We start from the raw sequence: 57,671 nt of genomic DNA on the forward strand, positions 1-57,671 counted from the left end.
CGCCAGCAAGCCGGCTCCTACAATGGCAGCGTTCGCCAGAAGGATTGATCGCGTTTGTCAGAAGGTCATCGTTGAGCGCTAGATAACCCCCGCGCCGCCAGATTGCGAAACAACGCCCCCACCCCAAACGTCCACGGCTTCGCTTGGCTGCTGTGGGTCACCTCATTGTGCAAACCGCCGAGCAGGCGACTGCTGATGCTGACCTCATCCCCCAGCTTGTGCGTAAAGCCGCCGCCAACGTGATCGCGGTCTTCGGTGGGGGCGAAGAGGGTGCCCAGGTACAGCAAAAAACCGTCCGGGTATTGATGGTTCTCGTTGAGCGTCTGCGCGGCGATGTCTTCCGGGTCGCGACTGATCTGCGACATCGAGCTCGAGCCCTTCATCACGTAACCGTCGCTGCCTTTGACCTGCAAATCGACGACACAATTGCGCACGTCGTCCATCGAAAACGTCTTGTCGAACAGCCGAATGAACGGCCCTATCGCGCACGAGGCGTTGTTGTCCTTGGCCTTGCTCAATAGCAGCGCGCTGCGCCCTTCGAAGTCACGCAGGTTGACGTCGTTGCCCAAGGTGGCGCCATGAATGTGACCGCGACTGTTGACCGCCAGCACCACTTCCGGCTCGGGGTTATTCCATTCCGACTTCGGATGAATGCCGATCTGGCTGCCGCTGCCGACCGCCGCAAGTACCGGCGCCTTGGTGAAGATTTCGGCATCAGGGCCGATGCCGACTTCCAGATATTGCGACCACATCTTCTGCTCGATCAGCAGCGCCTTGAGTTTGCTCGCCTGTTCGGAGCCTGGCTTGATGCTGCGCAGGTTATCGCCGATGGCGTTGTGCACGATGGCGCGCACGCTTTCGGCCTTGGCGGGATCGCCTGCGGCTTGTTCCTCAATCACCCGCTCGATCATGCTCGCCGCGAAAGTCACACCTGCTGCCTTGATCACTTGCAGATCGGCAGGCGCCAGCAAGAAAGCTTTGCTGGTGTCGGGGCTGGCGTTCGAGTTGGCCAATAGCGCTTCGACGCTAGTAATCAATGTGCCCTGAGTTTCTCGCACCGCCTGTAGAGGCGACTCGGATTCCAACAGTTCGCTCAGGGTCGCAAAGCGCTCGGAAAGGTCGAACACTCCGTCGCTGCGCAGCACCACCGGCGATGGCCCACCCACTTTGCCGGGGACCCAGGCGCGGCCAATCAAGGTGCCGCTCAGGCCATCGGCGGGCAGGGTGTTTTCGGGGGTAAGTTGAATAGGCATGGGGCAGTCCTCGAAGGTTCTTGTGCTTTTGCTACCGACCCTAATCAGCGAGGGCGATAAACTCCAATGACATCTGCTCAATTATCGATAACACTGAGTTATCGAAAATTGAGGCTGCCCCATGTCCGATATTTCCTTCTCGACGGTCTGTAACTGGCTCAAATTCAAACATCTGGTGCTCATCGATACCCTGTCGCGAACCCGCAACATGCACGCTGCCGCGCTGCACATGAACCTTAGTCAGCCGGCCGTGAGCAAGATGCTGCGAGAGATCGAACGCTTGCTAGGCTTCGATCTGTTCGAGCGTTTACCGCGCAACATGCCGCCGACCGCCTTGGGTGAGCACGTGGTGCGCTATGCGCAAATTGCCTTGAACGACGCCAACAAGTTCGTCGATCAGATCAGCAGCCTGCGTGAAGGCGGCCATGGTTTCCTCAAAGTCGGTGCGATCTTTGCGGCCACGGCAGTGGTGTTGCCGGACGCAATCGTGCAGCTGAAAAAGCGCTGGCCGTTGTTGTCCATCGAGATTGTCGAGCAGACCAGCGACCACCTGATGAAAATGCTCGACGACAAGAAACTCGACCTGGCCGTGGCCCGCTATACCGACGAAGACCAGCAGAAGGTCTATGACTTTCAAGCGCTGGCGCCGGAGCCGTTCTGCATGGTGGTCAATAGCCGCCACCCGCTGACCGAACTTGACGAAACGCCACTACGGGAACTGGGCAACTGGCCGTGGATTCTCTATCCGGTGGGCACCCCGATTCGCGCCCGCATGGAGCAGGCTTTCGCCATGGCGGGCATCTCCACGCCGACGAACACCATCGACACCATCTCGATGCAGACCTTCCTGCAAGTGCTGCAATCCGGCCCGATGATCGCCATGCTGCCCGCCTCGATGGCCCAGCCTCATCTGGAAAGCGGCCTGCTCAGTGTGCTCAACACCCCGTTAAAACTGGCGCCGCAGGATTACGGAATCCTTACCCGAAAAGGCGAGCCATTGCTGGGGGCGGCGTCGGAGTTTGCCGAGATACTGCTGGCGAATGCGCAGCAAACCCGTAACGCATAGCCCCGTCTGGTCTCGAACTGGGAATGAGCGTGCTCCCGAATGCTGAGTTTCTACCGCTGGAGATGTGGCGGATGCACTTACCTTTTCGCGAACAATCTCATCCCCACCGGGGCCCGCCGTAAAGCGCAGATCCAATTTGAATCAGCCTTGGTCTGCTGCCATCGCCATCCGCGATGGCGGGCTCGCCAATGCCTGATATACGCGCCCGATTACCGCTCCTAACATCGCCCGCACATGCCCTGTCGCTTCCGCGAAATGAAAGGAGAGCCCATGAAAAACTTTCGAATCGGCCAGATCGTCCCGAGCTCCAACACCACCATGGAGACCGAAATCCCGGCGATGCTGACCTCACGTTACTCGCTGTTCCCCGAAGAGCATTTCACTTTCCACTCTTCGCGCATGCGCATGATGCACGTCAGCCCCGAGGAGCTGAAAAAGATGGACATCGACAGCGACCGCTGCGCTCTGGAGCTGAGCGATGCGCGGGTGGATGTCATGGCTTACGCCTGCCTGGTGGCGATCATGTGCCAAGGCGCGGGGTACCACAAAATCTCCCAAGAGCGCCTAGGCAACACCGTCGCCGGCAACAAGTCAAACGCCCCGGTGCTGAGCTCGGCCGGCGCGCTGATCGACAGCCTGCAGATGCTCGACTACAAGAAAGTCTCGATCATCACCCCATACATGAAGCCGCTGACCCAACAGGTCATCGACTATATCGAAGCGGCCGGTATCGAAGTCGTCGACTCGATCAGCCTGCAAGTGTCCGACAACCTCGAAGTCGGTCGTCTGGACCCGATGAATCTGGTGGCCCACGCCGACAAGCTCAATATCGGGCAGGCCGATGGCGTGGTGCTGTCGTGCTGCGTACAAATGCCTTCGCTTCCTGCGATCCAGGTCGTACAGGATCGCCTCGACAAACCGGTGCTGTCGGCGTCCGTCGCCACGGTCTACCAGATGCTGAAAACCCTCGGCCTCAAGGCCCAGGTGCCAAACGCCGGTCATCTGTTGTCCGGCGCATTCTGAGCCCATCCGTGACGAGGTACTATGGCCGCCACTCAGGCCAAAGCCCGGTACCTCACATGAAGCTCGACCCCGTCTCGCTGCGCCTGTTCGTCAGTGTTGTCGAAGAAGGCACCATCGCCGCCGCCGCCAAACGTGAACACATCGCAGCGGCGGCGGTGAGCAAGCGCCTCAGCGAGCTGGAAGAACTGCTCGACTCCAAGTTGCTCAACCGCACCAACAAAGGCATCACGCCCACCGATGCCGGGCTGTCGTTGCTGTTCATGGCCCGCAGCGCACTGAACAACCTCAACGAAATCGTCGTGCAGATGCGCGACTACTCCCACGGCCGTCGGGGTTCGGTAAACATTCTGGCCAACATCTCGGCCATTACCCAATTCATGCCCGGCCTGATCGCCTCATTCATCGCGCAATATCCGCTGATCAACATCAGTCTCGAAGAACAACAAAGCCTGGCAATCACCAAAGCCGTCGCCGAAAACCGCGCCGACATTGGCATCTTCACCCGCCTGCCACACGGCGCCGACATCGAAGTCTTTCCGTTCCGCAGCGATCGACTGGTGTTGCTTGTGCCTAACGATCACCCGTTGGCCGAGCGCGAAAGCATCACCTTCAACGAAACCCTCGACCACCCCTACGTGACGCTGCGCAGCGGCACCCACCTCAACTTCCAGCTGATCAAAGCCGCCAATGACCTCGGCCGCTCCCTGAAAATCCGCATGCAAGTCTCCAGCTACGATGCCCTGTGCCTGATGGTTCAGGCCGGCGTCGGCATCGGCATCATGCCCGAGGGAAGCGTTGAGATTTACACGCTCAAGGGCGCCAAAGCGGTGCAGTTGAATGAAGCGTGGGCCAGCCGCGAGCTCAGCGTTTGCGTGAGATCGCGGGAAGGGTTGTCCATGGCGGCAGGGCTGTTTCTTGAGCATTTGCTGGCGGGATGACTGCTTGCTTTGTGATGCTTTCAGGCTGCAAAAAACGACATGCAGGAAGTTTCTGATGCCGGTGGTCTGCAATCTCTTCCGTGCACGCGAATAATTTGCCGGCTATTGGGTAGTTATATTTTTTGCTCTCGATGAGCAAGGGTCGCCGCCCTATGGTGTTGAGGGCGTTGGGGCTTAAAAACGCTGCGAAAGGCCACAAGACGGTCTATTTAGGGCTTTGGCTTCGAAAGTCGGAGCCGTAAAAAGCGACTCAGTCAATACAATGCCACTCAAGCGTAGTGGGACGCATTGCTTACTTCTTCCAAGCGTGGGCACTGTTCGAAGGGCCAGTTGAATGCCCAGTGACTTCCATTGTTGAAACTTTGGATCCTAACTGGCTGTCTGGTGCCGTTAGCTCACCGCGCTAATCTGACGGCAATTGTGCTCAGGAATACCGATCAGTTTACCTACCCCGACACCTCAGCATCGGCACCGCAGCGCTTTCGGCAAGCCCATCGTAGCGCAGTTGAAACGGCGTCTACCAACAGTCACGGGACAGGCCTTTTGTCCGCTGATTTATGTGTGCCTATATGGCGTCGTGCTATCATCGGTCTAATTATTGACGCCTTTTTTTTGTCGTTCCTGCCAAGTTTTTAAAATTATCCACTGAGCTGCGATATTGGAGTGCCATGGACAGTTACCCCGCAAAGCTTTTCAGCGCCCTCGTCGATCAAATCGAGATGGGAATAGTGGTATTGGATGCCGATCTTTGCATTCAAGGCTGGAATGACTACATCAGCCAGCGCAGCGGGAGCGATTTGGAAGGAGCGATCGGTCGTCCGTTCATTGAGGTTTTTCCAAGCACTGATTCCGAATCCTTTGCGGGTATGGTTGATATGGCGCGTAAGCGGGGCAAGCATATTTATAACCACTGGCTGCAACGCGCTCCGCTCGTTCGCCTGAACCCCAAGGAAGAAGGCGATAAACAGCCACTACAAAGTACCTTGTTTTTTCCCTTCGAAGAGTCTTCAGGGCAGCGCTCTTATGGCTTGGTAATGTATGACACGAGCACTGTTGCACAATCGAACAAGTACCTGGATGCCGCCCTGACAGCGCTAGCCAATGAACAGCATGAACAGACTCAATTGCTACACCAGTTGGAAACCGCGAGTTCGCAACTGCTGCAGTCGGAAAAGCTGGCGGCGATTGGTCAACTGGCGGCCGGGGTCGCGCATGAAATCAATAACCCTATCGGTTATGTATTTTCTAACCTCAACTCGCTCAGCGGGTATGTCAATGATTTACTGAAAATTATCGATGCCGTCGATGAGGTGGGTAGCTTGGATGAGTTGCGCCAGATCAAACGCAGCCTTGAGTACGACTATATTCGGAGCGACGTGGGGGAGCTGATCAGCGAATCAGAAGATGGTCTGGATAGGGTCAAGCGAATTATCGGCGCGCTCAAGGACTTTTCTTATATCGATGAGGAAGAATTTCGCCCTGCTGACCTGCATCGAGGTCTGGAGACCACCCTCAACGTGGTCAACAACGAGTTGAAATACAAGGCTGAGGTCGTCAAGGAGTACGGTGAGCTTCCAGAGCTCGAATGCATTCTTTCCCAGGTCAACCAGGTCGTCATGAACCTTTTGGTCAATGCCGCACATGCCATCGAACAGTTCGGCCGTATCACGCTGCGCACCGGCTGCGATCAGACTTATGTGTGGTTTGAAGTCGAGGACTCGGGTGCGGGTATTGATCCCAAAGTACTCAATCGCATTTTCGAACCGTTTTTCACGACCAAGCCCGTGGGAAAAGGCACAGGCTTGGGATTAGCGCTGTCATACAACATCGTTCAAAAACACAATGGTCGAATCGAGGTGCGCAGTGAAGCCGGGGCGGGCGCTACCTTTCGAGTCTATTTGCCTATCTTCCAACCTTCTAAAAAGCCACTTCCAGGTACCCCGAAATAATGAACAACGTTGAGCTTGATGCCGCCATTACGTTGCTTTTGGTCGACGACGAAGAAAACATTCTCCATAGCCTGCGCCGGGTTCTGCGTAGCGAGCCTTATACGGTGCTGACGGCCAGTAGCGGCGAAGCGGCGTTGGATATCTTGAGGCGGCAGGAAGTCAACATGGTTATATCCGACGCTCGGATGCCAGGCATGAACGGCGCCACGTTGCTGTCCAAAGTCCAACAGGGCTGGCCCGAATGCCTGCGAATTTTACTGACGGGTTATGCCGACCTGACGATAACGATCAAAGCGATTAACGAAGGGCAGATTTACCGTTACATCAGCAAGCCTTGGGATGCCGAAGAGCTGCGCGTGATTATTAGGCAGGCGTTGGCGTTTCAGCATTCCGAGAGTGAGCGCAAGCGCCTGGAGCAGGTTACGCACCAACAGAACCAGCAACTTCAGGAGCTGAATGCCACGTTGGAGCGGCGAGTCAAAGACCGCACCGCGGAGTTACAACAGACTGCCGACATGCTTGACCTAGCCTATTCCGAGCTGCGCAAGAGCTACGTCACGGCCACCGAGGTGTTCGCCAGCGCGGTGGCTCAACGTTTAAGCAAGGAGCGACATACCAATACGCAAGTCATAGCGCTGGTAAAAGCGTATGCCGAATCTCATCAACTGGATGAACTAACCTGCAGCAACCTGGCCATGGCAGGCGCTCTTTACAATATCGGCAAGCTGGCTTGGAGCGATCAGTTGCTTGGTCGATCGACCGACCGCCTTTACAAGGAAGAACGCGACAGTTACCAGAATTATCCCGTTGTCGGCGAAAGCCTGCTCATGGCCTTGGAGCCTGTGCAGGACGCCGCCCGCTTGATACGCCATCATCAGGAACGGTGGGACGGCAAGGGCTTCCCGGACCGCTTGGCCGCTGAAAAAATTCCATTCGGCTCGCGACTGCTCAAGCTGGCAGTGGACTTCGTTGAGCTCCAGCGCGGCCTAATCTTGGAGCGCAGCCTCAGCCGAGATGAAGCCTTGCTGCTCATCAAGCAATACAGCGGCAAATTTTATGATCCCCAGCTTTGCGAGCGTTTCATTCACCTGTGCACCACCCTGGCGCCCGACCTCGCCATTGCCGATGACACCATCCTGGCAATGGAGACACGCCGTTTGGAGCCCGATATGGTGCTGGCGCGTAGCCTCCATGCCAAGAGTGGCATGTTGTTGCTTAACGAAGGCAAACAGCTGAGCCGCGCATTGATCGATAAATTGATAGCGTTCGAGGCCTCTGAAGAGGCGCGATATACTCTGTTCGTACGAAAGCCGTGAGCATTCGGGCGGTGCAGGGCCATTTTGAGGTTCAGTCAATGAAGCAAGCGATTACAGGTGCGGGCAGCTGTGCGCCGCACGAACGGGGCGACGCTGGGAATGGCTGAATATGCCCCCCTTGAGCGAAAGCTTACCCTCAAAGTGGTGTACTACGGCCCGGCATTAAGTGGCAAGACCACTAACTTGATGCAGTTGCATACTTTATTGCGTCCACAGCGAAAGGGCCAACTCATGGTTCTTGAAACCCGCGACGACCGTACATTGTTCTTCGATGTACTGCCTGTTGGGCTTCGCACCTCGTCCGGCCTGGACCTACGGCTGAAAATCTATACCGTGCCCGGTCAGGTTCAACATGACAGCACGCGCAAGGCGGTTCTATCACGCGCCGATGGCGTGATCTTCGTTGCCGATTCACAACCCCAGCAACAGGACAATAATGCCAGCTCATTCGAGAACCTGGCCGATAACCTACAAAAGTTAGGCATGGACATCGAAAGCGTTGCTCTGGTGGTCCAGTTCAACAAGCGCGACATGCCTAATGCGATAGCGCAAAGCGAGTTGCAGGCCCGTTGGTCAAAAACCCGCTGGGCGCCTGTCCTCATGGCCTCGGCCTTGAACGGCCAGGGGGTGGTGGAAAGCTTTCGTCTGGTACTCCAGCGGCTCTACGCGCAACTGGATACCCACTATGGGTTGGCCGCGAACGAGGGCCTGACGCGCGAGGAATTCGTGCGCCAGCTCAGTATTCTCGATGGGGAATATAATGCTTAGATTCGAGGATGATCCAACGCTGGATGAGCTGCTCAGTCCCGAGCGGCAGGCGCAGCTTTCGGGGCTGTTGAGCGCACTGGCGGGCTGCACGTTTACGCTGCAAGCGAAAGCCAGCACTGGCGCCGAACCGGTTGAATTCAATCTGGAGACTGTTGGTTGGCTAAGCGACGATCGAGCCGGTGCATTGCAGTTTCCGGCGGCGCGCCTGCTGGAATTTGTACTGTATTACGTGGGCAAATATCGATTGGCAGCCAGCCTGCACCACGACACCATGCAGGCCAACTATGTCGATCTGCAACGCCAGCACGCGGCACTTCAAGCATCTGAGGCGCGGTACAGAAATCTTTCCGAACAGCTGCAAAGGCGGGTCAACGAACAAGTCAAGGTGATAGAGCTCGCGCAGCAGCAGCTCTATGAAAGCGCTCGCCTAAGGGCCATCGGCCAATTGGCTGCGGGGGTTGCCCATGAAATCAATAATCCTATCGGCTTTATCAGCAGCAACCTGCGAGTGGGTAGCGAATACCTGGACGCACTCTGCGTCAAACTGTCGAGTGACGCGGATACCGAGCTGGTCATGACAGACTTCCGCGCGCTGCTGGAGGAGTCGATCAGCGGCGCTCGGCGCATCGCCACAATCGTTACGGATCTCAAGACCTTTACCAACATTGACCAAAATGACTTTGTCCCCTGCGATCTCAATGCCCTTATCGCGTCGACCTGTCACCTGCTGGAAGCCGAAAACAGGCATGTTTGGACCATCGAACAGACCCTGGGCGAAATGCCACAACTGGCCTGCTATCCCGCGAAAATCTCCCAGGCTCTGTACAACGTCCTGGACAATGCAGTGAAGTCGCTGGGTGACTCTGGCAATGTCAGGGTCACAAGCTTCCAGACAGCGCATGACGAACTGCATGTAGTGGTTGAGGACAATGGCTGCGGCATCGCCGAAAAAGACCTGGAGCAGTTATTCGACCCCTTCTTCACCACGCGCCCTGTAGGCTCGGGAACGGGCCTGGGGCTGAGCGTGGCGCGCAATATCATGGTCGCTCATCAGGGCGCAATCAGTGTACGCAGTCAGGTTGGCTCGGGCACTCAGGTAACACTGCGCTTTTTATGTCGTTGAGGAGGCGCAGTGTCTAAACGTTATGCATCGTTGTTTGTCGGCCAGGATTCGGGCGGCGAAGAGACAGATCAGAGCTCCAACGCGCCCTACCACCTGCTGATGGTCGATGATGAGCCGCAAATACTGGCTGCACTGCGGCGGGTCTTTCAATATGAAAACTATCATTTGCACTTTGCCGGTACTGGCACCGAAGCGCTGAAGGTTCTCGCGGACCAGCAGATTCACCTGATCATCAGCGATTTCATGATGCCGCACATGAACGGCAGCGAATTACTTGCCCAGGTGCGCGAACGCTGGCCGCAGACCATCCGCATCATGCTAACTGGACATGCTAATACCGAGGCGGTAATGGGGTCGGTCAAGGAGGGTGCGGTCTATCGCTTTATCCTCAAACCCTGGGACGCCGATGATCTGAGGCTTACCATCGCCTTGGCGTTGGAACAATATGATTTGCAGCAGCGCAACCGCGCGCTCGAAAAGGAAAACCATAGACAGCATCGCGATCTGGAAACTCTGGCGAAACTCAGTGTCACCAACCGCAGTCAACTGGCCATCATGCTGCACAAGAAGGGCCTGCTCAACGCACAGCAGATCCAGCAGTTGCATAAGGAAATGCAAACCCACAAAACTCCCGTGATGCGCCAGTTAATGCAGCATGACTGGATCGAGAGCAACAGGCTGTATGAGGTGTTGCGCAAGGATCTGATGTTTGAAGAAATCGACCTGCGCGAATTCAAGGTCGACCTGCATTTGCTTGACCTCATTCCCCAAGCCGTTTGCACGCGGCAACTGGTCCTGCCATTGCGGGTAGCGGACAAGCGCCTGCGTCTGGCCATGGCCGACCCGATGGACCAAGGCCTCATCGAGGAATTGGGTTTTATAACCGGCTACAGCATGCACCCTTTGCTTTGCCGCTTGGACCAGTTGCAAGCCAAGCTCGTCGAAGTCTTCGGGCAGCCCGATAACCGTGTCGAAGACCTCGCGGCCGTCGTCGGCAACGCCGATCCTTATGAAAGTATCGAAATCGTCCTGGATGACGAGGGCGATGACCAAAGTATCGAGGCCTTGCTGGGATCCTCTGAAGACCCACCAGCCATTCGCCTGGTTAACGCGATCATTCTGGAGGCGTTGCGCCGAGGCGCCAGTGACATTCATATCCAGCCACGCACCAAGCACATAGTGGTGCGTTATCGGATCGATGGAGTTTTGCAGGATAAAATCCAGATTCCCAGTACATCGCTCATGTCGCTGGTGTCGCGCATCAAGGTGATGGCTGAGCTGGACATCACTGAGCGCAGGCGTCCGCAAGATGGCCGGATCACAGTAAAAACGCCGATGCGCATTGCTGACCTGCGCATCTCGACCTTGCCCACGATCAATGGTGAGAAGGTCGTGATGCGTGTCCTGGAGCGTCAGGCGGCGGCACAGTCGTTGGAAGAGCTGGGGCTGTCGGCGTACAACCTGCAGCGCCTTTTGCATGTAGTGAAGAAGCCGCAGGGCATGATTTTGGCCACGGGACCGACCGGCAGCGGCAAAACTACGACTCTGTTTGCGATGCTGCTACACGAGGCGTCGGCGGAAAAAAACTACGTCACCATTGAAGATCCGGTGGAGTTTCAGGTGGATCTGGCCAGTCAGGTTCCCGTGCGTGAGCGGATAGGCTTGGGTTTTGCCGGTGTACTGCGCGCGATTATGCGCCAGGACCCGGACGTGATCCTGCTCGGTGAAATCCGCGACGAGGAAACGGCCGATGTAGCCTTTAATGCGGCGCTGACCGGACATTTGGTGTTTTCCACCCTGCATACCAACTCGGCCGCCGCCACTGTAATCCGGTTATTCGATCTGGGGATCAAGCCTTTTGTGCTCGCCTCGGCGCTCGAGGCAATCATTGCGCAACGGTTGGTGCGGCGTATTTGCCCGCTATGTCGGCAGCCTGCCGAGCCCTCGATGGCGCAGCGACGCAGTTTGGGCGCGCCATTTCTGGAGCAGGGCATGGGGTTCTTTCAGGGGCGAGGCTGTAATCAATGTAACAACGGTTACAAGGGCCGTATCGCTCTGCTTGAAATCATGGTGGTCAACGATAGGCTGCGTACCGCAATCTCCGAAGGCATGGGGGTCATGCAGTTGCAGACCTTGGCGCGCGAGCAGGGGATGATCACATTGCTCGACGACGCGCGTGAGAAGGTTGCTCTGGGGTTAACGACGATAGACGAGGTGCTTCGTTTGCTAGGCCCCCAGGACATGGAAGACTTTTCATGAATGTCCGCCTGTTCGTTGTCCAGTCTTACCTATATGTGTTGGCCTTCGCCCTGCTGAGTATTGGAGGGTTAGGGCTGGTTGGTTTTCTGGGAAAGGTAGACCCTACCGCTCACTCCCCGGTTCTGTTGGTTGACAGTGCCATTTTATGGGCATTGATGGGAGGGTTGATTTTAGCCATCGTGCTGTCCAACCCTGGCGTACGAAATGCGATTGTGGTCCTAATCGTGTTGTTGGCAACCTTCAGCCTATTGAGTGACTACTGGGGTGACGGCCCGGATGAAGGCAATTCGATTGTCAGCGGGCTTCTACGAGTGCGGAGTAGCCTGGCGCTTAGCTCGTTGATGCTCACGCTTGGACTCTGCTTGAGTTCAGGCAATGCCAGGGCCAAGCGATTGGCATCGCTAATCGGATACGCCGTGATCGCCTCCGCCCTTTACTTGCAGTTTTCAGACACTCACCCCGGAACGGCGTTGCTCAATCCGGGGTTCAGATATTCCTCGATGCTCGTTGCCAATCTCTTCACGCTGTTCTTAGGCATAGCACTAGTACAACTTGGCCATCAAACGTCCGCCCAGTTGTTCTGCTCAGCTCGTTGGCCGGCTACGGCGGGCTTGCTGGGTACCATCCTCACGTGTTGTGCCTGGTATGTACTCAGTCTTCAAGCGATTGAAATCTTGAGCCGCGAAAGCACGGAGCTGTTATCCAAGGTTCAAAATAATGCTGAAAGACAAGTACAGAATCGGCTGTCGCTGCTGCTCCGTCTGGCCGAGCGTTGGCACGTGGCGGGTGAGATACCTTCTCCTCAAATGCGCGATAAGGAGCTGGCAAGCTATCTGCGAGACTTCCCGGACCTGCAGGCGGTCGCGCTGCTGGATGGTGAATTCGAGCCGCTTTGGCTGAAAGAGCGAGACACTGACTTCAGCACCTGGCTGCGCGAGTTTGCCGAAGAACCGCAAGGCCGGGAATGGTTGATAAGCGTCACGGCACAAGATGCGGCTCAAATCAGCCATGTCTTGCGCGGCAGCGGCGTAACGGGGCTCAACGCGTTGATTGCAGTGCCGCTTCGTATTCCCGGGCAACGCACTCGGCTGATCGTTGCCATTGTAGATATTCAGAGTTCGATAAAAGATTTGTTGGGCATGGTGCCCGACGGATTGTTCGTGCGCATATATGAACGGCAGACGCTGCTCTATGACTCCAGCAATCAAATTCCAGCGCGGCTTCAGTCCCCGCTCGGTGAGTTGCGCATCGCGCTCCACCATGAGTTCGACTGGCGTGCGGTCTGCTTCGTCGATGAAGCAAGAGTACAACGCGCGCGCGAGGCGTTTCCTCTGCTGATCATGGTGTTCGGCCTTACGCTGAGCTTCTTCTTCATGCTAAGCCAGCGCTTGGCAGGGGACGCCAAAGTCCGCGCCAAGCATTTGGAGCTAGCCAACGACGAGTTGCAAGCCAGCCTGGCCAGCCAACTGCATGTGCGAAGCCTGAACCAGCGAATCATGCAATTCACCCACGATATGCTGTGTTCGATCGACGAACAGGGGCGCTTCCTGGACGTTAGCCCATCGTGCATGAGGCTTTTGGGCTACAGCCAGGAAGAGCTAATCGGTCGCCATTATATGGATTTCGTGCTGCCGGAAGACCGTAAGAAGACTGCGTGCGAGGAACTTGAAATACGGGCTGGGCAACGCACGCAAAGCTTCCGTAACCGCTATGTGCACCGCAATGGTTTGCTGTTGCATATCCTATGGTCCGCAGACAAGGACGAGAATGGACAGACTTTGTTTGCCGTAGCGCACGATATCACCCAACTGGTGCAGAACGAGGCTTACGCCGAGGCCCAGCGCGAAATCCTTAACATGATATCCACGGACCGGCCTCTGCTTTCCATCCTGGAGACCATCTGCCGCATGGCCGAGGCGCAGGATGTTGGCTCGCTATGTTCCGTGCTGTTGCTGGATACCGAAGGGTTGCATCTTCATTTGGGGGCCGCGCCTAGCTTGCCCGTCGAATACAACCAGGCCCTCGATGGCTTGGTTGTGGGGCCTGGCTCGGGATGCTGCGGGACGGCGGTATATCGTGGCGAGCTGGTAGTGACACAGGACATCGGCAACGATCCTCTCTGGCGCGACTACGTCGGGCTCGCCGCGGAGCACGGCCTGAAGTCGTGCTGGTCGCTGCCGTTGCTATCCAACGATGGCCGCATATTGGGGACCTTCGCGACGTACCACCGCGTGCCATACCAGCCCTCGGATGAGCAGGTTCAGCACGTCTCAACGGCAGCGCACCTGGCGGCCCTGGCTATCACCCGAAGCCACGACCGACGCAACCTTGAGGAAAGAGAACAGCATTTTCGTTCACTCTTCACCTATAACACCGACCCGGTTTTTACCTTCTGCCTGTCTGGCAAGTTCGTCAACATGAATGATGCCGGTTCGCAGCTGACTGGCTTGCCTGAAAATGAAATCATCGGCATGCATTTTCGCCATCTCATAACTGAGGAAGAGCTTCCGCAAACTCTGCATCGCTTCGCATTGGCTTGCGCCGGCTTCGCGCAACGCTATAAAACCAAGGTACTGGGGCATGCCGGTGAGGTCCTTACGCTGGATGTGACCAACCTGCCGATTATGGTGGACGGGCAGATCGTCGGTGTATTCGGCATCGCAAAAGACATCACCGATCATGAACGAATGACTGAGGCCTTGAATCAAGCGCTCATCCGTGCCGAGCGTAAGGCCGAGCAACTTCGCGACTTGGGTACAGCTGCTATCGCCAGCGCCAAGTTGATGGACCATCAGGCATTGATCGATTACATGGTTGAACATGCCCGGCTGGTCATTGGCGCACACCAGTCGGTGTTGAGCTTAAGGCGAAACGAAAAGCGCGGAGAACCGATCCTTGGCATATCGCTCTCGAATAAGTACGCAGCTCAGCCTGGCTTCAGCAGCGATTTACTCGGCAATGCCCTTCATACGCTGGCCTACGACACTACCCAACCATTGATCTTGAACCAGAACGAGTTGGAGGATCATCCCCAATGGCAGAGGTTCGTCAATCAGGGCGCGCATGAGCTACCCATAAGGGGGCTACTTGCGGTGCCTTTGTCAGGCAAAGATGGCACTCACCTTGGTGTGCTGCAGCTGTCGGACAAGGAAAGGGGCGACTTCGACTCCGATGACTTGGCCATTGCTCACCAATTCGTCCAAATGGCCGTGTCGGTGCTGGACAACAATCGCCTGTTCAGAGAGAACATGGCCGCCGAACAGCGATTGAAAGCCCAACTGGATTACACCTCGGCCATTACCGACAGTATGGGAGAAGGCCTGCTGGCGATAGATGATGTTGGACGCCTGACCTTCACCAACCCCGCTGCGCAGAATCTGCTGCAAATTGATCAGCAGCCGTTGCAAGGGCGCCTGCTCAGCGACGTACTGCCGCTTGATCCGACAGCTTGGCGAACAGCTGACCCCGCCAGCCTGCGCGGCGCCTTTTCGTTGCTTGCTGGCAGTCGTCGCGACCTCATCTACGACGTCCGCCCAATGTCAGGTCAGGGAGGCAATACCGGCTGGGTGCTTGTGCTGCGCGATATGACCGCTCAGCGGCTGGCTGACCAGGCGCTGCGAGAGCGAGACCTGTTCTTCAACTTATCGCTGGAAATGTTTTGTCTGGTCAATCTGGAAGGCAGTTTCATCCAGGTCAACCCGGCCTTTGCGGAGATCTTGCGCTATCCCACAGCCAGCTTGACTGGCCAGCCTTATATGGAACTGGTGCATCTGGATGATCGGCTCATTGTCGAGCAGGCTATTCATCAGTTGCAGCAGGGGCACCGCATTCACGATCTGATCATTCGAGTGTGGGACAGCGAGCGGCAATTGCACTGGTTGCAACTCAGCGCGGCACTCGACGGTAATGTCATCTGTTGTTCAGCGAGGGATATAACCCGACGACGTGCCATCGAAGAGCAGATCTACCGGCACAATGTTCTGCTCAAGATGGCGGGACGAATTGCCAAGCTGGGAGGGTGGTCCATCGAGATGCCGAGCATGCAGGTGGTGTGGTCCGAAGAGATGTTTGAACTGTTGCGTTTTCCCAAGGAGCGCCAGCCTGGCCTGCAAGAAGTATTGGCCTTTCTGCTCCCGCACCATCGGGCGGCCGCACAGCAGGCACTCCAGGACTGCATGGAGCAAGGCAGCAGTTTCAACCTGGACGTGGAAATCCAGATTGCGACCGGAAATCTGATTTTCGCACGCCTGGCGGCCCAGGCGGTGCGTGACGAAACCGGCCGCATCGTCCGCATTTCCGGAGCATTTCAGGACATAAGTGAACGTAAGGAAGCACAGCGCGAAGTGCAGCGCTTAGCGACGCGTCTGGGAACCACGCTGGAAAGCATCACCGATGCGTTTTATACCTTGGATAACAACTGGAAGTTCAACTACGTAAACGGAGAGGCAGCGCGGCAGCTCGGCGTCGAAGTAGCGGACCTGACAGGTAAAGGATTGTGGGCGGCGTTTCCGGGGTTTCGCGAAAGCGTGATAGGCCATCGCTACCTGGAAGCCTTGTCGCAAAACCAGGCTGCCCATTTTGAAACCTTCTTTGAACCACTTGGGATCTGGTGGGAAGTACATGCTTATCCCTCCGAGGAGGGGCTGGCGGTTTACTTTCGAGACATTTCAGAACGCAAGAGCACCGAGCATGAGTTGCAGGCCACATTGCTTGAGCTTGAAAGAAGCAATGAGGAACTTCAGGCTTTCGCTTTCGTGGCTTCCCATGACTTGCAGGAGCCGTTGCGCAAGATTCAGGCCTTTTCGGAGCGCCTGTCCACACGTTCCGCCGATCTTGACGAGGAGGGACGAGATTATCTGAAACGAATGACCTCCGCCGCCGCACGCATGCAGGCATTGATCATCGACTTGCTGAACTATTCGCGCGTCAGCATCCGGGGCATCCCCTTGTGTAAAGTCGAGCTGGACCAAGTGCTCAGCGAGGTGCTGGTGGACATAGAAGCCAGTCTGGAGGAAACCGAAGCTGAAGTAGAGCGGGTACCGTTGCCGGCGATACTGGGCGATGCCAGCCAAATGCGTCAGGTATTACAGAATCTGATCAGCAATGCGGTTAAATTTCAGAAACCGGGAAACAAACCGCTCATCCGGGTATATGCCATGCCGGAGGATGATTTCACTTGGACGTTGTGCATCGCCGATAACGGCATCGGTTTTGATGAAAAATACCTCGACAGGATCTTTAACCCGTTCCAGCGGTTGCATGGTCGCCAGTCTTATGCGGGAACCGGGATCGGGCTCGCCATCGTCAAGAAGATAATTCAAAGCCACGGAGCTCGCATTACAGCTAGCAGCGCCCCCGGTAAGGGAAGCTTGTTCCGGATCAACTTCCCTGCATGGACAGGAGCTGTAGATGAGTAGTCTCGAGCCAATTCGAATTCTTATTGCCGATGATGATCAAGATGATTGCCTGATGATCAAAGAGGCGTTCAAGGAAGCTTTCAAAGAGCGCGAGATGATCCAGCTCCACTTTGTCCATGACGGTGAGTCATTGCTCAGTTACCTCAGAAATCTGTGTCCGTTTGACAGGCATGTGACCTGTCCCATGCCAAGCCTCATGTTGCTGGACCTGAATATGCCTCTTATGGACGGGCGCGAAGCGTTGGCGCTCATCAAAGCCGATGCGGCATTGAGTGGCATACCCGTTGTTGTCCTGAGCACTTCATCCGCGAAGGAAGAAATTGACAGAAGCCGTGCGATTGGTGCCAGCGAATTCATCACCAAACCGGCCAGCTTCAACAAACTGGTAAGTATGGTGGGTTCGCTCGATCACTACTGGTTGGACGGTGGTCAGCCTCCAATAGGCGGGAGCAAGAAATGAAAGAATTTGGCAATGGCTGGCGTCTGCTGTTGATCGATGATGACGAAGATGACTTCATTATCGTCAAGGATTTGCTCCGACAAGCCAACCACCAGAGCGTGTTGCAGTGGTGCAATAGTTACGCACAAGGGATGCAAGCCTTGCTTGGGCAGGAGCACGATCTTTGCCTGGTCGATTATCGCCTTGGCTCGGAGTCAGGCTTGACCTTGATTAAAGAGGCGATGACGGCGGGCGTCACCACGCCGATCATTCTCCTGACTGGCCAGGGCGATGCCCAGCTCGACGCCAATGCGATCGAATACGGGGCGGCTGATTATCTGGTCAAGGGGCAGTTCGATAGCCATCAGCTGCAACGAAGCATTCGTTATGCCATTGACCGTGGGCTGGCTATCTCCAGGCTTGCCGAAAGCGAAACCCGATATCGTCTGCTCTTTGATTCCAATCCCGAACCCATGTGGGTCGTTGCCAAGCAAATCCCGCGCTTTCTGGCGGTGAACAGAGCTGCCTTGCAACTGTTCGGTTATGAGCAGGATGAGTTTTTGGCCCTGAGAGGGGCGGATATCTATTGCGATGCGCAAGGCAGCGCGCTGCACTTCGTACCTCCTTTTTTCAACAGTTCCGACGTGGGTGTGGCCACGTTCAGCCACAAGAACGGAAATCAGGTCTATGCCAAGGTAGTGGTACATGACTTCGAATTCGCCAACCAGAGTTGTTATCTGGTATTGGCGATAGACGTCACCGAAAAGCGCAAGGCTCGCGAAGAAGCCAGGCAGCGAGAGCAAGCGTTTCGCAAGCTGCTCAGCGATACCCGCGATGCCTTGCTGGTTATCGCCGCCGACGGCAGGGTGTGCTTCGCCAATCGTGCGGCGCAACAACTGTTCAGGCTTTCACAAGAGCAGCTCCTGGGGCATAGCTTTGAGTTGGGCGAACAACAGGAGACGCTTTTCGAATGGAGCCTGACGATGCCTACAGGCCAGTTCGAAGTGGAAGTTCACAGTTCAGAGACTGACTGGGAAGGTGCGCGTGCGCGCCTTCTATCGCTGCGCGATATCGCCGACCGCAAGGAGTCCCAGAAACAACTGCGCTTGCTCAAGCGCAGCCTGGAGGCCAGCTACAACGGGGTGATCATTGTCGACGCGCGCGCAGTCGATTTTCCGATCATTTATGTGAGCCCCTCATTCGAACGCATTACGGGTTATCGAGCAGAAGAAGTGCTCGGCCGTAACTGCCGTTTCCTTCAAGGCGAAGAGCGCGACCCGCTACAGGTTGAAGACATTCGCCGGGGGTTGGCCCAGGCTCGCGATGTGCGCACTGTCGTACGCAATTTCCGCAAAGATGGGACTTTGTTCTGGAACGAGTTGTTTATCTCACCGATTATCAACGAGCAAGGCGTGATCACGCATTTCGTTGGCATACAGAACGACATCACCGAGCAAAGACGTTACGAAAATGAACTGAGCTACAACGCAAGCCACGATGTACTGACCGGTTTGCCGAACCGCGCCCTCCTAGAAGATCGGCTTGGCCAAGGCTGCAAGTTTGCCGTGCGCTACCAGCGCAGCTTGGCAGTCATGTTCATCGATCTGGACGGCTTCAAGCCGATCAACGAAACCATCGGCCATCAGTTTGGTGACCTCGTCCTGGTCGAAGTAGCCAAGCGCATGAGCGAGCAAGTGCGCCCGGGCGATACCGTTGCGCGCATGGGGGGTGATGAGTTCATCGTGCTCTTGCCAGACCTTGCCCGGAGCGAGGATGTCGTGCCCATCGCGGAGCGGCTCATCAACAGCATTTCCCGTCCGTATCGGATACAGAGCATCGAATTGCATGTCACCGCGAGCATTGGCATAACCTTGAGCGATGGTCATGTGGCGCAGCCTACGCAGCTTATTCAGCAAGCCGATATGGCCATGTATAAGGCCAAACAGGAGGGGCGTAATAACTTCCAGTGGTACACCAAAGACCTTGACCTCAGGGTGAGCGAGCGCGTCAATTTGCGCAATGAGATACAAAAGGCAATAGAGTCGGAAGCTTTCGAACTTTATTACCAGCCGCAAATAGAAGGACGCAGTGGGAAAATTGTAGGTCTGGAGGCATTGCTGCGCTGGAAACATCCGGAGCGGGGATTCATCTCGCCGGCTTCATTCATTCCCGTTGCCGAAGACACGGGGCAGATCATTCCGCTGAGCATGTGGGTACTGAACACTGCATGTGAGCACATCGGCAAACTGAATGGGCAGGGTATCAATGCCGTCGTGGTCGCAGTGAATATTTCCTCTGTTCACTTTCAGAAAAGCAATTTCGTCGAAAGCGTACAACAGGTCTTGGCCAAGCATGGCCTGAGCGCAAAGTTGTTGGAATTGGAAATTACCGAAACCGTTCTTCTGGACAACGCCAACCGCGCCATCGAGACTTTGCATCAGCTCAAGAAACTGGGTGTACGTCTGGCTATCGACGATTTCGGCACAGGCTTCTCCAGCTTGAACTATCTCAAGCGCCTGCCCATCGACAAGGTCAAGATAGATCGCTCGTTCGTCAAGGAAGTCATCAGCGACCGCCACGACGCCGCGATCACGCAGGGCATTATATCTATCGCCCACCTTTTGCAATTAAAGGTCGTTGCAGAGGGAGTCGAGACAGAGCCTCAGCTGGCATTCCTTAAGAAAAGCCATTGCGACGAATTCCAAGGCTTCTATTTTGCGAAGCCCATGCCCTTTCAGGAAATCAAAAGCTTTCTCAACCAGCACATGCAAACCCAGGCCCAGGCCCTGTGGGGACAAGACAAGAGCGAGGAACAATCGCAAACGGTGCTCCTGCTGGACGATGAAGAGAATATCCTACGGGCGCTCGCGCGCGTTTTACGGCGCGACGGCTACAAGATTCTCATGGCTTCGCGCGCCCAAGACGCGTTCGAACTGTTAGCTAAAAACGATGTACAAGTCATCCTTTCGGACCAGCGCATGCCGGAAATGAATGGGACGGAGTTCTTGAGTCGGGTCAAAGTCCTCTACCCCAACACGATAAGAATCGTCTTGTCCGGTTATACCGACCTAAAGTCCGTAACCGATGCCATCAACCAAGGGGCAATCTACAAATTCCTGACGAAGCCATGGGACGACGACCAACTGCGGCAAACCGTCTCGAAGGCTTTTCGAGACAACCAAGAGCGCAATCCCGAAGTGTCTGGGTAGCATTGGCAACTGTGGGTTAGGAGAGTATCCGGTAACTGAACCCTACATCTACCTCATCCCCGCGCAGCTTTTTCCCATACATCTCCAAAGGGGCAAACGTAGAGTTTCAGTGTCGGATCTTCATTTGCCTATTTCCACGACTGCTGACAGCCGGGTTGGATGGGCACCGTCGAAATGGTGGCATTGATCCTGTTTCTACAGCAGATCAGCCACCTTCGCGGCAATCCCCCGCTTTGGCCAACCCCAGCATCGGTTACAATCAACGCATGACGGAGCCCATCTTGAGAATGGCGTCCGTCGCCTCGTTGAGACTGCCGATGCCCATCATATCCATATCTGGAGGGTTAAATGGTTCTTCAGGGGGCGGCGATGGAGGTCTCTGGCCGTAGTAGCGATGTGGTGTGGGGCGACGTGGGATGAGCTTCCAGCACCGATCGGTCGGGAGTAGCGCCGGTTTCTAGCGAATAGCAGGGCAGCAATTCCTGGATCTTTTCGACACTGTTGAACATCAGCACATCGATGATCGACAGATTGTCCACGAACGGTCTGCGGTATTGGCGATAGGCAATGTCGTTCATTTTGATGAATCTCAATGTCAAGCCATGTTGGGCAAAGTACTCCTGATCATAGAGTGCAGTTCCGCCCATCGGGTTGATGTAGAGGGTTGCACCAAAGATTTTCGCGGTTTGTATGACTCGATCCTGTTTATCGAGCGGGCCCGCCATATTCAAGTCGGAAGCGCGATGAATCTGGGTGTCAATGTGCAGATAAGCACACAGCTCTTTGATCGAATGCTCGATGTACAACGCCAGATTGTGGTGTGGAAAACGAATCAGTCGCTCCAGCAACGGCATGACCTGAGCGTAGTAGGGCGCTTTGGAGTAGTTATGCACGATTACTTTTATCAGGCGCTCTGCTTCATCCTTGAAGTTATCGCACAGCCAGCGCTGATTGATACCCAACTCGTATCGGTCCCGTTTCAAGGGGAAGGTGATCATCCTGGCTTCGTTCTTATCAAGGATTCTGTTGCGGTTGACCCAGCCTGACCTGATGTATTGCAGGTCGTCACCAAGGATGAACACATCGGCAGCGGCGATCAATTGGAAGTAACCCAAATAGGGAAACAGGTATGGTTGCATCATTGCAATTGTTTTGACCATTTCATTTCTCCATACGATTTTTATTATTGGGGTGCCCTTTACGTCCCAGTCGGGCTTTCGCTTTGTTCATGGGTGCAAAGTCTTACGTGGCTATCGCGGCCTGCCGCAGTTCACCAGAAAAAATTTGCACTTATATATACGCCAGTGGGCTATTTGGTTTGCCCCGCATCGATATCTCAGACGAATGCGTACCAACAAGCGATATCACCGGCTCGTTATTGAATACGCGTTATTGAGCATGACCTCGACTGGCGGAGGACATTAGCCGTTTGCAAAGATTAATGCTGATGTTTCGGGCGACCAGCACCAGCGCCTGTAGCTTGTGCAATGGCGATATAGCCGATAGCGACAAGCCGAATACCTGGATTAGAAAGTACTCATATAGCGGCTGATTACCCAGGCGGTGATAATAGTTGGCCAGGGCTGAGCAAGTTTGCAGGCTCATATGCAATTTGCGTTTATTCGTACGCATTGAAAAGATCCCACCCGGATGAACCCGATATGCGGCAGGCTTTATCTGTCCCAGAAACTTGCCTTTGCCATGGGCGCCGAGCAGCGACCACCAGCACATGTCACCGAGCGGAGCGTGAACCAACTCCTGCGGTAATTCATGAAAGACGTTGCGAAAACATACGGTCAGCGTAGAGATGGGCCGCCCCTTTTGCAGTTCCAGAGCGCTGGCATCGCGGCGCCACTTTCCTTGCAACTGGATGCCCCTTTCACCGTGCAGGTCAAAGGTCATCGCGTCATGGTAGGTCATCACGTAGTCATGATGGTTTTCGAGGAAATCCACCTGGATTTGCAATTTATGGGGATCGGTCCAGTAGTCATCGCCTTCGCAAAAAGCGATGTAACGCCCGCGCGCCTCTTTGAACAGCCCAGGGGTGCAAGGCTTACCCTGCTGGAACTGATTCACCTGGTGGTATATGGGCCGGATGATTTGCGGATAACGTTCGACATAGCTGGCGAGTACTCGCGCAGTGCCGTCCGTGGATGCATCGTCATTAACCAAGATCTCGAACGGGAAGGTCGTCTCTTGTGACAGAAACCCATCGAGCGTTTGAGCAAGGAAGGTTTCGTGGTTGTAGGTCGGGCAGACAATGCTCAAAAGCGGATGCTGGGATACATGCTCAGTGGCAGTGTTTGATGAGATGGCAGTCATGGCGCGGTACTCGGGTTGCTAAATAAGGATAAGCGCTCCTCCTCCAAGACCGCCTTGATGCACGAACTGCATAGTGCCGGTAATGTCGTGTTGGCAGGCCGGACGCTTGTCATTTCGACGGACGCGCGCGGGACTCTTTGGTCCTGCTGCTTGCATGGCGAATCGTCTGACTCCTATGTATCGACGCGATAGCCCAACTTGTCAAATTATTTAGTCATAGCCTTGGCGAATTATTGATGAGCGGCTTAATTATTATTTTAACTATATGATTTTAAAGGGCGTCAAAAATACATCGTGCGCGACCATAGATGTTTTGACGGTTTGAGGGCTATCCCTCACCTCTCGTTATTTTTGGTTGTTACGCAAGTCTGTCGTTTTAATCCCCGAGCACAGCATCAACTGCAAGGCACGGTGTCGTCCCTGTAAGGCCATCCGCGCTGTTTTCAGGGTGCGAAATACAACTTCAAAATTCTCTTGCATCGTAGCGACAAGCGGACTACGGTTATTGAACAAATTATCAATAATAATTCGCGGGCGACGGAATGACCAATTCTAGCGACGATGACAATAAGAAAAAATCCGACGCGAGCGGTTTGCGCAAGGGCCTCACCAGCTATGGCGACAGCGGTTTTTCGCTGTTTCTGCGCAAGGCGTTCATCAAGGGCGCAGGTTACAGCGACAGCGCGCTAGACCGTCCAGTGATCGGCATCGCCAACACTGGCAGCGCCTTCAACCCGTGCCACGGCAACATGCCGCAGCTGATCGAGGCGGTAAAGCGCGGGGTGATGCTGGCGGGCGGCCTGCCGATGGATTTCCCGACCATCTCGATCCACGAAAGCTTCGCCTCGCCGACTTCGATGTACCTGCGCAACCTGATGTCGATGGATACCGAGGAGATGATCCGCGCCCAGCCGATGGACGCGGTGATCCTGATCGGCGGTTGCGACAAGACGGTGCCAGCGCAGCTGATGGGCGCCGCCTCGGCTGGCATTCCGGCGATCCAACTGGTTACTGGCTCGATGCTGACCGGCTCGCATCGCGCTGAGCGGGTCGGCGCCTGCACCGACTGCCGCCGCTTCTGGGGCAAGTACCGCGCCGACGAGATCGACGGCGACGAAATCTCCGAAGTGAACAACGCGCTGGTGGCCAGCGTCGGCACCTGCTCGGTCATGGGCACGGCCAGCACGATGGCCTGCGTGGCCGAAGCGCTGGGCATGATGGTGCCTGGCGGCGCCTCGCCGCCGGCCGTTACCGCCGACCGCATCCGGATCGCCGAACGCACCGGCGCGACTGCGGTGGCGATGGCCAAGAGTGGCCTCACGCCGGACAAGATCATGACGGTCAAGGCCTTCGAGAACGCGCTGCGCGTGCTGCTGGCGATCGGCGGCTCGACCAACGGCATCATCCATCTGACCGCTGTCGCTGGCCGGCTCGGCATTGACCTGTCGCTCGAGCGGCTCGACGCGCTCGGCCGCGAGACGCCGGTGCTGATCGACCTGAAGCCGTCCGGCCAGTACTACATGGAAGACTTCCACGACGCCGGCGGCCTGCACGCGCTGCTGCGCGAACTGCGGCCGCTGCTGCATCTTGACGCGATGACCGTGACCGGCCGCACGCTCGGCGAAGAGCTTGATGCGGCCGGCCCGGGCTTCGCGCAGTCAGTTGTGCGACCGATGTCGAACCCGATTTACCCGCAAGGCGGCATCGCTGTCCTGCACGGCAACCTGGCGCCGGGCGGCGCCATCATCAAGCAGTCCGCAGCCGACCCGGCACTGATGGAGCATGAGGGTCGCGCGGTGGTGTTCGAGAACATCGAAGATCTGGTGCTGCGCATCGACGACGACGCGCTCGACGTCACCGCGGACGACATTCTCGTACTGAAGCACATCGGCCCGACTGGCGCCAGCATGCCGGAAGCGGGGTACATCCCGATTCCAAAAAAACTGGCGCGCGCTGGCGTCAAGGACATGGTGCGCGTGTCGGACGGGCGCATGAGCGGCACCGCTGGCGGGACCATCGTGCTGCACGTGACGCCGGAGTCGGCGATCGGCGGCCCGCTGGCCTACGTGCGCAATGGCGACCGCATCCGCCTATCGGTCCAGGCGCGTGAAATCAGCCTGTTGGTGTCCGACGCCGAGCTGGCGCAGCGTGCGCTCGATCGGCCGGTGACGCGACCGACCGCGCAGCGCGGCTATCGCCAGTTATTCCTCAAAACCGTGACTCAGGCGGACCAAGGCGTAGATTTCGACTTCCTGCGCGCTCCGGTCGGTGACACATCCGAAGATGCGCAACCCAACCCTGTCAAGCCAACATGAATAGCGCGCTGTGATCGGTTTGCCGGTGTTCGAGCATCAACTCAACCGAGGTCAGCCCGCCGGGAGAAGAGCCCAGTTCTGACCTTTCGGCTGTCTGCGAACAGGGAGTTTTTTTGCCCCAAAAAAGATAGCCAATATTATTATCAATAATAAGTGACAAGCCTTTTTTTTCGGTCTACTTTTGAACCATAAAAAAACAATAAAGAGGAGACAGCATGATCGAGGATCCTTCGATTCCCTTGCTTGATGTACACGGCGTGACGCTGCAGTACAAGACCAGCGATCACCTCATCACCGCCACCTACCGCGTCAATTTCAAGGTTCTCACGTCAGACCGCTTCGTGCTGCTCGGTTCCTCCGGCTGTGGCAAGTCGACCCTGCTCAAAGCGGTTGGCGGCTACATCGCGCCGACCGAAGGGGAGATCCGCCTGAAGGGCACGCCGGTACGCGGCCCCGGCCCGGACCGCATGATGGTGTTCCAGGAATTCGACCAGCTGCTGCCATGGAAGACGGTCAAGGAAAACGTCATGTTCGCGCTCGAAACGTCGGGCAAGCACAAAGGCAAGGCAGCCGAAGACAAGGCGATGCAGTACATCGAGAAGGTCAACCTGGCCAACTTCGCCAACAACTACCCGCACACGCTGTCGGGTGGCATGAAGCAGCGCGTGGCGATCGCACGCGGCATGGCGATGGAGCCGGACATCCTGCTGATGGACGAGCCGTTCGCCGCACTCGACGCGCTGACCCGCCGCAAGATGCAGGACGAGCTGCTCGATTTGTGGGACGACACCAAGTTTACCGTGCTGTTCGTCACCCACTCTATCGAGGAAGCAATCAAGGTAGGCAACCAGATCCTGCTGCTGACGCCGCATCCGGGCCAGGTCCGCGCCGAGCTGGCAAGCGTGCCGCGCGACCGCCTGCAGACGGACGAGGCGCGCGCGCTCGAGAGTCGCATCCACGACATGTTATTCACGCCCGAAGCCGAAGCCGAGGTGTCCCATGTTTAACGCCGTCACGCCGCAGTCGCAGCCATCTTCCGGGCGCAGCAAGGAAGTGATCCACGAAATCGTCTCGTCGTCCGAGTTTGGCGTCATCCAGAAAAAGCTTTCTCCATGGGAGGCCATCTATCAGGTCAGCGCAGTGCGCAAGGGCGCGATCCTGATCGTGCTGGCAGTGATCTGGGAGGTCTATGCGCGCTCGGTCAACAACGAGCTGATGTTCCCGACCTTCTCCTCGACGATGCAGGCCTTCGGCAACGGCATCCTATCGGGCAGCCTGATCGTCAAGGCCTGGACCTCGATTGAAGTGCTGTTGATGGGCTACGCGGCCGGCATCGCGATCGCCGGCGTGTTCACCGTCATCGCCATCAACTCGCGCATCGGCACCGACCTGCTCGAAACGCTCACCGCCATGTTCAACCCGCTGCCGTCGATCGCGATTCTGCCGATGGCGATGGTCTGGTTCGGCCTGGGCACGCAAAGCCTGGTGTTCGTGTTGATCCACTCGGTGCTGTGGGCAGTGGCGCTCAATACCCACACCGGCTTCACGTCGGTGTCGAACACGCTGCGCATGGTCGGGCGCAACTACGGCCTGCGCGGCTTCGGCTACGTCGGCAGAATCCTGATCCCGGCCGCGTTCCCGAGCATCCTGATCGGCCTGAAGGTGGGCTGGGCGTTCGCATGGCGCACGCTGATCGCCGCTGAACTGATCTTCGGCGTCAGCTCAGGGCAGGGCGGCCTTGGCTGGTTCATCTATGAGAACAAGAACCTGATGGATATCCCGAATGTATTCGCCGGCCTGTTCGCGGTGATCTTTATCGGACTGATCGTCGAGAACCTGATCTTCCGCACGATCGAAACGCACACCTTGCGTAAGTGGGGAATGGTGAATTAAGCGGCATGCCCAATCGGCACCTTCCAATAAAACAGGCGCACAAAGCGCCGTAGGAAACTGACAAATGAATGGATATACCAGCAAGCTCGTCAAGGCGTTGCTCGCCCTGACCTTCGTGGCGGCGCTGCCAGCGCACGCAGTCGACCTGCGCATCGCCAAGCAGCCGGGCCTGACCTACCTGCCGACCATTATCATGGAGGAGAACAAGCTGATCGAAAAGCATGCAGCCGCCATGGGTATCAAGGACCTGAACGTTTCCTGGCGCATGTTCAACTCCGGTGCCAGCTTCAACGACTCCCTCATTTCGGGCAACATCGACATGGCGGTGGCGGGCACCACCAACCTGATCCTGCTGTGGTCGAAGACCAACGGCGCGATGAAAGGCTATGCCAGCGTCGGCGCCATCCCGCTAGTGCTGGTGACGCGTAACCCGAACGTCAAGACCGTGGCCGACTTCGGCGGCGACGACCGCATCGCGGTGCCGACCGTGAAGCTGTCGAGCCAGGCCATCGTGCTGCAGATGGCGGCCGAGAAGGAATTGGGCCTGCCGGGTCGCGCCAAGATCAACGCGCTGACGGTGTCGATGGGCCATCCCGACGGTGTGATCGCGATGCTGAACAAGAGCGCTCAGATCACCAGCCACTTCACCATGTCGCCATACGCCGAAATGGAGCTTAAGCAGCCAGGCACGCGCAAGATTCTCACCTCGAACGACGTGCTGGGCGGCCCGATGTCAATCGCGATCATCTTTGGCTCGGTCAAGTTTCATGACGAGAACCCCAAAGTGGTGCTGGCAATGAACGCCGCGCTCGACGAAGCGCTTGACCTGATCGCCAAGGATAAGCCCGCCGCCGCAGCCGTCTACCTGGCCAACACCAAGGAAAAGACCGCCTTGCCGGACCTGGTGGAAATGCTCAACGGCCCGGATATGGTTTTCTCCAAAACGCCGTCGAATACCATGCAAATGGCTAACTATTTCGCCCACGCCGGTTATATCCAGCGTGCCCCGACCGACTGGAAGGAAATGTTCTTTCCTGAGGCTCATAATCTGAACGGCAACTAGCATTGCCAATGCAGGCCGCCGCGGCGGCCTGTGATCATCAACTGTAATATTGGACACGCATGAACAACACACGCCAACCTGAATCCACCGCGCTCGACGTCGACAATAACGCACAAGTGCGCATGACCGTCGAAACGCTCGAGGAAGACATCGCGTTCGGCTACATGCACCCGCGCGAGCGCTTGGTCGAGGACGAACTTCGCGCTCGCTTTGGCCTCAAGCGCCACGTCGTGCGCCAAGTGCTGGCCGAACTGGAGAAAATGGGACTGGTCGAGCGCAAGAAGAACATCGGCGCCTTGGTCAAGTCATACAGCGTCAAGGACGTGGTCGACCTGTACGCCGTGCGCGACATCCTCGAGACCAGTTGCGCGCGCAGCATCGCGTTGCCCGTATCGCCGGAAAAGCTGGACGAACTAGATGCCATCCAGCAACGCCACGACGATGCCGTACGCGACTCGAACCTGCACGTTGCCTTCCGCATGAATATCGCCTTCCACAAGGCGCTCTTCGCCCTATCCGACAACGCCGCACTGACCGAGATGATCGAACTGGCGGCGCAGCGTGCACACGTGATTCGCTCGCTGTCGATGGTGGTGCCGCAGTATCTCGAAAAAGCGCGGCGAGACCATCGCGAGATGATTGACGCGTTGCGCCAGTGCGACCAGGAGCGCCTGGTGGCGCTTTGCCGCGACCACTTGCTGCCGTCGCGTAACGCCTACATAGAACAGCAGCAGCGCATGGCGCACCTGTCCGAGCGCGCATCGATGGTCAACCTGAAGAAAGCGACATCCTGATGCAAGACCTTCTGCTGATCGGCCAATTCCCCCCGCTCGCCCAAGAACTCATCGACAGCGAATTCCGCTGCCACAGCCTGGCAGCGCTGGAGCACGACGAGGCGCTGCGTACGTCGGTGCGCGGCATCATCACCCGCAGCAACTGCGCGGTGCCGGCCGATGTCATCGAGTGGCTGCCGAATCTGGGCATCATCGCCACTTGCGGCGTCGGCTACGACCTGATCCCGGTCGATGTCGCCGCAAGGTGCAACGTCATCGTCTCGAACACGCCCGACGTACTGAACGACGCCGTCGCCGAACTGTGCGTTGGCCTGCTGTTCGCGCTGCTGCGTCGGATTCCGCAGGCCGACCGCTTCACCCGTTCCGGCGCCTGGCGCACCAACGCGTTCCCGCTCGGCGTTAGCCTGGCCGGCAAGAAGGTCGGCATCGTCGGCCTGGGCCGCATCGGCAAAGAGATCGCCAAGCGCATGATGCCGTTCGGCGTCACGCTGTCGTACTACGGCCGCACCGACCAGCGCCTCGACTTGCGCTTCGAGCCCGATCTACACCAACTGGCGCGCGACAGCGACATCCTGATTCTGACCTCGCCGGGCGGCCGAGCAACCGAGCACATGATCGACGCCGCGGTACTCGACGCGCTCGGCCCGCAAGGCTATTTGTTAAATATCGCACGTGGATCAGTGGTCAAAGAAGAGGACCTGATCGATGCGCTGTCGCGTGGCGCGATCGCTGGCGCGGCGCTCGACGTGTTCGACGCCGAACCGGATATCGATCCGCGCTTTTTCGAACTCGATAACGTGGTGCTCTTGCCGCACGTGGGCAGCGCCACCAACGAAACGCGCATGGCGATGGCGCGCCTGACCCTCGACAATCTGCACAGGTTCTTCGAGGACGGCACAGCGCTCACGCCGGTCTGATTTCACTTCACACGAGAATAATAATGATAGAGACATCAGAAAAGCGTGTCACCGGCCCGATCATCCGCCTGCATTCGAGCGACAACATCGTCATCGCACGGGTCGACGTCGGCATCGGCGCCCGAATCGACGGCGAGGGCATCGTCTCGCGCAGCCAGGTCCCGGCCGGCTACAAGATCGCCAGCGTCCGGATCCTCAAGGGCGAGCCGGTGCGCAAGTATAACGTCGTGATCGGCTTCGCAGCCGCCGATATCGAGGCCGGCACCATGGTCCATAACCACAACATGGACTTCCGCGATTTCGCCCGCGACTACGCCTATGCCAGCGAGTACCGCGACGTCGACATGATTGAAGAATCGCAGCGCGCTACCTTCCAGGGTATCGTCCGTGCCGACGGCAGGGTAGCGACGCGCAACTTCATCGGCATCCTCGCCACCGTCAACTGCTCCGCGACAGTGGTTCGCCGGATTGCCGACTGGTTCACGCCCGAGCGCCTGGCGGCGTATCCGAATGTGGACGGCGTGGTCGCCTTCAGTCATTCGATCGGCTGCGGTATGGAGATGACCGGCGAACCGATGGCACTGCTGCGGCGCACGATGGCTGGCTACTCGCGCCATCCCAATCTGGCCGGTGTGCTGGTGGTGGGCCTCGGCTGCGAGCGCAACCAGTTGAGCGGCCTGATGGAAGACGAGCAGCTGCGTACCGGCCCGACCCTGCGCACCTTCGTGATGCAGGAAACCGGCGGCACCCGCAAGACCATAGAGGCTGGCGTCGCCGCAGTGATGGACATGCTGCCGGACGTGAACAATGTCGAGCGCACCACGGTCAGCGCCAGCCACCTGATAGTTGGCCTGCAGTGCGGCGGCTCCGACGGCTTTTCATCGATCACCGCCAATCCCGCGCTGGGCGCCGCGGTCGACCTGCTGGTGCGCCACGGCGGCACCGCGATACTGTCGGAGACACCCGAGATCTACGGCGTCGAACACACCCTGACGCGGCGCGCGGTCTCGCGCGACGTCGGCGAAAAACTGGTGGCGCGGGTGCGCTGGTGGAAGGAAGAGTATTCGGTCGGACGCGATGTCCAGATCAACGGCAACGTCAGCCCCGGCAACCAGGTCGGCGGCCTCGCCAACATTTTCGAAAAGTCGCTTGGCTCTTCAATGAAGGGCGGCACCGGGCCGCTGATGGAAGTCTATAAATACGCCGAGCCGGTCAAAGCAACGGGCTTCGTGTTCATGGACACGCCAGGCTTCGACCCGGTGTCAGCCACCGGCCAGATCGCCGGCGGCGCCAACCTGATCGCCTTTACTACCGGGCGCGGTTCGATGTTCGGCGCCAAACCGGTACCGTCGATCAAGCTGGCCACCAACACGCCGATGTTCACCCGCCTCGAAGAAGACATGGACATCAACTGCGGAGAGATCCTCGACGGCACCTGCACGCTGCTGGAAATGGGCCAGCGCATCTTCGATTTGATGCTAGCCACCGCCTCGGGCGAACGTTCCAAGAGCGAGCTGCTGGGCCTTGGCGACAACGAGTTCGTCCCTTGGCAGATCGGCATCATGAGCTAAACATCGGCAAATTTTTTTGCCTGTTTAAGTTATCAATAATATTGTCAAAAAAAGGAAAAACTATGCACTCGCAAACCAGCGATTACAGCAACGACGCACGCATCGTCGCGGTCGAAGCCCGTACCATCAGTGTTCCGCTCGACAATCCGACTTCGTTCTCGACCCGCCAGGTGCTCGCTCGCGACTACACAGTGGTGCGCGTGCGCACCGCCGACGGCCACCAGGGCATCGGCTTCTGCTACAGCGGCAGCCGCGGCGGCGTGCTAGTCACGCACGCGGTGCGCGAACTGTTCAAACAGACCCTGGTCGGCCAGAGCGCGCTGCGCGTCGAAGGGCTGTGGCAGGAGATGTACCAAGACTCGCTGCTGCACGGCCGTGCCGGCTCCACCATGCGCGCCTTGTCGATCCTCGACATCGCGCTGTGGGACCGCAATGCCCGCGCCGCCGGCCTGCCACTGGCGCAGTACCTCGGCGCCTCGGCCAAGACCACAGTGCCGGCGTACGCCAGCGGTGGCTATTACCTTGAAGGTAAGACGCCCGAAAAGCTGGGTGAGGAAATGGCCGGCTACGTCGATCTCGGCTTCAAGGCGGTCAAGATGAAGGTCGGCCGCTTTACGGCGAAGGAAGAGGAAGCGCGCGTCAAGGCGGCGCGTGCGGCGATCGGCGACGACGTACTGCTCATGCTCGACGCGAATAATGCCTGGAGCGACCTGCCGACCGCATTGAGCTACGTCCAGCGCTTCGAACAGCACAACCCTTACTGGATCGAAGAGCCATTCAGCCCCGACGACATTGCCAACCACGCGCTGCTGGCCGCACGCACGCCGATTCCGGTCGCCACCGGCGAGATCGAGGCCGGTCGCTGGCGGTTCCAGGAACTACTCGAAAAGCGCGCCGCCATGATCCTGCAGACCGATGCGGCCGTGTGCGGCGGCATCAGCGAATGGCGCCGCATTGCCGCGATGGCCGCTGGCTTCGGTGTCACGGTCTGCCCGCACTGGTTCCACGACCTGCACGTGCACCTGGTCGCAGCCACGCCGAACGCCCGCTTCGTCGAGTACTTCTCGGACGACCAGGTGCTCAACTTCCGGCGACTGGTCGACACCCAGCTGCAGTTCGCCGACGGTAATCTGGTGGTGCCGGCCACGCCGGGCCTCGGCTTCGGCTTCGACGAGCAGGCCGTTGAACGCTACGCCGTCGACAAGTGGGCATGACCATGAACACTAACCCGCGCCTGAGCGGCGTATTCTCTCCCGTGATCACTCCGTACACCGATGACCGGCGCCAGACTGCCGCGATGCTGGTGCGGCACAGCCGCTGGCTGCTCGGCCAGGATGTCGGCCTTGCCGTCTTCGGCACCAACTCCGAAGCCAATTCGCTGGCGGTGGCCGAACGCATGCACCTGCTTGACGCGCTGTTTGAGGCCGGCGTGCCGGGCGATCGCATGATGCCTGGCACCGGGTGCTGTGCCTTGGCCGACAGCGTCGAGCTGACCCGCCATGCGGTCGCTCATGGCGTCGGCGGTGTGCTGATGTTGCCGCCGTTCTTTTATAAGGGTGTGTCCGATGACGGCCTGTTCGCCAGCTACGCCGAGGTGATCGAGCGGGTTGCCGATCCGCGCTTGCGCATCTACCTGTACCACATTCCGCAAGTGTCGCAGGTGCCGATCAGCCTCGCGCTGATCGAACGGCTGCTGGCGGCTTATCCCGGCGTCATCGCCGGCATCAAGGACAGCTCGGGTGACTGGGCCAATACCAGCGCCATGCTCGAACGCTTCCAGCCGCAGGGCTTCGACGTGTTCGCCGGCAGCGAAACCTACCTGCTGGCAACCATGCGCGCGGGTGGCGTCGGCTGCATCACCGCCACCGGCAACGTCAACCCTGGCGCAATCGCGCGCCTCTACCGCACATGGCAGCAGCCGGATGCGGACGCGCAGCAAGCCGAACTCGACGCGCTGCGCGCCACGTTCATGAAGTTCCCGATGATCCCGGCGCTCAAGGCTGCCGTCGCGATGTTCTCCGGCGACGCCGGCTATGCCGCGGTGCGTCCGCCGTTGATGCGCCTGGACAGCCAGCAAAATACCGACTTGCTGGCCGCTTTGCGCGCCAGGGAATTTTCGATGCCGGGCCTGTAGCCCGCGCCAATCAATCTGATTGAGACAGGAAGCACGATGAGCACACAACAATCGGTCGTCGTCATTGGCGGCGGCACCATGGGCAGCGACGTCGCTGCGATTTTTTACGCCGGCGGCTGGAATGCGCAGGTGGTCGAGCCGTCCTCGGAAGTGCGCGGGCGCCTGGCGCAAAACGTCGCAGCAGCGGCGGACTCGATCGGCGTGTTCGGCGCAGGCGGCAGCGTCGATGCTCGCGCGACGATCGCCGACATCGACTGGTCGGACGTCGGTATCGTGATCGAGTGCGCGCCGGAGAACCTGAAGATCAAGCAGGCGATCTTCCGCGAGCTCGACACGGCGGCGCCGAAGCACGTGCCGCTGACGAGTAATTCGTCCGGCATCCCGATCAGCAAGATCGGCGAACAATGCGCTACCCGCGGGCGCATGCTCGGGCTGCACTTTTTCATGCCGGCGCACTGGGTGCCAGCGGTCGAGGTGGTGCGCAGCGAATTCTCCGACGAAGCGGTGGCGCAGGAAGTGAGCGCGATCATGCGCTCGGTGCGCAAGAAGCCTGTGCAGGTCAAGCGCGACGTGCCCGGCTTCCTGGCCAACCGCATCCAGCACGCCATGATGCGTGAAGCGATTGCGCTGGTCGACGAGGGCTTCGCCAGTGCCGAAGACGTCGACCTGGCGGTGCGCTACGGTTTCGGCTTCCGCTACATCGCCGCCGGCCCGCTGCTGCAAAAGGACCTGGCCGGTGTCGACATCCACTGCGCTGCGGCGGCAGGCATCTATCCATACCTAAGCAACAACACCGAACCGAGTCCGCTGATGCAGAACCTCGTCGAGAATGGCGACTTCGGCGTCAAGAGCGCCAGCCGCAAAGGCTTCTACGATTGGGACGAGGCCGGTATCGAACGCGAACAGGCGCGCTACCAGGCGGCGCTGAAGAAGGCGATGCAGATCCTGCGCGACGAAGACGACGCAAATGCGAGGTAATCGCCATGCATAGACTTGACGGCAAAGTCGCGCTGGTAACAGGTTGCGGCGGGATCGGCCCCGGCTGGGGCAACGGCCAGGCGATTTCGGTCCTGCTGGCGCGGCAAGGCGCCAACGTGTTTGGCGTCGACCTGACGCACGATGCGGCCGAAACCACCTGCAGCCGGATCCGCGAAGAAGGTGGCACGGCGCACCTGCACGTGGCCGATGTCACCAGCGCTACGCAGGTTAGAGCGATGGTTGAGGCCTGCATGGACCGCTTCGGCCGCATCGACATCCTGGTCAACAACGTCGGCCGCTCCGAACCGGGCGGCCCGGTGGACATGACCGAGGAGACCTGGGACGACCAGATGGACGTGAACGTGAAGTCCGCTTTCCTCACGTGTAAATCGGTCCTGCCCATCATGGAGGGGCAGGGCGGCGGATCGGTGGTGAATATCTCGTCGGTAGCCGGCCTGCGCTACGCTGGCAAGCCGCAAGTGGCCTACGCCGCCAGCAAGGCCGCGCTGATGCAGCTGACGCAAACCACCGCGGTGATGTACGCCGCGCGCGGAATACGCCTGAACTGCGTAGTGCCGGGCCTGATGTTCACGCCGCTGGTGCAGCGGCTGGCCGACAAATACGCCAACGGCGACTTCGACGGCTTCGTCGCGCACCGCCACAAGCAGGTTCCGATGGGCCGGATGGGTGACGCGTGGGACGTCGCCAATGCCGTCTTGTTTCTCGCCAGCGACGAGAGCCGCTATATCACCGCGCAGCAGATTGTAGTCGACGGCGGCCTTACCGCCGCGACCGGCCGGTAACCACTCACCAGGAGCACATTCAATGGCACGCATACCCTATCCGGACCTTCACAACGGCGCAATCGCGCCAGTGGTCGATCGAATCGTCGCCGAGCGCGGCAGCGTTCTCAAGCTGTACGAGATGCTGCTGCACAGTCCTCCAGTCGCCGCCGGCTGGCTGGCGTTCCTGACCGCCATCCGCCAGCAGTGCGACCTGTCCGGTCGCATCCGAGAGCTGGTGATCATGCGCGTCGCGGTCATCAATGCCGCCGACTACGAATTTCGCGCGCACATGCCATTCGCGCTTAAGGAAGGCTTCAGCCAGGCGCAGATCGACGCCATGTGCGAGGGCAGTTTTGACAGTTTCGATGGCGCCGAGCGCGCGGCGCTCGACTACAGCGAGGCGATGACCCGTAACGTGCAGGTGCCGGAGGCGGTGTTCGACGCTCTGCGCGACCACTTCAACGAACGCGAACTGGTCGAGCTGACCGCCACCATCGCTGCCTACAACCTGGTGTCGCGCTTCCTCGAAGCGCTGAAGGTCGACCATGACTAGCATGAAGGCCGCTGTCTCCGGCCCTGCCGGTTTCGAATTCGCCGTCGTGGCGCGCCCGCGGCCAGGGCCGGCGCAAATCCTGGTACGTGTCAGGGCAGCTGCGCTGAACCGCGCCGACCTCGGAGCGCTGGCTGGCGAGGCGCGCGTGCTGGGCATGGAATGCGCTGGCGAGGTCGTCGAAACGGGCGCCGACGTCACCCGCTTCCGAGTCGGCGACCGGGTCATGTGCTCCGGCGCCGCCGGTTTCGCCGAGTACGCAGTAGCCGACTGGGGCCGCGCCATGCACCTGCCGATGGATGACATGACGTACGAACAGGCCGCCGGTCTGCCGTTGGCGCTGCAGACCATGCACGACGCAATCGTCACCAATGGCCGCATGCGCCAAGGCGACGCGGTGCTGATCCAGGGCGCCTCGTCCGGCGTTGGCCTGATGGGTCTGCAGATTGCGAAGCTGTCGGGCGCGAGGACCGTCATCGGCACCTCGACTGATAGCGCACGCAGGGATCGCCTGGTCGAATTCGGCGCCAGCATTGCGCTCGACAGCGCCGACCCGTGCTGGCCGGAACTTGCGGTCGTGGCCAATGGCGGCGAAGGCATGGACCTGATCGTCGACCAACTGGCCGGTCCGCTGGTCAACCAGAACCTGGCCGCGGCGGCAGTGCTGGGCCGCATCGTCAATGTCGGGCGCATGGCCGGAAAGCAGGGTGACTTCGATTTCGACCTGCACTCGCTGAAACGCATTAGCTACATCGGCGTGACCTTTCGCACCCGCACGGTGGAGCAAGTGCGCGAAATCACGGCGCGCGCGATGGCCGATCTGGCGCCAGCCCTGCAGCGCGGCGAACTGTCGCTGCCGATCGACAGCGTGTTCGGCTTGGCACAGCTGGGCGACGCGTTTGTCCGCATGCGCGCGAACCAGCACTTCGGAAAAATTATCGTCGTACCGCAGCATCCCGACAACGACGGGTGAACCCCTGCATACAAGGATCGGATACATGTTGACCGATGCGACCGCGCGGTAAGCGCTAAACCTGGAGCCGTGGATTTATATCCATGGCGTGCCAATGGTTATTTCGAGCGATTGGCACACCTTGGCGGGCTCGGTTCCAGATATGACGCGCCTCGTACCGCACATTCGGATAACCAGTCAGGTTGATCGATGCCCGGCGGTCGACGTGCTGCCTTTTGAAGTTGACCTGCCCACGTCGCAGCGCAGCGGATGCCGATCGGGATTCAGCCCGCGCGGCCTGATATCCAGTGACAGGCTCAGGAGAAAATTCCCGCCTTCGGTGACTCTCACAATGCCTTGGCGGGTCTGATACTCCTGATGTCCCAACGTCAATTAGTTAACTGGCATAACAAGCTCGGCATTTACGTTATGGGCGGATTTCGTCAGCGGCCGGGGCCATGATCATCTGATACAACCGTTCGGCGGCCGGAGAAAGCACGCGCCCTCTATGTCTGAGTAGTCCGAGCGTGCGACTGACTGTAGGTCCGGTCAGCGGAACAGCTCGTAACGCCGGTTGGGTGACGTTGGCGGGCACAGCTAATTGAGGTACGACCGCAACCCCCAGTCCGGCGACAACCATCTCCACAACGGTACTGACGTGCCTGGCTTCACAGAATGGCTCGGGCAAATCCGGCTCATTTGCCAAGGCAAGATCCAGCAACAAGCGGTTGCCGCTCGCCTTGGTGACCGCAATATAGTCATGCTTGGCCAGCTCCGCCCAAGTGACAGATTCCCGCGAAGCCAGCGCATGATCACGGCCGCAGATGGCCACGAAACTTTCCTTGAAAATCGGTATGAACTCGACGTTCGCCTCCTGCGCGCCAATATAGTTGATGCCAAAATCCGCTTCATTTCGCACCACGGTTGACAGCACGTCGCCGGCACCCTCGTCCAGAATGCGCACCAGGATGCGCGGATACAGGCGGTGATATTCCTTCAATACCTGGAGCAGGCAATGGTTAACCGCTGTCGGCACGCATGCCACGGTCACTTCACCACGAATTTTGCCGGCGCTTTCACTGATACCTAACAACGACTCTTCGAACGTGTTCACGACCTGTCGCGCCTTTCGCGAGAAGTCGCGACCCATCGCGGTCAGCTCTACGCGCCGGGTCGTTCGTTCCAACAGCCTTACGCCAAGGCTCGCTTCAAGTTTTGAGATTCGCCGCGACAACGCCGGCTGTGACAGGTGCAGCTCTTTAGCCGCGGCGCTGAAACTCCCCAACTCCGCAACGGCGACTAACGCACGCAAGTCACCCATCTCTACATTCATGTTTCCCACGCATTAATTCCCAACATTATTGCAATTAACATAGCACGGGCTTTGCTCCATGATTACGACGTGCGTATGAGCGCGGGCATCCAGACAAAAATACAACCACCGGAGCACCCATGAATTCATTCCAGGGCATTGAGGGCGTAACGCGGATCTTGGCTACCTACCTTGTTCAAGCGCGTTATGAGGACCTACCCGCAGAGGTTCGCAAAGAGGGCTGTCGCACGCTACTGAACTGGGTCGGCGTCGCCGTGGGGGGCGCGCATCACGAAACCGTCCAGCGTGCCATCGCAGCACTCAAACCCTTTTCCGCGTTGGACCAGGCTAGTCTGCTCGGCCGCTCGGAACGCTTCGACATCATGAATGCGGCCTTTCTGAACGGGGTGTCCAGCCACGTATTCGACTTCGACGACACGCATCTTAAAACCATCATCCATCCGGCAGGGCCGGTCATGTCGGCGATATTGGCGCTCGCGGAATATCGCCCGGTGTCCGGTAAGGATTTCCTCAATGCGTTGATCCTGGGGGTCGAAACGGAGTGCCGGATTGGCAATTCCGTTTACCCGGACCACTACGATGTGGGTTGGCATATTACCGGTACGGCCGGGGTGTTCGGCGCAGCGGCGGCGGCGGGCAAGTTACTGGGACTCAATGAGCAGCAGATGGTCTGGGCACTTGGCCTGGCTGCCTCGCAACCCGTGGGCCTACGGGAATCCTTCGGCTCAATGAACAAAAGCTTCAACCCGGGCCGGGCTGCGAGCAACGGATTGTTCGCGGCTTTGCTGGCCGCAGAGAATTACACCAGTTCCGATGCGATGATCGAAGCCAAGCGTGGCTGGGCGCACACTATCAGTACCAAGCAGGATTTCAGCCAGATCACCGAAAACCTGGGCAGCCACTACGAGGCTGCACTGAACACCTATAAGCCTTTTGCTTGCGGAATTGTCATCCATCCCGCGCTTGATGCGGCCATTCAGATGCGCAATGAATACCAGCTGACCGCCGACCAGATTGCCAAGGTGGAGTTGAAGGTTCATCCGTTGGTATTGGAGCTCACGGGAAAGAAAACACCCAGGATCGGGCTGGAGGGGAAGTTCAGCATTTATCACTCCGTGGCCGTTGCCATCGTTGAGGGCGCAGCAGGCGAAAGGCAATACAGCGACCAAGCGGTTCTCGATCCCGTCGTGCTGAAATTGCGTGAGCGGGTAGTGGCCACCGTAGATCCTGCAGTCAAGCCCGAGCAGGTCGATATGACCATCCTGCTCAATGATGGACGCACGCTTCATAAATTCATCGAGCATGCGATCGGCAGCGTGGAGGTGCCGATGACCGATCAGCAGTTGGAGGCGAAATTCCTCGACCTGGCAAAGGGAATCCTGTCGGACGAGCAAGCCCGGAAGTTGCTCAGCCTCTGCTGGGATGTGGAAAAGCTGGAGTCCGCCGCCGAGATTGCCAAAGCTGCCACAGCTACATCCTAGAGTGCGACGCAATGGTCACTTCAGCGGTGTGATTCCAGCTCAACCTTTGCCGGTTATCTATTGCGGGCTGCCCTGCCTTTAGTTTGCTGCCCCAATTGGGGCGTCATAGGCTCTGATGCGCCGGCAACCACTGTCGGCGGTCAGGCCGCAATCCGTGAACGCCCGCCGACAGCCCGGCCCACATTCATGCTCGGCTGCCCACTGAGACGCGGGTCCAGCTGCCACAGGGCAGCGCACCCGCTCGCCGCGGATTCGGAGGCGACGTGCGTCATTACCCTGATCCACTCAGCCCGAAACTGTCCGACCGGTCGTTTACCAGCATCTGTCGTTACGCCGAACATCAAGGCGACGAAAGTCGCTCAGGATGTGCTTGGTCAAATCGCCTACTAAATCTATAAATTCCGACCAAACTGTTTACAGTTAACAATTTTTGGAACTATATTGTCTTCAATCAAAGTCGGAGCAAAAGAATGAGTGATGAACTGGAGCGCCCCCGTCGCAAGGCTCGAACGGAATCGAGCGTGGCGATGGTCCAGATGGAGATAGAGCGTCTGATTCTCGCTGGCGATCTGGCTCCCGGTGAAAGGATCAATGAGAGTTCTCTTGCCGAGCGGCTGGGTTTGAGCCGCGGTCCGATTCGCGAGGCTTCACGAATGCTGGTGCGGACCGGGCTGGTCAAGGCTGTGCTGAATCGCGGCCTGTTCGTTAGCGAGATATCAGCCAAGGATGCGTTGGATATTTACGACATTCGGATTGCCCTGTTCGGGCTCGCGGCGCGCCTTGCCGCGCAGCACATGAGTAACAAGCGCATCAGCGCATTGCAGGAGCTGGTCGAGCGTATGGACGCCGCCGCCGAAGCTGATTCGATCGAAGATTTTTACCCGCTCAACCGTGCCTTTCACGATGAAATTGAAGCCTATGCGGATAACCCGCGAATCGTGGAGCTAATGCAGCAGTTGGAACGACAGCTGCACCTGTTTCGTCAGAAAGCGCTCATTCGACCTGGCGCCATGCGCGCCTCGAACAACGAACACCGAGCATTACTGCAGGCATTGAAAAATGGTGATGGGGCAGAGGCTGGCCACATTGCCGAGCGCCATGTCCTGGCGGGTAGGCAACGATTGCTTACTTCGCTGGCTGACGCCAAACCCAAGTAGCAAGCGTTTGGAAAAATACTCAAAACCACGATAAGGAAGAACAAGATGGCAGCTGCCGATATCCAGAATCGTAATGCTTTCGAGGAAGTAGAAGGTCTCACACGTCATGTCGCGCAATTCGTGACGGATGCGCGATATGAGGATCTTTCCGAAGAGCTTCTTGAGCTCGGTAAGAAGTCCATACTCGACGGCTTAGGCCTGGCGCTTGCGGGGTCTGTCGCCAAATCTGGGGAATTGGTACGCCAGTATTTGAATGGCCAGGGCGCTAACGGTCCGGCGACGGTGATCGGTTCGTCGCTCAAGGTGCAGCCGCGCTTTGCCGCATTCGCCAACGGCGTGGGAATTCATGCCGACGATTACGACGATACCCAGCTTGCGGTAGGCAAGGACCGTGTATATGGCCTGTTGACCCATCCCACCGCTCCAGCGTTGCCAGCCGCGCTGGCAGCCGCTGAAGCACGTGGCGCTTCAGGTCGCGAGTTGATGCTGGCTTATCACCTTGGAGTGGAAGTCGAGTGCAAGATTGCCGAGGCCATCGATCCGCGGCATTACCAGCACGGTTTCCATGCGACCGGCACCTGCGGCACTTTCGCTGCCGCCGCTGCGGTGTCCAAGCTTCGCCATTTTGATCTAGACACCTTGATTCGTGCCTTCGGTTGCGCGGGTAGCCAGTCGGCGGGGCTGCGCGAGAACTTCGGTACGATGATGAAGCCTTTCCATGCCGGCCGTTCTTCCGAGAGTGGCGTGGTGGCCGCCGATTTCGCCGAGATGGGCTGGACAACCACCGAGAAATTGCTCGAAGCGCCGCGTGGTTTCTTCCGTGCCGCTGGCGGCGGGTTCGACTCGACTGCAATCATCGACAAGCTGGGCGCTCCCTGGACATTCGTAAGCCCCGGTGTGTCCATCAAACCTCATCCGTCCGGCTCGCTGACTCATCCGGGTATGACTGAAATGCTCAAAATGATTCGTGAGCACGACATCAAGCCGGAGCAGGTCGAGCGCGTCGACGTTGGCACTAACCAGAATATGCCTAATGCGTTGATCCATCACCAGCCACGCAATGAACTGCAAGCCAAGTTTTCGATGGAATTCTGTATGGCAATCCTGCTGCTTGAGCGCCGCGCCGGGCTGGAAGAGTTCACCGATGAGGTAGTGACGCGCCCGGATGTCGTGGAAATGATCAAGCGCGTCCATTTTGGCGTGCACCCGGAAGCAGAAGCTGCGGGCTACGACAAGATGACCACAATCATTACGGTGAAACTTCGTAATGGGCAAAGCATTCAGGGGCGGGCCGATTTCGGCAAGGGCAGCCCGGCCAACCCAATGACTTACGACGAAGCAGCCGAAAAATTCCTTGGTTGCGCAAGCTTCGCGAAATGGAACATGACCAAAGCCGAAGCGATTATCGAGCAGGTTCGCTCGCTTGAGCATATTGAGAATATCAAGGCGTTGATGGCCAATCTGAGTGAATGATGCTCCCTTCGCCGGTCCGTCTCATTGCCGAAATAGCGGCAATAGAGGGGGCACGGTTTCATGGGACTGATCCTGGCGACGAAGTTGTATCTATGTGCGAGGGTTATCTTCGGACGTTTTTTGCTTTCACTACGTCGCCAGGCATCGTTCCTCGCATCGAGGGATAAACAAAGAACATCGGGCTCATCAGCGAAGCCCAATAGGCGCCAATTAGCCTCAGAGCGCATGTATGACTCAGCAGTGGCGTCGTCAGGGACCCTTCGCCAGCAAACCTGAGCGCAGGTAAACGCAAGGGGTTCGGCGCAGCGGCCCGTTTCCACAGTGGTTAGCCGCAGTGCATGCGTATCCATCCACTGGGAGGGAGTCCGAAGCAGCCAGAATGATTTTATTGCATTCTGTTGACAATTTACAATTTGGGTCTACGTTCTAATGAAGGCGGCTGGGTAACAACAATAATCCGTCACATAGGAGGTCTTAAGTGTCATTCCTACAATTGGATGGGCTAGTCAAAAACTATGGTTCTTTCACAGTTGTGAAGAACCTGGATCTCTCTGTCGAAAAAGGAAAGCTTGTATGTTTGCTGGGCCCATCAGGGTGCGGGAAGACCACCACCTTGCGCCTGATCGCTGGCTTCGCCAAGGCCGATGGAGGTGAGATTCGGGTAAACGGAAAGACGGTTTCATCCGCGAAAGCGACCGTGCCACCGGAATCCCGGAACATGTCGATGATTTTCCAAAGCTATGCGCTTTGGCCACATATGACGGTATTTCAGAATGTCGCGTATGGCTTGAAGCTTCGTCATTTAACGGCCAAGGAAATCACTTCCAGAACCCGAGCCATCCTGGAGTCCACGCAACTCTCGGCTCTGGAAAATCGTTATCCAGGAGAGCTTTCCGGAGGCCAGCAGCAACGTGTTTCATTGGCCCGGGCGTTGGTCATCGAACCCGGGATTCTTCTCCTCGACGAGCCGCTATCCAATCTCGACGCAAACCTGCGTGAGGAGATGCGCTTCGAAATACGCCGTCTACACGACGAGTTTCGCTATACCACCGTGTATGTCACGCACGACCAGGTCGAGGCGATGACGACGGCGGACCTGATTGTCGTCATGAATGGTGGACGTATAGAGCAGGCGGGATCCCCCGAAGATATTTATGAACGGCCGCAGACCGAATTCGTGGCCCGCTTCATCGGCGGAACAAACGTACTGAAGGGTGGAAAAGGTCCCGATAAGACCGTCCAGTGCGAGGGCGGCCTCGTTCTGCACTGTGCCAGCGGCAGTTTCCCGGAAAGTGGGCAGACCGCCGTGTCGATACGCCATCACGATATTCAGCTCTTCGAAAAGAAACCCGAGGATGGTTCCATCAATTGGGCTCCTGGCATCGTAGATCGCCAGGTATATCTCGGTTCTCATCGGGATTATCACGTAACACTCAGAGGTGGACAGACAATTCGAGCCGTTGTGCCGTCCACTGTTGCGATTCCCGTAGGCAAAGAAGTTTGGCTGTATTTTGCACCCGAAAGTTGCCGGGCTCTGGCCCAATAACGGAGAAAACGAACATGTGGAACAATAAAAATAAGATAACAAGTGCGCTTTTTTTGGCCGTTGTAATGAGCGGCGCGACCACCGCCATGGCACAAGCTCCGGCGCCTTATGATGTAACGCCCGAATTGATAACCGCCGCCAAAGCTGAAAAATCCGTGGTCTTCTACTCTGCGACAGACGTGGCGGTAGCTGAGAAATTGGCGAAGTCGTTCCAGGATAAATATCCAGGCATCTCTGTTCAGGTTGAACGCGCCGGTTCGGAGCGCGTGTTTCAGCGAATCGGGCAGGAAGAATCAACCGGAATCCATACCGCCGATGTCATCGAGACCTCCGATGCAGTTCACTTTGTTTATATGAAGCGTCAGGGGTGGCTTACCCCGATGGTTCCGAAGATCGTTGCCGAGCGGTGGCCTGCTGATGAGCGGGACCCCGATGGTCTTTTTGCGGCCTATCGCGCGCACCTGTCGGTCATGGCCTACAACACGGATCTTTTGAAGGAATCGGATGCTCCGAAAACCTGGAAGGACCTGCTTGACCCACGTTTCAAAGGCAAGATGGTCAAAGGCCATCCTGGCTATAGCGGCACTGTAATGACCGCCACCCATGTACTGAGCGATCTGCTGGGTTGGGATTATTTTGAAAAGCTTGGTAAACAGGATGTCATGCAGGTCCAGTCGTCTACAGAACCGCCGAAGAAGCTGGCTCAGAAAGAGCGTGCGGTCCAGGTCGATGGGAATGAGTACAACATCTTCCGTCTGCAGGACGAAGGAGTGCCGCTCAAGATCGTTTATCCCGCTGAAGGTACACCTTTAGCCGTTGGTAACGCGGGCGTACTCAAAGACGCGCCGCATCCGAATGCCGCCAAACTGTTCTACGCCTACCTCTTTTCCCTCGATGCGCAACAGCTAAATAGTGATTTTGGCGGTTTGAGGTCGTTCCATCCCGATATCAAAGAAAAGGCCGGTCGTACCCCGCTTTCGCAGATCAAGTTGCTACATTCCGATCCTGAAAAACTGGAATCTCTAGTTCCAACTATAAAATCGAACTACGAGAAAAACTTCGGTACCTGATTGTTTCTGCTGAAGGTTCGCTACGAAAGTCGTAGGCGCTCTGGACAATCAGAGCCACTGTGAACGCGTTCTGGTGGGATTGAATGATGATCGGAAATTCGACTGCTAGTTTGAATAACTCAACGGCTGGTTTAACGCTTCGCCGTCGCATGGATCTTTCCGTGCCCACTTTTGCTTTATTGGCGATTGTATTAGGCATCCTGGTCCTTCTTCCGCTGTTCTGGCTCGTCTATTACAGCTTTCGTAGTGACACTGGCGGTGGGGCGACGCTCGACAATCTCGCCGCTCTGGTCACCGACGCCAGCCTGATTCGGGCTTACTTGCTTACTATCGGGATGGCGCTCGGCGTGGGCGTCATTGCCGGTGTGGTTGCAACGCCCATGGCATGGCTGGTAGCGCGGACTGATCTTCCAGGTAGGCGTTACATTCGCATGTTGGTGACGGCATCTTTCGTAACGCCGCCCTTTCTGGGAGCGATCGCTTATGAAATTCTCGCCGCACCCAACAGCGGTATCGTGAACATTGCCTATCGTGCCGTGTTCGGTCTGGAGCGAGGCGAGAACCTGGTTAACATCTATACGTTTTCCGGGCTTGTTTTCGCCATTGCCTGTTTTACGTTCCCCTATGTGTTCACGTTGGTCGCCAATGCCTTGGACAAGGTGCCCTCCGACCTCGAGGATGCATCCGCCATTCTGGGCGGAAAACCAATGACGACGTTGCGCAAGGTTACCTTCCCACTGGTATTACCTGCGATGCTCGCAGGCATGTTGATCGCTACCTTGCAGGCGTTGACAATGTTCGGCTCGCCAGCGATCCTGGCACTTCCCGCCGGCTTTCATGTAATCACCACCAAAATCTGGAGTTTTTTCCAGTTTCCACCGCGACTCGGTCTGGCGGCCGCATCAGCGCTACCTCTTCTATTTATAACGGTAATGTTGCTGCGCGCGCAGAAATCGATTCTCGGAAAGCGGGGCTATACCGTACTGGGTGGCAAGAGTGGAACCCCAGTTATAACGTCACTTGGACGCTGGAAATGGTTGGCGATTACCTTCGTCGCTACCGTCCTCTGCTTGACGATCTTTTTCCCCTACGCAGCAATCATAAAGACCGCCTTTACCGAAACGGTTGGTGATCCAATCAACCTCAGCACGCTTACGCTGCGTCATTGGCGCTTCGTGCTATTCGAGTTTTCCGCAACGCAACTCGCCTTGCGCAATACGTTCGTCCTGGGTCTGCTGAGTGCAACGGTGGTAACCGGTATCGCTTTGGTGGTATCTCATCTCGTCACCCGCAAAGCGGTCTGGGGATCGGGGCTACTCGGTTTACTCGCCACCGCGCCCGTAGCGATACCGGGTATCGTGTTGGGTGTGGGGCTTTTCCTCAGCTATGCCAACCCGACTTTTCGGCTTTATGGCACGATCTGGATTCTGCTCATCGCCTTTGTCACGATAGAAATGCCCGCCGGCTACCAGCAAATCTCTGCGGCATTTCTGGGTATCCATCCGGAACTGGAAGAGGCCAGCCGCATCTTGGGGGCGTCGCGGCTGAGAGCCTTATGGGAAATAACGGCGCCACTTTTGCGAACCAGCGTCGTAACGGCCTGGTGCTTCGTTTTCGTAGGCACCATCCGCGAACTCTCGGCGACTATTCTTCTGACGACAGCCAATACCAAACTGGTGTCGGTGATCATCTACGATCTCAATGAAAGTGGCGATATCGGCGCCATCTGTGTACTGGGCATCATCCTGCTTGTCGCCTCGTTCGGCGTGGTGTCCGTTGCGAATATGATCCCTGTATTAGGAGTGTCCAAGGCCAAGGCCAGCAACTGACCGGTTGCTGGCATGGCGTGCCGGATGGACGCCAACAAGCTTCTGACGTCCGGCTCCCTGCTTAATGAAATGGGGCTGGGCGCACAGGGCAATGTACTTCATGATATAGCCGTCGTTTAAACTCATAATGGTTGCAATATGTCGGGAACATCGAATCCACCCTCCAACTTATCCGCGCTTGAGATCCTCCGCACTCAGTCACTTGCCAATGTCGTGCAAATTGAAATTGAGCGCATGATCACCGAGGGTGAACTCAAGCCGAACGAGCGGGTTAATGAAAACGGACTGTCCCAACGTATAGGTATCAGCCGCGGTCCTATCCGCGAGGCCTGTAGCGCGTTGGCGGCGATGGGGCTGATCGAAATTATTCCCAATCGTGGATTTTTTATCCGCGCGCTATCGGATGACGAGGCCAAGGATCTTTCGGTAGCACGCGCTGGTGTTTTCGCCTGCATGGTAATGATGCTCGCCGAGCATGTGACAGATGAGCAAATAGCCATATTGAGGAAGTTGCTTCAGCGCATGGATGAAATCGTGGTGCTGGGTGATGCCAAAGTGTATTACCCGGTTAACCTGGAATTCCACAAGCAGATCGCTTTGATGGCCGGCAATAGCCGTTTGAATGCTGTTTATCAGAGCTTTGTGCGCGAGCTTCATATTCAGCGTTATCGCGCGCTTTCAAGTCCAGACGTCCTGCCGATATCTAATGCAGAACATCGAGAAATAGTTGATGCGCTCGAAGCCCGCGATCCAGTCCGGGCATTAGTAGCGGCTCGCAGTCACATCCTCAACGGCATCGTGCGTACTCACAAAGCGGTACACCCATCGGCCTGACGCCGCAGGGCTACCCAATTGTTGGATAAGCGCGCTTGTCAGACAGGCGCGTTGGCACCGTAGAGTTCACATTGCCTTTCAATATGTAGGGAGCAGTTTCCGAATAATTGTCAACAATTTACAATTTTTTCTTATTGCGGCGTCACGAGAAGCTACGAGCAAAAAGCCCTGGAAATTGAATGAAGATCGACGCGGCATCTACTTCGATCACCTGCGTCTTTGGGCGAGCACTTTGAATGAAGCAACTACAAGCAAGCTCTTGAGCAACCGAAAAGTTGATCTCTGAAAACGCCACCTTGGGGTAGTCATCCTATGCGTGGCATTTGAAACCGACATCGGCTCCGATCTGATCGGCAAGCGGTGGTTATAAATCCAACTTTCTAAGGAGTACTGCCATGCACAAACCTTTAGTGATCGGAATCTTGAACGGGGACGACATCGGGCTTGAAATTGTCCCAGCAGCGGTCGAGGTGATCCGCGCCGCCGCTGAACACACCGGGCTGCACATCGATTGGCGTGCGTTACCCATAGGCCGCACGGCGCTTGAGACGCATGGCTCAACGTTTCCGGATGGGACGATGGAAGCGCTGTCCGAGATGGACGGATTTATTCTCGGACCGATCGGACATCAGGCCTATCCCAAGGTGCCCGGTGCGATCAATCCTCATCCCATTCTTCGTAAACGCTTGAACTTGTTTGCCAATATCCGCCCAACCCGCTCTTATCCGGGACTCGGTGCGCTTTATGAAAACATTGACTTGGTGATCGTGCGTGAAAACAACGAAGGCTTCCAGCCAGATCGTAATGTGGTCGCCGGCTCCGGAGAGTTCAGGCCCACCGAAGATGTAACCATCTCGGTACGGGTTATCACTCGGATAGGCTCCTCCCGCGTCGCACGAGCCGCCTTCGAGATTGCGCAACAGCGCCCACGCAAGCGTCTGACGATCGTGCATAAAAATACCGTCTTCAAGCTTGGCTGCGGCATGTTCGTGGAGGAATGCCTGAGAATCGCCAAGGAATTTCCGGACGTGACCGTGGATGAGGTCATTGTAGACACCATGGCTATGCGTCTGGTCAGGGATCCTCAAACGTTCGATGTCATCGTGACGACCAATATGTTTGGCGACATTCTTACCGACGAAGCAGCGGGTCTGGTGGGAGGACTTGGCATGGCGCCAGGCCTGTGTATCGGGGAGGGCAGCCTGGCGATGGCTCAGGCGACTCACGGTTCGGCTCCGGATATTGCAGGGAAGGGTATTGCCAATCCGTTTGCGATGATCGAATCCGCCAGAATGATGATCGAATGGCTTGGTCATAACCGCAAAATTGATGAGGCGATCAGGGCAGCCGCTTTGATAGAAGCCGCCCTGACCACTGCGCTGGCAAGTCCTTCCAGTCGCACCCCGGATATCAGGGGCACCGGCGATACAGCAGACATGACGCGCGGTATCGTCCGCGCTATACAAACGATACCTTGAGTCACAGTGCGGCGATCAGTCAATGATCGCCGCTGGCTCCTGGCCGTTGAAGAATTTCCATAAGCTCTCGTAGACGATGTCTGGCCTTTGTTCCGCAGGATAATGGCCTGTTGGAATCGACCACCCACGCAAGTCGGGTGCCCAAGGCTTCCAGGCTTCCATCGGCTGGAAATGCCGTCCGCAATGGCTATTTGAGCCCCATAAGATCAGCACGGGGCAACCAATCGTTCTTTTTGCGAAGTCTTCTGTATCCATCGCCAGGTCGATGGTGACGGTCGCACGGTAATCCTCACAGACGGCATGGATCTGTTCTGGAGTGGTACAGCGCTTGTACTCGGCCATCGCTTCTTTGCTGAAAACCTCCAGCCCGACGCCTTTTTTGTTCAGCTTATAGTTGATGTAGTAGTCCAGATCGGCGGTCAGCAGTTTTTCGGGAAACGGTGCTTTCTGCGCCATAAAAAACCAGTGGTAGGCTTCCAGGCCCCAACCCAGCGTGACGTTGTTCAACACATGGTGGGTCGGAACGATGTCAAGCGCGGCCATGCGCTCAATCCGCTCGGGGAAATCCAGTGCCATACGGAATGCGACTCGAGCTCCTCGATCATGACCGGCAACCTGAAATCGCTCGAAACCCAAATGCGACATCACGGCTGCATTGTCTTGGGCCATGGCGCGAAATGAGTAGGCGCTATGGTCCGGGCCCCCATCCGGTTTGGAGCTGTCGCCGTAGCCCCTCAGGTCTGGAGCGACGACCGTAAAGCTTTTCGCCAGGGTCGGCGCGACTTTATGCCAGCTCACGTGGGTCAACGGATTGCCATGCAACAGCAGAAGAGGGGGTCCGTCTCCGCCAATCGCTACGTTGATTTGCGCTCCGTCGGTTTGAATCCTCTCATAACGAAAATTACTCATCAGGTCTGAACTGGAGTCCAGTAGCGGAGCCATCTCGGCAGTAGGGCTGTTTGTTTTTGGGGTCATTGCTCTCTCCCTGTACACGGCGTTGTGGTTGTTATATTGTAAATTGTCGACAGATTGTAGCTGACGATTTCACATTGAAACTAATTTTTGCGGACCGTCTGTAACGATGTAGCTGGTTAGAACACCGTAGCGGGCATTGCCGCATTCGTTGTCACATCAACTTCGTGAAGGATTATCACCATGAGTCAATCGCTCCCCATCGTTGCCTTGACACCCGGCGACTGCACAGGCATCGGGCCTGAGCAGCTTGCTCGCATACTTCATGATCGGCGAATGGCCCAGACCGCCAGAATAGCGGTAGTCGGTGACGCAAGAGTTCTAGACCTAGGGATGCGTCAGGCTGGCGTTTCTTTTGAGTACCGGCGATACGACAGTCCCAAGGCGGTCGACTGGTCGGATCCTTGCGTGCCTCTTATCGACCTGGCAAATACTGACCCGGCCAACTATGCCCCTGGGATTGGCAGCGCCGAGTCCGGCCGTCTCACTGGCGAGACGCTGGCGCAGGCGATCGAATACGCGAAGGCTGGTGATGTCGACGCCATCAGTTTTGCACCGCTGAATAAGCGTGCGATGTATGACGGCGGCTGGAAGTTTCCCGATGAGCACAAGATGTTCGCGAATCTTCTGGGGCACCGCGGCTATTTTGGCGAGATGAATGTGCTGGGTAATCATTGGATGTCGCGTGTGACCTCGCATATCTCATTGCGAGAGGCATTGGATCAGATCAATCGGCAAGCAATCGAAGAAGCGATCCAGCTGTCGTCGACAATGATGAAAAAAGCTGGCATTCCCGCACCAAGGCTGGCTGTCGCGGCTCTTAATCCTCATGGCGGCGAAGGCGGTCTTTTCGGTCGTGATGAAATTGACATTATCGGCCCGGCAGTTGCCGCAATGGCCGCTACGGGAATCGACTGCAAAGGGCCGTTTCCTTCAGACACCGTGTATCTGAAAGCCTTCGCAGGGGAATACGACGGGGTGCTTTCCATGTATCACGACCAAGGCCAGATCGCGACCAAAATGCAGGGATTCAACCGGGGCGTCACTATCACGGCAGGTCTCGATACGGTGCTCACCACACCTGCGCACGGTACAGCTTTCGATATTGTCGGCAAAGGCATTGCCAACACCGGCGCACTGGAAGCCGCGATTGTTCTTGCCGCCCGGCTCGGCGCCCGCGTACCGCTCTCGTAAAACTCTAAGTCCGGTATGAATGGCATTGTGTCCCAAACTTTCGAGATGTCTGAAGCGCTGATCAATAACTCAGCCTTCGGACGCTCGCCGAAAGATGTGATCGGTGTGAGGGCGCCCCATAGACATCACTTCTTCGATCTGCATTAAAACGAAACTTTGGGTGTGGGTTAGCCGACCTTCAGCTGTCATGCTCATCGCCGGTTGGCGCCGGTGCCCAAGCGAACATCGAGCCTGCCCTCAAGCCCGTCTCGTTACTGATTGCCGGGTGTTACGGCGAGTGAGCGGCAGTCGCTGCACAACTGCCTGATCAAAAACATTAAAAGGGCTAATCCTGCGAGAGAGAGTCGGGCGTGCTAGGTCCGAAGAGTGTTGGAGAAGCATGCAGGCCACGACTCTCTCGGGGTCATGACAAGATCGCGGCGATTGCCTGGCCTAATGCTTCGGTATTACCGGTACCGCCTATATCGGCGGTGAGAGGGGCTTTGTCAGGTCCCATAGCCAAAACGGTTTCTATCGCATTGAGTATCGCCGCACCTGCATCGGCATGGCCTAGATGTTCCATCATCATTGCACCGCACCAGATCTGGCCAATCGGGTTGGCGATACCTTTCCCGGCGATGTCGGGCGCGGAGCCGTGGACCGGTTCGAACAGGCTCGGGAAATTGCGCTCCGGATTAATATTGGCCGACGGAGCGATGCCTATCGTGCCGGTGCAGGCCGGCCCCAGATCCGAAAGAATATCGCCGAATAAATTGCTCGCCACGACTACGTCGAACCAATCGGGGTGCAGAACGAAGTTGGCGGTGAGAATATCGATGTGGAACTTGTCCACCTTTACGTCCGGATACCGTTTGCCTGTTTCGATTACGCGCTCATCCCAGTAGGGCATGGTGATAGCAATACCATTGGATTTGGTGGCGGAAGTAAGATGCTTTTTCGGGCGTGTCTGCGCCAGGTCGAAAGCAAACTTGAGGATACGATCCACGCCGATACGGGTCATGACCGTTTCCTGCAGGACGATCTCGCGCTCAGTCCCAGGAAACATCTTCCCGCCGATGCTGGAATACTCGCCTTCGGTATTTTCTCGTACAACATAGAAATCGATATCGCCCGGGCTGCGGTTTGCCAGCGGTGATTTCACCCCGGGCATAAGTCGACAGGGGCGGAGGTTAACGTACTGGTCAAATTCACGGCGAAACTGCAGCAGAGACCCCCAGAGCGATACATGGTCAGGTACCACGTCCGGCCAGCCCACCGCGCCAAAATAGATGGCATCGAAGCCCTTCAAGATATCGAACCAATCGTCCGGCATCATTTGCCCATGCGCGAGATAATAGTCCGCGCTCGCGAAGTCAAACCACTCGCATTTCAAGTCGATACCGTATTTTTTGGCGGCTGCATTAAGCACGCGTACGCCCTCAGGCATAACTTCTTTGCCGATCCCATCCCCGGGAATGACGGCGATTCTGTAGCTGGCGTGGGTCATTTGAGAATTCCTTATAGTTGTATGAAAAGCCAAGCCAGTGTATTTAATTGCCGGGCACTTACAATTGCTCAACAAGGCAAGCCATTATTGAATTTTTGGAAACATTCATGTCACCCACGGATGATTTGGTCTTTTTCCAGCACATAGCCACCCGAAGCAGCCTTACTGCTGTTGCGCGTGAGTTAGGCTTGTCGTTGCCCGCTGTAAGTAAGCGCCTGACCCAGTTGGAGCATCGTTTGGGCGTGCAGTTGGTGCAGCGCACCACTCGGCGAATGACCTTGACCACTGAAGGTTCGATGTATATCGAGGGCGGCCTGCCCATCCTTCAACAACTTGCGGAGCTGGAAGGCGCGTTAAGCAATCGCCAGTCGATCCTGAGGGGGCGCCTTAGGATCAATGGCACGCTCGGTTTCGGGCGCAAGCATCTTGCGCCTCTGGTTTCGCGCTTCGCCCTGTTGCACCCGGAGCTGGAAATTTCGTTGGAACTAACCAGTCAAGCGCCCAGCCTTCTCGATGATGATTTCGACGTGACCGTATGTTTGGGGGAACCCACCGATTCAAGGGCGATAGCGGTGTATTTGCAGCACAACCCGCGGATCCTTTGCGCAGCGCCTTCTTATATCGAGCGCGAGGGTGAGCCCCATAGCGTTGAGGACTTAGCGGTGCATAACTGCATCGTATTGCGTCAATTCGGAAATGATTACGCGCTGTGGCGCTTTCAAAAAGAAGGCCGTACCTACACTCAGAAGGTCAGAGGGAATCTGACTACCAATCATGGTGAGGTTGCGGTCAACTTTGCCTTGGAAGGGCGCGGGATAATTCTGCGTTCCTACTGGGACGTGCAAGAGCACTTGGTCAATGGGCGTCTGGTTGCTTTGCTGGCGGATTATGAAGCCCCGCGAGCCGATATTTATGCGCTATACCGGCATCGCCAACATATCCCGCAGCGTATCTCGGTCTTTGCTCGCTACCTCGCCCAGGCATTGGCTGAACAACGCCCCTTTGCGACCCCCTGACAACTCGCTCCGCATGCAGGCCTCAGCTCCCGGCTTGCAGCTTTAGCTGGCGTTAGATTCAGGATCGTCCAGGTTGTCGATGTGCTTGAATCGCTCCACCAGAAAGTCGATCAAACTGCGTACGCGCGCTGGAAGATGCAGTTGCTGTGGATAGACTGCATATACATCCGCGCGAACTGGAGTCTGATCCTCCAGCAGCACGCGCAGACGGCCACTACGTACATAGCGGGCGATGTCCCATTCGGCTCGAAGCAGGATGCCGTGGCCTTCCAATGCCCAGTTCAAAGCCACTGCCCCGTCATTGCAGCCCAGGGGGCCGCGCACCTTGATGTTCTGCGTACCGCTGCCTACGGTGAAACTCCAAACGCCATATGGCGTTTCGTTTTGCCTCAAGAATATGCAGTTGTGGCGCTGCAAATCAGAAAGCCGTTCAGGCACTCCGTGTTTTTCCAGGTAGAGCGGAGACGCGCATAACAAGCGTCGGTTGGAGGCGATTTTGCGCGCGTGGAAGGCCGCATCCGGCAGGGTTCCGAAGCGGATACCCAGATCGAAACCGTGGGTCGCGAGGTCCAGCGGGTGGTCACTTATTTCCAGCTGTATTTCCACTTCCGGGTATTTGGTGAAAAACGCCGCCAAAGCAGGACCAATGTATTGACGACCAAATCCGAGCGATGCGTTGACTCGAATCAGCCCTTTGGGCGTTGCGCGGCTACTGCTGACCAATTGTTCGACTTCGTCTATCTGCGCCAGAATCCGCGCGGCATGCGAAAAATAGATCTCGCCTTCTGGGGTCAGACTCATCGAGCGCGTGGTGCGATGTACAAGACGGATACCTAGGCGGGCTTCCAGCGCAGTCAGGCGTTTACTCACTGCCGGAGGAGTCACACCGAGTTCGCGGGCGGTTGCCGCAAGACTGCCTTGGTTGGCGAGCAGGTAGAAAAAAGATAAATCCACTGTCTGATTCATTCGTAACTCAAAGTTATGGATGTAGTGATTTTTTGTGACTTATAGCGCATGTGTTCAATACATATACTCTCGTGGCACCCCGCTTGAACAGGTCGGTTCACCGGACAAGATAAAAAACGACGAAGGTATTGAAGATGAGCGCATACAGAATTGCAGCGATTCCTGGTGACGGTATCGGCATCGAGGTAATCGCGGCAGGTGTTGAGGTACTCAAAGTTCTAGCGAAAAAATCCGGTTTCGAAATGTCCTTTAAGGACTTCGACTGGAACTCGGACAACTACCTGAAAAATGGCTACTACATTCCTGAAGGCGGTCTGGAAGAACTGAAAACTTTCGATGCAATCTTCTTCGGTGCCGTCGGTGCGCTAAACGTTCCGGATCATATCTCGCTGTGGGGCCTGCGATTGCCTATCTGCCAGGGATTCGATCAGTACGCCAACGTGCGTCCCGCCCGTGTGCTTCCCGGCGTAAAAAGCCCACTGTTTCAAGGCGATCAGATCGACTGGGTTGTAGTGCGAGAAAACTCGGAAGGCGAATACTCCGGCAACGGCGGTCGTGTACACCGGGGTTTACCTGAGGAGGTGGCTACGGAAGTCTCCGTTTTTACACGGGCCGGCGTTCAGCGAATTCACCGCTTCGCCTTCGAACTGGCGCGTAGTCGTCCACGCAAACACCTGACAATGGTCACCAAATCCAATGCCCAACGGCACGGAATGGTCTTGTGGGATGAAATTTTCTACGAAGTCGCCAAGGATTTCCCAGACGTCAGAATCGACAAGGAACTGGTCGATGCGGTCACCACGAGAATGGTGCTCAAACCCTCGACGCTGGACGTTATCGTCGCGACCAACTTGCATGCCGACATCCTGTCTGACCTCGCCGCGGCCTTGTCTGGCAGCCTGGGCATTGCTCCAACGGCGAACCTGAATCCGTCGCGCAAATTCCCTTCTATGTTCGAACCGATCCACGGCTCGGCCTTCGATATCACCGGCAAAGGCGTCGCCAACCCGATCGCGACGTTCTGGACCGCTGCCATGATGCTGGAGCACCTGGGTGAGCCTGCGGCGGCCAAGCATTTGATATCGGCTATCGAAGCCGTGACGGAGAGCGGTCTACAAACCCCCGATCTGGGCGGCAACGCGACCACTCGCCAAGTCACCGATGCAGTGATTGAACTGATCAATCGCTGATTGAGCAGTACTGCGGCCCGGCGCCAAGGGGATGATCTACCTGCCGATCCCTTGGCGCCCGGATCAAAATAAAGTCAGGCGTCTTCATGGAAACCAACCTGGAAGCCTCATGCACAGGTTTTATCGCCATTCTCCACACCTTCGGTTGGGTTAGCGCAGCGCCGACTTTGGCGGCGATGCCGCAGGGGCGCCGGTTCGTCGATCTTGATCGGCAGAATTGCGATAGCCAGGTTTAAGGATACCCAACGGACGAGAGAGGAATTATTTCGGGCAATTAAAAAGCCGGCTTGTGGCCGGCTTCTCGGTGACGGGTTTGGTTAGTTTTTGGCTAACCGCACTCGTCCGCAAAAGTGCGCACTGCGAGGAGGCGCTTGTAGATGGGCGAGGTAGGCGGCAAGCACTTTACCTGGCCGATCACCCACCAGCGGGTAGCCGACGGGTGTTGAAACGAAGGCGTGCAGGATACTCACTCTGGCTGCGTCTGCCCAGTCTTGATCCGCTGCCATTTGTCTTTCCAGCTGCGATTTCATTTGTAAGTCAGGGCTGGGTCGCGGGGTGGCGGCGGTTGTTGAGGGTGGACCACCAGAAGATCCAGCCGAGGACGTGGATGTGTTGCGCCTGGATCTGTTCGGCGCTGAAGATTTCGTCGGGGTATTCGCTCGCGTTGTGGCTGCGCAGACGCAGTCCGCCGCCGGGGAGGCGGTAGAGGTATTTCACGCGGAGCATGCCGTCGTGTTCGAGGGCGTACATTTCGCCGTCGATGACGTTGGTGCGGCCGCGGTCTACGCCGATGAGCGAGCCGTCCTGTATTTTGTCGGCCATGCTGTTGCCGACCATGGCGACGCAGATGGCGTTGTGTTGTTCGACGTCCATGGCTTCGAGGATGTGTCTTGCAAGGCGGACTTTGTGGCTGGGCACTTCGCTGACCGTTGCCTGGCCGCAGTTCTGGGTCTGGAGCTCGGTATAGAAAGGTATCTCCAGTTCTTCGCGCAGGCTGATGCGCTCGGCGCGTGGTTTCGCGATGCCGTTCAGACCGCGTTTGTCACGGCCTTCTCCTGGATGCTTCGGCCCGTCGCCGGTGCGCAGCCAGCGTACGTTGACGCTCAGCAGTTCGGCGACTTCTTCCATGCGCGCCATGGGGATGCCGCGTTTGAACCAGTTGTTCACGTGTTGCGGCGTTACCTTGCGGTTGGCGGCGAAGTCTGTGGCGGAGAGATGGCACTCTCGCAGAAGGACGCGTAGTCGATCACCTGATGTATTCATGGATCGAAGTTTACGTGCGGTTCAAGTTCGTTTAAATGAACGAAGTGTTCAAATGAGTGGGCAGTCAAAGTTGCATGTGATTGTAGGGATTACAACTTTTGACGGTTTCTGTAGGGCGATTCTTTGATTGTTTTGATTCAGGTAAACAGTGGCGCAACTGCTTGCCAGACGGCTGTTTCGGCAATTGACGCGAGGTAGAGCGGTAATCGATGACGTCGCTTGTTTCATTGTTGTGCGCAGGGGCGAAGGGGCTTATCGCGGTAAACGAAGTGTTTGGAGTGGCGCAGATTTAAACATTTGCTCAGAGAAATAGAGTGAAAAAATCTGCGGAGAACGGGAGAAGGGAGGG

The 57,671-nt window shown here is 57.2% G+C and carries 44 protein-coding genes; 36 read left to right on the top strand and 8 right to left on the bottom strand.

Going from position 1 to position 57,671, the window contains the following annotated elements:
- Positions 1 to 65 precede the first annotated feature (65 nt).
- Complete coding sequence (locus ACRER8_RS22415; RefSeq protein WP_431748375.1) at positions 66 to 1,253, bottom strand: fumarylacetoacetate hydrolase family protein; 1,188 nt, start codon at positions 1,251 to 1,253, stop codon at positions 66 to 68.
- A 121-nt stretch (positions 1,254 to 1,374) separates the two neighbouring features.
- On the opposite strand from ACRER8_RS22415, the gene ACRER8_RS22420 reads away from it, so the two are divergent.
- From ACRER8_RS22420 to ACRER8_RS22470, 11 genes are all read left to right on the top strand, one after another.
- On the top strand, positions 1,375 to 2,319 hold the full coding sequence (locus ACRER8_RS22420; RefSeq protein WP_431748376.1) for a LysR family transcriptional regulator: 945 nt from the start codon (positions 1,375 to 1,377) through the stop codon (positions 2,317 to 2,319).
- Positions 2,320 to 2,589: 270 nt separating this feature from the next.
- A complete protein-coding gene (locus tag ACRER8_RS22425) occupies positions 2,590 to 3,342 on the top strand; it encodes a maleate cis-trans isomerase family protein (protein WP_431748377.1) in 753 nt (250 codons plus the stop codon).
- A 56-nt stretch (positions 3,343 to 3,398) separates the two neighbouring features.
- Positions 3,399 to 4,280, top strand: a complete 882-nt coding sequence (locus tag ACRER8_RS22430; RefSeq protein WP_431748378.1) for a LysR family transcriptional regulator — start codon at positions 3,399 to 3,401, stop codon at positions 4,278 to 4,280.
- Positions 4,281 to 4,948: 668 nt separating this feature from the next.
- Entirely contained in the window at positions 4,949 to 6,229 is a 1,281-nt protein-coding gene (locus ACRER8_RS22435) for an ATP-binding protein (RefSeq protein WP_431748379.1), read from the top strand.
- On the top strand, positions 6,229 to 7,545 hold the full coding sequence (locus ACRER8_RS22440) for an HD domain-containing phosphohydrolase (RefSeq protein ID WP_431748380.1): 1,317 nt from the start codon (positions 6,229 to 6,231) through the stop codon (positions 7,543 to 7,545). Before ACRER8_RS22435 ends, ACRER8_RS22440 begins: the two co-directional genes overlap by 1 nt.
- Positions 7,546 to 7,614: 69 nt before the next feature.
- A complete protein-coding gene (locus ACRER8_RS22445; protein ID WP_431748381.1) occupies positions 7,615 to 8,313 on the top strand; it encodes a GTP-binding protein in 699 nt (232 codons plus the stop codon).
- A 67-nt stretch (positions 8,314 to 8,380) separates the two neighbouring features.
- Entirely contained in the window at positions 8,381 to 9,436 is a 1,056-nt protein-coding gene (locus tag ACRER8_RS22450; protein ID WP_431748382.1) for a sensor histidine kinase, read from the top strand.
- A gap of 9 nt (positions 9,437 to 9,445) precedes the next feature.
- Entirely contained in the window at positions 9,446 to 11,695 is a 2,250-nt protein-coding gene (locus tag ACRER8_RS22455) for an ATPase, T2SS/T4P/T4SS family (RefSeq protein WP_431748383.1), read from the top strand.
- Entirely contained in the window at positions 11,692 to 17,112 is a 5,421-nt protein-coding gene (locus ACRER8_RS22460) for a PAS domain S-box protein (RefSeq protein ID WP_431748384.1), read from the top strand. The genes ACRER8_RS22455 and ACRER8_RS22460 overlap by 4 nt, the downstream gene beginning before the upstream one ends.
- Positions 17,105 to 17,572 carry a response regulator gene (locus tag ACRER8_RS22465; RefSeq protein WP_431748385.1) on the top strand — a complete coding sequence of 156 codons (468 nt, stop codon included), beginning with the start codon at positions 17,105 to 17,107 and terminating at the stop codon, positions 17,570 to 17,572. Before ACRER8_RS22460 ends, ACRER8_RS22465 begins: the two co-directional genes overlap by 8 nt.
- Positions 17,569 to 20,760: an EAL domain-containing protein gene (locus tag ACRER8_RS22470; protein WP_431748386.1), complete on the top strand. Its 3,192-nt coding sequence runs from the start codon at positions 17,569 to 17,571 to the stop codon at positions 20,758 to 20,760. Before ACRER8_RS22465 ends, ACRER8_RS22470 begins: the two co-directional genes overlap by 4 nt.
- A gap of 356 nt (positions 20,761 to 21,116) precedes the next feature.
- Here the strand turns inward: ACRER8_RS22470 and ACRER8_RS22475 are convergent, their stop codons facing one another.
- Both ACRER8_RS22475 and ACRER8_RS22480 read right to left on the bottom strand, forming a co-directional pair.
- Positions 21,117 to 21,920, bottom strand: coding sequence for a WbqC family protein (locus ACRER8_RS22475; RefSeq protein ID WP_431748387.1), 804 nt, complete (start codon positions 21,918 to 21,920; stop codon positions 21,117 to 21,119).
- A gap of 229 nt (positions 21,921 to 22,149) precedes the next feature.
- Positions 22,150 to 23,082: a glycosyltransferase family 2 protein gene (locus ACRER8_RS22480; RefSeq protein WP_431748388.1), complete on the bottom strand. Its 933-nt coding sequence runs from the start codon at positions 23,080 to 23,082 to the stop codon at positions 22,150 to 22,152.
- Between the two features lie 542 nt (positions 23,083 to 23,624).
- Between ACRER8_RS22480 and ACRER8_RS22485 the strand changes: the two genes are divergently transcribed.
- From ACRER8_RS22485 to ACRER8_RS22545, 13 genes are all read left to right on the top strand, one after another.
- The gene (locus tag ACRER8_RS22485; protein WP_431748389.1) at positions 23,625 to 25,397 is read left to right on the top strand and encodes an IlvD/Edd family dehydratase; all 1,773 of its coding nucleotides are present in this window, start codon (positions 23,625 to 23,627) and stop codon (positions 25,395 to 25,397) included.
- A 215-nt stretch (positions 25,398 to 25,612) separates the two neighbouring features.
- The gene (locus tag ACRER8_RS22490; RefSeq protein ID WP_431748390.1) at positions 25,613 to 26,404 is read left to right on the top strand and encodes an ABC transporter ATP-binding protein; all 792 of its coding nucleotides are present in this window, start codon (positions 25,613 to 25,615) and stop codon (positions 26,402 to 26,404) included.
- Positions 26,397 to 27,290 carry an ABC transporter permease gene (locus ACRER8_RS22495; protein WP_431748391.1) on the top strand — a complete coding sequence of 298 codons (894 nt, stop codon included), beginning with the start codon at positions 26,397 to 26,399 and terminating at the stop codon, positions 27,288 to 27,290. The genes ACRER8_RS22490 and ACRER8_RS22495 overlap by 8 nt, the downstream gene beginning before the upstream one ends.
- Before the next feature lie 64 nt (positions 27,291 to 27,354).
- Positions 27,355 to 28,353, top strand: coding sequence for an ABC transporter substrate-binding protein (locus ACRER8_RS22500; RefSeq protein WP_431748392.1), 999 nt, complete (start codon positions 27,355 to 27,357; stop codon positions 28,351 to 28,353).
- 122 nt (positions 28,354 to 28,475) lie between these two features.
- Positions 28,476 to 29,147 (top strand): GntR family transcriptional regulator, encoded by a 672-nt coding sequence (locus ACRER8_RS22505; protein ID WP_431748393.1) that lies wholly within the window; start codon positions 28,476 to 28,478, stop codon positions 29,145 to 29,147.
- Positions 29,147 to 30,064, top strand: coding sequence for a 2-hydroxyacid dehydrogenase (locus ACRER8_RS22510; RefSeq protein ID WP_431748394.1), 918 nt, complete (start codon positions 29,147 to 29,149; stop codon positions 30,062 to 30,064). Before ACRER8_RS22505 ends, ACRER8_RS22510 begins: the two co-directional genes overlap by 1 nt.
- 23 nt (positions 30,065 to 30,087) lie before the next feature.
- Positions 30,088 to 31,635 carry a UxaA family hydrolase gene (locus ACRER8_RS22515; protein ID WP_431748395.1) on the top strand — a complete coding sequence of 516 codons (1,548 nt, stop codon included), beginning with the start codon at positions 30,088 to 30,090 and terminating at the stop codon, positions 31,633 to 31,635.
- 62 nt (positions 31,636 to 31,697) lie between these two features.
- The gene (locus tag ACRER8_RS22520; protein ID WP_431748396.1) at positions 31,698 to 32,849 is read left to right on the top strand and encodes a mandelate racemase/muconate lactonizing enzyme family protein; all 1,152 of its coding nucleotides are present in this window, start codon (positions 31,698 to 31,700) and stop codon (positions 32,847 to 32,849) included.
- 2 nt (positions 32,850 to 32,851) lie between these two features.
- The gene (locus ACRER8_RS22525) at positions 32,852 to 33,769 is read left to right on the top strand and encodes a dihydrodipicolinate synthase family protein (RefSeq protein WP_431748397.1); all 918 of its coding nucleotides are present in this window, start codon (positions 32,852 to 32,854) and stop codon (positions 33,767 to 33,769) included.
- Between the two features lie 36 nt (positions 33,770 to 33,805).
- The gene (locus ACRER8_RS22530) at positions 33,806 to 34,747 is read left to right on the top strand and encodes a 3-hydroxyacyl-CoA dehydrogenase NAD-binding domain-containing protein (RefSeq protein ID WP_431748398.1); all 942 of its coding nucleotides are present in this window, start codon (positions 33,806 to 33,808) and stop codon (positions 34,745 to 34,747) included.
- Positions 34,748 to 34,752: 5 nt separating this feature from the next.
- A complete protein-coding gene (locus tag ACRER8_RS22535) occupies positions 34,753 to 35,550 on the top strand; it encodes an SDR family NAD(P)-dependent oxidoreductase (protein WP_431748399.1) in 798 nt (265 codons plus the stop codon).
- Between the two features lie 22 nt (positions 35,551 to 35,572).
- Positions 35,573 to 36,085 carry a carboxymuconolactone decarboxylase family protein gene (locus ACRER8_RS22540; RefSeq protein ID WP_431748400.1) on the top strand — a complete coding sequence of 171 codons (513 nt, stop codon included), beginning with the start codon at positions 35,573 to 35,575 and terminating at the stop codon, positions 36,083 to 36,085.
- A complete protein-coding gene (locus ACRER8_RS22545) occupies positions 36,078 to 37,055 on the top strand; it encodes a quinone oxidoreductase family protein (RefSeq protein WP_431748401.1) in 978 nt (325 codons plus the stop codon). The genes ACRER8_RS22540 and ACRER8_RS22545 overlap by 8 nt, the downstream gene beginning before the upstream one ends.
- 406 nt (positions 37,056 to 37,461) lie before the next feature.
- Here the strand turns inward: ACRER8_RS22545 and ACRER8_RS22550 are convergent, their stop codons facing one another.
- Positions 37,462 to 38,367 carry a LysR family transcriptional regulator gene (locus ACRER8_RS22550; RefSeq protein WP_431748402.1) on the bottom strand — a complete coding sequence of 302 codons (906 nt, stop codon included), beginning with the start codon at positions 38,365 to 38,367 and terminating at the stop codon, positions 37,462 to 37,464.
- A 119-nt stretch (positions 38,368 to 38,486) separates the two neighbouring features.
- Here ACRER8_RS22550 and ACRER8_RS22555 point away from each other — a divergent pair, with 119 nt between their 5' ends.
- The 8 genes from ACRER8_RS22555 to ACRER8_RS22590 all read left to right on the top strand — a co-directional run bounded on the left by ACRER8_RS22555 (position 38,487) and on the right by ACRER8_RS22590 (position 49,235).
- Positions 38,487 to 39,848 carry an MmgE/PrpD family protein gene (locus ACRER8_RS22555; RefSeq protein ID WP_431748403.1) on the top strand — a complete coding sequence of 454 codons (1,362 nt, stop codon included), beginning with the start codon at positions 38,487 to 38,489 and terminating at the stop codon, positions 39,846 to 39,848.
- A gap of 470 nt (positions 39,849 to 40,318) precedes the next feature.
- Positions 40,319 to 41,005: a GntR family transcriptional regulator gene (locus tag ACRER8_RS22560; protein ID WP_431748404.1), complete on the top strand. Its 687-nt coding sequence runs from the start codon at positions 40,319 to 40,321 to the stop codon at positions 41,003 to 41,005.
- Between the two features lie 45 nt (positions 41,006 to 41,050).
- Positions 41,051 to 42,478: an MmgE/PrpD family protein gene (locus tag ACRER8_RS22565; RefSeq protein ID WP_431748405.1), complete on the top strand. Its 1,428-nt coding sequence runs from the start codon at positions 41,051 to 41,053 to the stop codon at positions 42,476 to 42,478.
- Between the two features lie 478 nt (positions 42,479 to 42,956).
- A complete protein-coding gene (locus tag ACRER8_RS22570) occupies positions 42,957 to 44,024 on the top strand; it encodes an ABC transporter ATP-binding protein (protein WP_431748406.1) in 1,068 nt (355 codons plus the stop codon).
- 14 nt (positions 44,025 to 44,038) lie between these two features.
- Entirely contained in the window at positions 44,039 to 45,094 is a 1,056-nt protein-coding gene (locus ACRER8_RS22575; RefSeq protein WP_431748407.1) for an extracellular solute-binding protein, read from the top strand.
- An 83-nt stretch (positions 45,095 to 45,177) separates the two neighbouring features.
- The gene (locus ACRER8_RS22580) at positions 45,178 to 46,923 is read left to right on the top strand and encodes an ABC transporter permease (protein WP_431748408.1); all 1,746 of its coding nucleotides are present in this window, start codon (positions 45,178 to 45,180) and stop codon (positions 46,921 to 46,923) included.
- Between the two features lie 138 nt (positions 46,924 to 47,061).
- Positions 47,062 to 47,757 (top strand): FCD domain-containing protein, encoded by a 696-nt coding sequence (locus ACRER8_RS22585; protein ID WP_431748409.1) that lies wholly within the window; start codon positions 47,062 to 47,064, stop codon positions 47,755 to 47,757.
- 395 nt (positions 47,758 to 48,152) lie between these two features.
- Entirely contained in the window at positions 48,153 to 49,235 is a 1,083-nt protein-coding gene (locus ACRER8_RS22590) for an isocitrate/isopropylmalate dehydrogenase family protein (protein WP_431748410.1), read from the top strand.
- Positions 49,236 to 49,250: 15 nt separating this feature from the next.
- Here ACRER8_RS22590 and ACRER8_RS22595 read toward each other — a convergent pair whose 3' ends face one another.
- On the bottom strand, positions 49,251 to 50,210 hold the full coding sequence (locus ACRER8_RS22595; protein ID WP_431748411.1) for an alpha/beta fold hydrolase: 960 nt from the start codon (positions 50,208 to 50,210) through the stop codon (positions 49,251 to 49,253).
- Between the two features lie 180 nt (positions 50,211 to 50,390).
- Here ACRER8_RS22595 and ACRER8_RS22600 point away from each other — a divergent pair, with 180 nt between their 5' ends.
- On the top strand, positions 50,391 to 51,401 hold the full coding sequence (locus tag ACRER8_RS22600; protein WP_431748412.1) for a PdxA family dehydrogenase: 1,011 nt from the start codon (positions 50,391 to 50,393) through the stop codon (positions 51,399 to 51,401).
- 403 nt (positions 51,402 to 51,804) lie between these two features.
- Here the strand turns inward: ACRER8_RS22600 and ACRER8_RS22605 are convergent, their stop codons facing one another.
- Positions 51,805 to 52,887: a tartrate dehydrogenase gene (locus ACRER8_RS22605; RefSeq protein WP_431748413.1), complete on the bottom strand. Its 1,083-nt coding sequence runs from the start codon at positions 52,885 to 52,887 to the stop codon at positions 51,805 to 51,807.
- A 107-nt stretch (positions 52,888 to 52,994) separates the two neighbouring features.
- Between ACRER8_RS22605 and ACRER8_RS22610 the strand changes: the two genes are divergently transcribed.
- Positions 52,995 to 53,903, top strand: coding sequence for a LysR family transcriptional regulator (locus ACRER8_RS22610; protein ID WP_431748414.1), 909 nt, complete (start codon positions 52,995 to 52,997; stop codon positions 53,901 to 53,903).
- 42 nt (positions 53,904 to 53,945) lie between these two features.
- On the opposite strand, the gene ACRER8_RS22615 is transcribed toward ACRER8_RS22610, so the two are convergent.
- Entirely contained in the window at positions 53,946 to 54,869 is a 924-nt protein-coding gene (locus ACRER8_RS22615) for a LysR family transcriptional regulator (protein WP_431748415.1), read from the bottom strand.
- Positions 54,870 to 55,003: 134 nt separating this feature from the next.
- On the opposite strand from ACRER8_RS22615, the gene ACRER8_RS22620 reads away from it, so the two are divergent.
- Together ACRER8_RS22620 and ACRER8_RS22625 are read left to right on the top strand one after the other, a co-directional pair.
- Positions 55,004 to 56,059 carry a tartrate dehydrogenase gene (locus ACRER8_RS22620; protein WP_431748416.1) on the top strand — a complete coding sequence of 352 codons (1,056 nt, stop codon included), beginning with the start codon at positions 55,004 to 55,006 and terminating at the stop codon, positions 56,057 to 56,059.
- A gap of 86 nt (positions 56,060 to 56,145) precedes the next feature.
- A complete protein-coding gene (locus ACRER8_RS22625) occupies positions 56,146 to 56,295 on the top strand; it encodes a hypothetical protein (RefSeq protein ID WP_431748417.1) in 150 nt (49 codons plus the stop codon).
- Between the two features lie 301 nt (positions 56,296 to 56,596).
- On the opposite strand, the gene ACRER8_RS22630 is transcribed toward ACRER8_RS22625, so the two are convergent.
- Complete coding sequence (locus ACRER8_RS22630; RefSeq protein ID WP_431748418.1) at positions 56,597 to 57,322, bottom strand: LexA family transcriptional regulator; 726 nt, start codon at positions 57,320 to 57,322, stop codon at positions 56,597 to 56,599.
- Positions 57,323 to 57,671: the final 349 nt, after the last annotated feature.

Source organism: Pseudomonas sp. (genome assembly GCF_050739935.1).
Classification (GTDB): Bacteria; Pseudomonadota; Gammaproteobacteria; order Pseudomonadales; family Pseudomonadaceae; genus Aquipseudomonas.

Bases quoted from the DNA above. Each gene is read 5' to 3' on its own strand.
- ACRER8_RS22415 (WP_431748375.1), bottom strand. From the start codon at position 1,253: ATGCCTATTCAACTTACCCCCGAAAACACCCTGCCCGCCGATGGCCTG.
- ACRER8_RS22420 (WP_431748376.1), top strand. From the start codon at position 1,375: ATGTCCGATATTTCCTTCTCGACGGTCTGTAACTGGCTCAAATTCAAA.
- ACRER8_RS22425 (WP_431748377.1), top strand. From the start codon at position 2,590: ATGAAAAACTTTCGAATCGGCCAGATCGTCCCGAGCTCCAACACCACC.
- ACRER8_RS22430 (WP_431748378.1), top strand. From the start codon at position 3,399: ATGAAGCTCGACCCCGTCTCGCTGCGCCTGTTCGTCAGTGTTGTCGAA.
- ACRER8_RS22435 (WP_431748379.1), top strand. From the start codon at position 4,949: ATGGACAGTTACCCCGCAAAGCTTTTCAGCGCCCTCGTCGATCAAATC.
- ACRER8_RS22440 (WP_431748380.1), top strand. From the start codon at position 6,229: ATGAACAACGTTGAGCTTGATGCCGCCATTACGTTGCTTTTGGTCGAC.
- ACRER8_RS22460 (WP_431748384.1), top strand. From the start codon at position 11,692: ATGAATGTCCGCCTGTTCGTTGTCCAGTCTTACCTATATGTGTTGGCC.
- ACRER8_RS22465 (WP_431748385.1), top strand. From the start codon at position 17,105: ATGAGTAGTCTCGAGCCAATTCGAATTCTTATTGCCGATGATGATCAA.
- ACRER8_RS22470 (WP_431748386.1), top strand. From the start codon at position 17,569: ATGAAAGAATTTGGCAATGGCTGGCGTCTGCTGTTGATCGATGATGAC.
- ACRER8_RS22475 (WP_431748387.1), bottom strand. From the start codon at position 21,920: ATGGTCAAAACAATTGCAATGATGCAACCATACCTGTTTCCCTATTTG.
- ACRER8_RS22480 (WP_431748388.1), bottom strand. From the start codon at position 23,082: ATGACTGCCATCTCATCAAACACTGCCACTGAGCATGTATCCCAGCAT.
- ACRER8_RS22485 (WP_431748389.1), top strand. From the start codon at position 23,625: ATGACCAATTCTAGCGACGATGACAATAAGAAAAAATCCGACGCGAGC.
- ACRER8_RS22490 (WP_431748390.1), top strand. From the start codon at position 25,613: ATGATCGAGGATCCTTCGATTCCCTTGCTTGATGTACACGGCGTGACG.
- ACRER8_RS22495 (WP_431748391.1), top strand. From the start codon at position 26,397: ATGTTTAACGCCGTCACGCCGCAGTCGCAGCCATCTTCCGGGCGCAGC.
- ACRER8_RS22500 (WP_431748392.1), top strand. From the start codon at position 27,355: ATGAATGGATATACCAGCAAGCTCGTCAAGGCGTTGCTCGCCCTGACC.
- ACRER8_RS22505 (WP_431748393.1), top strand. From the start codon at position 28,476: ATGACCGTCGAAACGCTCGAGGAAGACATCGCGTTCGGCTACATGCAC.
- ACRER8_RS22510 (WP_431748394.1), top strand. From the start codon at position 29,147: ATGCAAGACCTTCTGCTGATCGGCCAATTCCCCCCGCTCGCCCAAGAA.
- ACRER8_RS22515 (WP_431748395.1), top strand. From the start codon at position 30,088: ATGATAGAGACATCAGAAAAGCGTGTCACCGGCCCGATCATCCGCCTG.
- ACRER8_RS22520 (WP_431748396.1), top strand. From the start codon at position 31,698: ATGCACTCGCAAACCAGCGATTACAGCAACGACGCACGCATCGTCGCG.
- ACRER8_RS22525 (WP_431748397.1), top strand. From the start codon at position 32,852: ATGAACACTAACCCGCGCCTGAGCGGCGTATTCTCTCCCGTGATCACT.
- ACRER8_RS22530 (WP_431748398.1), top strand. From the start codon at position 33,806: ATGAGCACACAACAATCGGTCGTCGTCATTGGCGGCGGCACCATGGGC.
- ACRER8_RS22535 (WP_431748399.1), top strand. From the start codon at position 34,753: ATGCATAGACTTGACGGCAAAGTCGCGCTGGTAACAGGTTGCGGCGGG.
- ACRER8_RS22540 (WP_431748400.1), top strand. From the start codon at position 35,573: ATGGCACGCATACCCTATCCGGACCTTCACAACGGCGCAATCGCGCCA.
- ACRER8_RS22545 (WP_431748401.1), top strand. From the start codon at position 36,078: ATGACTAGCATGAAGGCCGCTGTCTCCGGCCCTGCCGGTTTCGAATTC.
- ACRER8_RS22550 (WP_431748402.1), bottom strand. From the start codon at position 38,367: ATGAATGTAGAGATGGGTGACTTGCGTGCGTTAGTCGCCGTTGCGGAG.
- ACRER8_RS22555 (WP_431748403.1), top strand. From the start codon at position 38,487: ATGAATTCATTCCAGGGCATTGAGGGCGTAACGCGGATCTTGGCTACC.
- ACRER8_RS22560 (WP_431748404.1), top strand. From the start codon at position 40,319: ATGAGTGATGAACTGGAGCGCCCCCGTCGCAAGGCTCGAACGGAATCG.
- ACRER8_RS22565 (WP_431748405.1), top strand. From the start codon at position 41,051: ATGGCAGCTGCCGATATCCAGAATCGTAATGCTTTCGAGGAAGTAGAA.
- ACRER8_RS22575 (WP_431748407.1), top strand. From the start codon at position 44,039: ATGTGGAACAATAAAAATAAGATAACAAGTGCGCTTTTTTTGGCCGTT.
- ACRER8_RS22580 (WP_431748408.1), top strand. From the start codon at position 45,178: ATGATGATCGGAAATTCGACTGCTAGTTTGAATAACTCAACGGCTGGT.
- ACRER8_RS22585 (WP_431748409.1), top strand. From the start codon at position 47,062: ATGTCGGGAACATCGAATCCACCCTCCAACTTATCCGCGCTTGAGATC.
- ACRER8_RS22590 (WP_431748410.1), top strand. From the start codon at position 48,153: ATGCACAAACCTTTAGTGATCGGAATCTTGAACGGGGACGACATCGGG.
- ACRER8_RS22595 (WP_431748411.1), bottom strand. From the start codon at position 50,210: ATGACCCCAAAAACAAACAGCCCTACTGCCGAGATGGCTCCGCTACTG.
- ACRER8_RS22600 (WP_431748412.1), top strand. From the start codon at position 50,391: ATGAGTCAATCGCTCCCCATCGTTGCCTTGACACCCGGCGACTGCACA.
- ACRER8_RS22605 (WP_431748413.1), bottom strand. From the start codon at position 52,887: ATGACCCACGCCAGCTACAGAATCGCCGTCATTCCCGGGGATGGGATC.
- ACRER8_RS22610 (WP_431748414.1), top strand. From the start codon at position 52,995: ATGTCACCCACGGATGATTTGGTCTTTTTCCAGCACATAGCCACCCGA.
- ACRER8_RS22615 (WP_431748415.1), bottom strand. From the start codon at position 54,869: ATGAATCAGACAGTGGATTTATCTTTTTTCTACCTGCTCGCCAACCAA.
- ACRER8_RS22620 (WP_431748416.1), top strand. From the start codon at position 55,004: ATGAGCGCATACAGAATTGCAGCGATTCCTGGTGACGGTATCGGCATC.
- ACRER8_RS22625 (WP_431748417.1), top strand. From the start codon at position 56,146: ATGGAAACCAACCTGGAAGCCTCATGCACAGGTTTTATCGCCATTCTC.
- ACRER8_RS22630 (WP_431748418.1), bottom strand. From the start codon at position 57,322: ATGAATACATCAGGTGATCGACTACGCGTCCTTCTGCGAGAGTGCCAT.